This window comes from Curtobacterium luteum (assembly GCF_014646995.1).
Classification (GTDB): Bacteria; Actinomycetota; Actinomycetes; order Actinomycetales; family Microbacteriaceae; genus Curtobacterium; species Curtobacterium luteum.
The window spans coordinates 55281-111553 of record NZ_BMOI01000010.1; the positions used below are offsets into that span (position 1 = coordinate 55281).

The window sequence follows — 56273 nt, forward strand, 5'->3', positions numbered from 1 at the left end:
GACGACGTCGCCCGTCGCGAGAGCGCGGTCGTGATCGTCCGGAACGCGAACCCGATCGCGACCTCCGGGCTCATCCCCGCCGTGCTCTACGCCGCGGCGTGGGTCGGGTGGCTGCCGTCCGTGTGGGCGCAGGTCGCGGCGGTCGTCATCCTCGTCGTCCGCATCGGGCTCGTCGGGGTGTTCATGCAGCGGTTCTCGGGGACGCGTCCGACGTTCCTGGGGCTCTGGGGCGGCATCGTGCTCGCCGCGGTCGCGTTCGTGATCGGACTCGTGAAGGTGGTGCTGACGCATTGAGTGACGAGACGACCTCGGGCGGGACGAAGCAGCGGGGTGGCTGGCGGTTCATCCGCGACCTGGCGATCATCATCGTGGCGGCGTTGATCGCGTCGTTCCTGGTGAAGACGTTCCTGGTCCGGTCGTTCTACATCCCCTCCGAGTCGATGGAGGACACCCTGCTCGTCGGCGACCGCGTGCTCGTCAACGAACTCGTCCCCGGGCTGGTCCCGGTGCGGCGCGGCGACGTCGTGGTCTTCACCGACCCGGGTGGCTGGCTGGGCACCGGCCAGGGCGACGACCTCATCAAGCGCGTCATCGGGCTGCCGGGCGACCGGGTGTCCTGCTGCGGGACCGACGGCCGGCTGTCGGTCAACGGCAAGGAGGTCGACGAGCCCTACGTCGTCCTGGAGCCGGGCTCCGACCGGGTCTCCGGCACGGACTTCGACGTCACGGTGCCGAAGGGGCACCTCTGGGTGATGGGCGACAACCGCTACGAGTCCGCGGACAGCCGGGCGCACGGTTCGGTCCCCGTGGACGACGTCGTCGGCCGCGCGTTCGTCACCACCTGGCCGGTGTCCCGGTGGACGGTGCTGTCGCGGTACGGCGACGACTGGGATGCCGTCCCGGACCACCCCACCCGCTGACGACCTCCTCCGGGGGAGTCGCTCCGCCCGGAGCAGCGGAGTACCGTGCTCGCATGCCGACGGACGACGGGTGGTTCGAACTGCGGTCCGGTGACGACGAGCTGTGGGTCCACCGGATCCGCACGGACGGGCCGCAGTCGGGGACGATCGGCCCCCGGCCCGACCACGTCGTGTTCTGGCTCGCGGACGGGCACGCGACGGTGACCGCCGAGGACGGCGCCCGGTGGGACGTCCGCCCCGGCCAGCCGATGGTGCTCTCGGCACCGGCGGCCTACGGCTTCGACACCGACGCCACGCACATGACGCTCCTGCACGTCGCACCGTCGCTGCTCGGTGACACCGACGAACCGCACCGGTTCGTGCAGCCGGACCCGACGGACAACCGGCTCGACCCGCTCCGGGCGCTCCTCCGGGACGTCGTCGACCGACTGCTCGACCCCGCCCTGCCCGAGGAGCACCTCCGGGCGCTGAAGCACCGCGTCGCCACGGTCGTCCTGTCGACCTACACCCGCGCCAGGACGGACGTCGAGCAGCGGATGCGGCGAGCGGTCGCGTTCGTGGACGAGCACGCACGCGACCCCATCACGGTCGCGGACGTCGCCGACGCGTGCGGGCTGAGCGAGCGGGGTCTCCAGGACCTCTTCCGCCGCCGGTTCGGCGTGACACCGACCCGCTACCTGCGCGAGGTCCGGCTGGACCGGGTGCACCTGGAGCTGATCGTGCGTCGGAGCGGGGTCGTCACGGTGCACGACGTGGCACACCGGTGGCACTTCGCGCATCTCGGGCGGTTCGCTGCGAGCTACCGGGCACGGTTCGGGGAGCAGCCCCACGAGACGCTCGAGCGGGGTCGGGGTCGGGGTCGTCGCTGAGCCCGCGTTCCGGTCACGCCGTACCGCCACACCACGACCCGGTCGTCACCCGCCGGCTCAGCACCCCGTGGTCGTGAGCGTCACGTCGGCGACCGACCCGTCGGTCACCGTTGCACGCTCGGGGCAGAGGTCCCCGGCCCGGACCGTGACCGAGCCGAGCGGCACCCCGGCGAACGACGCGGTCCCGCCGGGGAACACCCGCTGGTGCTCCGAGAGCTTCCCCGTGGCCGCGTACACCTTCACCTCGTAGGGGTGGTCGGCGGCGTTCTCCGACACCGTGACGGCGATCTGCCCCGTGGAGTCGTGTGCGCCGCACCCCGTGAGGGTCAGCGATGCGGTGATCCCGAGGAGGAGCACGGGGAGGGAACGGCGGGGGCGGAGCACCGGCCCAGGTTACGCCGTCCCGAGGAGCCACCCGTTGTCCGCCGCCACCCGGAGCGCCTCGGTGGCGTTCCGGGCGGTCGTCTTCCCGATGGCCGCGGAGAGGTGGTTCCGGACGGTGCCCTCCGACAGGTGCAGGGCGGCGGCCACCCCGGCCACCGTCGGGTTCGTGCGGAAGGCGATGAGCACGTCGGTCTCCCGCCGGGTCAGCGGCGAGGGGCCGGCGGCGAGCGACTCCGCGGCGAGGACGGGATCGACGACCCGGAACCCGCCCGCGACCCGACGGACGGCGTCGGCGAGCTGTTCCGCTGGCGTGTCCTTCACGACGAACCCCGACGCGCCGGACTCGAGGGCTCGCCGGAGGTACCCGGGCCGCCCGAAGGTCGTCACGATGAGCGATCGGCAGGCGGGGAGCTCCCGGGCGAGCGCGGCGGCCGCGGTCAGTCCGTCGGCACCGGGCATCTCGACGTCGAGCAGGGCGACGACGGCGCCTGCCGAGCGTGCCGCCTCGACGACGCCGTCCCCACGAGCCACCTGCGCGACGACCTCGATGTCGGGCTCGAGGGACAGCAGCGAGGCGAGGGCACCGCGGACGAGGGCCTGGTCGTCGGCGAGCAGCACCCGGATCGTGTCGGTCATCGTCGGCCCTTCCGTTCGACGCGCAGCAGGAAACCGCCGAGGTCGCTCGTGCCGGTGGCGACGGTCGCACCCACCGCGTCGGCCCGCTCGCGCAGCCCCCGGAGCCCGTTGCCGCCGACGGACGGGAACCCGGGTACGGTACCGGCGCCCGCGACGTCCCCGGTCCCGTCGTCCTCGATCGTCAGTGTCGACCGGGTCAGCGTCACCCGCACCCGGGTCGCGGCCGCGTGCCGGACGACGTTCGTCACGCCCTCCCGCAGCACCCAGGCGAAGAGGCTCCGGACGTCCCGGGCCGCCGCGGCACCGTCGGCCGGCAGGTCCGCGTCGACCTCAGCGGCCGCCAGCGCCGCACGGGCCGACACCAGCTCGGCATCGAGGTCGGCCTCCCGGTACCCGCCGACCGCCTGCCGCAGACCCTGCAGGGCCTCGCGGGACAGTCGCTCCACGTCCAGCATCTCGGACCTGGCCCGGGCGGGGTCGACGTCGACGAGCCGGACGGCGAGCTCGGACTTCATCGCGACGACGGTGAGCGAGTGCCCGAGCACGTCGTGCAGGTCGCGGGAGAACCGGGCTCGTTCCTCGACGACGGCGAGCCGCGTGAGTTCGTCCTGCGCGACGTCGAGCCGGTCCTCCGCCTCGCGCTGCCGACCGAAGAACAGCATCGACGCCCCGACCGAGACCGTCACGATCGGCGCGAACAGCAGGCCGGTGCCCACGGCCTCGTCCCATCCGAGCGTCCCCGCGACGACGAGTTGCGCGGCGATGACGGAGAGGACGCCCACGCCGGCGATCCAGGCCCGTTCGGCGACGAAGCCGGTGAGCGCGGCGACGAGCAGCCAGGTCCAGACGGCGAGGGGCCCGACGGCGAGCAGGAGCAGTCCGGCGAGGGTCGCGATCCCGGCGAGCACCAGGACACGGGTCCACATCCCGCTGCGCCACATCAGCTCGGGGGCGAAGAGGTACGCCGCGTAGAGGACGAACAGCGCGAGCGTCGACCAGACGTGCGCCTCGACCGACCGGCCGTCGTTCCAGACGGCGACGAGTTCGAGCACCTGCCAGAGCAGCGCGAACACGGCGCCGCCGTACCAGCGGCGCCGGCCGGCGCGGATCACGTCCTCGGTCGCGCCGGGCGGGACGGCCCACGGGAACGAGCGGGGCGACGGCCGGGAGGCACGGCGCGCGCCCGCCCCGTCGCTCGCGGCGACGGGGCGGGTGCGGGAGTCGGTCATGTCGGTCAGCGTAGGGGCACCGGTCGCCGCGCCGCCGGTCTCGGCGTCGCGCACTACCGGCGCGCCGCGTCGCGGCGGTACCGCCACACGATGACCGCGGCGAGGGCGACCGCCCAGCCGGTCAGGACGAGCGCGGGCTCGAGCATGCCGGTGCTCCCGGTGGCGCCCGCCCCCATCTGGCCGATCCGGTTGAGCCAGTACGACGGCAGCAGGTGCGCGACCGACCCCATCCAGGTCGGCATCACCGACAGCGGGACCCAGAGGCCGCCGAGGATCGCGAGGCCCATGAACACGACCATGAACAGCGGCTGGGCGAAGGACGGCCCCGCGAACTGCCCGATGAGGATCGCGATGAGCGCGAAGGGGACGACGCCACACCAGATCCCGACCGCCGCCGCGAGCCAGTGCCCGGCGTCGAGCGACGCGTGCAGGGCGACGACGGACACGGTGACCGTGATCCCGATCGACACGGCGGCGAAGGCCATCGCGGCGATCAGCTTCGACACCATGAAGCCCCAGCCGGACAGCGGCGTGACGCGGAGCTGGCGGTTCCACCCGATCGAGCGTTCGGTGACGATCGCGAAGGCCTGGCCGAGCGCGGCCATCATCGCGCCGTACGACGCCATCTGCAGCGTGGTGACGGTCAGGTATCGGAGCCCGGTCGCCTGGTCGACCTGGGAGCCGTAGGCGGCGCCGAACACGAGGAGCATGACCACCGGGATCGCGAAGGTGAACACCATCGCCTTGACGTTGCGGAGCTGTCGGACGGTCTCGAGCGCCACGTACCGGAACGGCAGACGGCCGCGGACGGTCGGGCTGGTGCGGGGACGGTCGGGAGCCGTGGCGACGTTGGTGGTCGCGGTCGTGCTGGTCATGCGGAGACCTCCTGCGGGTCGGCGGTGATGGCGAGGAAGGCGTCGTCCATGGTCGAGGCGACCACCTGGACGTCGTGCACCTCGGGGAACGTGGTGAGCAGTGCACGGAGCGTGTCGTCACTGCGGTCGGTGCGCAGCGTGACGGAGCCGTGTCGTGCCTCCAGGCCGGTGACGCCCGGCAGGGCGCGGAGCGCGGGGTGTCCGTCGGGGCCGACCCCGTCGAAGCGGACCGTCCGGCTCGACGCGATGGCCTTGACCTCGGTCGGCGTGCCGTCGGCGACGACCCGGCCGGACCGCATGATGACGATGCGGTCCGCGAAGGTGTCGGCCTCGTCGAGGTGGTGGGTGGCGAAGACCACCGTCCGGCCGGCGTCGGTGAACTCGCGCATCGACGCCCAGAAGGTGTGCCGTGCCTCGACGTCCATCGCCGCGGTCGGCTCGTCGAGCACGAGGAGTTCGGGGTCGGAGACGACGGCGACCGCGAAGCGGGCCCGCTGCAGCTGCCCGCCGGAGAGCTTGGCGACCCGGCGGCCGGCGATCTCGGAGCAGCGTGCGCGGCGCAGGGCCTCGTCGACGGGCATCGGCATCCGGTGCGCTGCGCCGACGAGGGCGACCACGTCCCGGACGGTCATGTCCGGAAGGAGCGCACCGCCCTGCAGCATCGCGCCGACCCGGCCGTCGACGACGGCTCGGCGGGGATCGTCGCCGAAGAGCCGGACCTCGCCGGAGCCGGGGGTGGTGAGCCCGAGGGCCAGGTCGACCGTGGTGGTCTTGCCGGCGCCGTTCGGTCCCAGGAGCGCGACGACCTCGCCGCGCCGGACCGTGAGGTCGACGCCCTCGACGGCGTGCACCGCGCCGAAGCGCTTGTGGAGACCGCGCAGTTCGATGACCGCGTCGTCCTGGTGTCCTGTGCTGTTCATGCCACCACTGTCGCGCCGATCGGCCGCCGGCTCCGCTGCCGTCCGTCACGACGTCACCGTGACGATCGTCACGGTCGGGCCGGCCCGACCCTCCGAACGGGGGTCCTGTCCTCCGTTGTGGGTACGCGCCGGTCGCCGTCAGCGGGGTTACCGTGGTCAGCATGAGCCTCACCACCTCGTCGTCGATCGCCCACGCCTCCCCGGAGGCCCGGAGGGCCGCGCTCCTCGCCGCGCTCGACGTCGTCGAAGGCGGTCCGGAGGCGCGCTTCGAGCGCATCACCCGCATCGCGCGCGAGGCGTTCGGCGTCACCGGCTCGTTCCTGAACCTGGCGGGGGAGTCCGTGCTCACGATCAAGTCGCAGCAGAGCGACCAGCACTTCGGTCCGACGATCCCGCTGCAGGACACCTTCTGCGGACGCACCCTCGGCGAGACCGGTCCCGTCGTCGTCGAGGACGCCACCGCCGACACGCGCTACGCCGACATGCCGATGGTCGTCGACGACCCGAACGTCCGGTTCTACGCGGGCGTGCCGCTGCGGCTCGGGGACGACGAGGTCAAGGTCGGGACGCTGTGCCTCGTCGACCAGGTGCCGCGCACCCTGAGCGACGACGACCTCGCGCTGCTCGAGGAGCTCGGCGTGTGGGCCGAGCGCGAACTCGCCGCCGGTGCCGACGAGGACCGGCTGCGCGCCGTGCTCGCCGGACTCGAACCGGCCGCGGTCGCCCTGCCCGGGTACCGGATCGCCGGGATGAGCATCCCGCACGGTGTCGTGTCCGGCGACCTGCACGAGTGGCACCGCTCGGGGGACGACCTCGTGGTGACCCTCGCCGACGTCATGGGCAAGGGGATGTCGGCCGGACTCCTCGCGGCGAACATCCGCGGCGCGCTGCTCGCCCGCGGCGACGACCGCCCCGACGTCGCTGTCGCGGGCCTCGAGGCGCAGATCACACCGGACCTGGGCCGAGCCGAGTCGTTCGCCACGCTCTTCCACGGGCGGCTCGCGCCCGCGACCGGCCGCCTCGACTTCACCGACGCCGGGCACGGTCTCGTGCTGCACCTGCGGGTGGACGGGTCGGAAGCCGTGCTGCGGTCCTTCGACCTCCCGCTGGGCCTCCACCCGGCGGGGCTCGGACGGACCCCGGGCTCGCTCGACCTCGGCGCCGGCGACGTCCTCGTCCTGGTCAGCGACGGCGCGCTCGAGCTGTGGGACTCGACCCTCGCCTCGCTGTCCCGTCTGGGACACCTCTACCGGGAGGCGGCGGACATCGAGGACTTCCTGGCCCGGGTCCGCGCGCGGGCAGCCGAGCACGACCCCGGCGACGACCTCACCGTCGTGGTCGTCGCGCGGGACGCCTGAACCCTCACCGGCGCTCCGGCGTCGACCGGTGCTCGCGTGCCGGCTGCGTCAGGCGCCGAGGCGCTCGATGAGCTCGCGGTAGCGCGCCGCGGTGCGCTCCACGATCGTGTCCGGTAGCACCGGCGGGGTGCCCTGCCGGTCCCAGTTCGCGCTGAGCCAGTCGCGCACGATCTGCTTGTCGAACGACTCGGTCCGGTTCCCGGAGCGGGCGTCCCAGTAGCGGCTGGAGTCGCTCGTGAGGACCTCGTCCGCGATGCGGACCACACCGTCGGCGTCGCGGCCGAACTCGAACTTCGTGTCGGCGATGACCACGCCGTGCTCGAGCGCGATCGCGGCGGCCTCGGAGTACACCCGGAGCGACAGGTCGCGCAGCACCTCGGCGTCGTCCCGACCGACGAGCTCGACGGTCTGCTCGAACGAGATGTTCTCGTCGTGCTCACCCTGGGGCGCCTTGTACGCGGGCGTGTAGATCGGCTCGGGCAGCCGGTCGCCGTTCGCGAGGCCGGCGGGGAGCGCCACACCGCAGACGCTGCCGGACTCCTGGTACTCAGCCCAGCCGCTGCCGACCAGGTAGCCGCGGACGACGCACTCGACCGGGAACATCGCGAGCGGCATCACGTGCATCGACCGCGGAGCGACCTCGGCGGGCACGGGGGTACCGCCGCTGGTGGCGGGCAGGATGTGGTTCGGGACGTCCGACAGCCGGTCGAACCAGAACCGGGACAGCCGGGTCAGCAGCTCGCCCTTGCCGGGGATCGGCGGTTCGAGCGCGAAGTCGTAGGCGCTGACGCGGTCGGATGCGACGAGCAGGAGTTCGGTGGCGCTCGCGACGGCGTCGGTGCCGCTCGGCACGTACAGCTCGCGGACCTTGCCCGACGAGACGTGCCGCCAGCCCGGGACGACCGGGACCGCGGCGGTCACCGCGCGACCTTCGCGGCGATGTCGGTGCGGAACTGCGCGCCCTCGAGCGTGATGTCGTGCAGGCCGGCGTACGCGCGGTCGCGTGCTTCGGCGAAGTCCGCCCCGGTCGCGACGACGCTGAGGACGCGGCCGCCGGTGGCGACGAGCTCGCCGTCGAGGAGGCCGGTGGCGGCGTGGGCCACCGAGACGCCCGGCCGGGCGCCGGCCGCGTCGATCCCGGTGATCCGACGCCCGGTCTTCGGGTTCTCCGGGTAGCCCTCGCTCGCGAGCACGACGGTGACGGCGGCGTCGTCCCGGAACTCGGGCGCGGGGACCGAGCCGAGGCGGCCGGTGGCGGCGGCGAGCATGAGTCCGCTCAGCGGTGTCGCGAGGCGGGGGAGCACCACCTGGGTCTCCGGGTCGCCGAAGCGCGCGTTGAACTCGATGACGCGGACGCCCTGCTCGGTGACGATGAGCCCGCAGTAGAGCAGCCCGACGAAGGGCGTGCCCTCGTGCTCGAGGCGACGGACGGTCGGGAGCGCGACGAGGTCGGTGACCTCGGCCACGAAGGCCTGCTCCGATCCCCAGCGGTCGGTGAGCCAGGGCAGCGGCGAGTAGGCGCCCATGCCGCCCGTGTTCGGCCCGGTGTCCCCGTCGCCGAGGCGCTTGTAGTCCTGCGCGGGACTGAGCGGGCGGACGTCGTGCCCGTCGCTCAGGAAGAACAGCGAGACCTCCTCGCCGTCGAGGAACTCCTCGACCACGACGTGCCCGTGCTGCAGCCAGTACGTGGCGTGGTCGATCGCGGCCCGACGGTCCTCGGTCACCAGGACGCCCTTGCCGGCCGCGAGCCCGTCGGCCTTCACGACGTACGGGGCGCCGAGCTCGTCGAGCGCGGCGACGGCCTCGTCGACCGTGCCCGCGTACACCGGGCGGCCGGTCGGGACGCCCGCCTCGGCCATGATCCGCTTCGCGAACGCCTTCGAGCCCTCGAGCTGCGCGGCGGCCTTCCCCGGGCCGAACACCGGGATGCCGCGCGTGCGGACCGGGTCGGCGACGCCGGCGATGAGCGGCGCCTCGGGTCCGACGACGACGAGCTCGACGTCGTTCTCGATGGCGTAGTCGGCGACCAGCGCGCCGTTCGTCGGGTCGATCGAGACGGTCTCGACGTCGGCGGCGATGCCGGCGTTGCCGGGCGCGACGGTGATGACGTGCCCCGCCTGCTCCGCGAGGAGGGCCGTGACGATGGCGTGCTCGCGGGCACCGGAACCGAGGACGAGGATTCGCACCCGATCACCCTACCGAGCCTCGTGCCCGCGTTGCGATGCGGGTGTTCCGCGGCCGCTCGGTGCGAGGTTCCACGCTCCGTGCGAGGTCTGAGGCGCCGCACGGTGTGCGATTCCTCGCACCGCACGGGTCGCTAGCCTGTGGGCATGCCGCGCAGGACGATCGACGACGGGGACGGGCGGTCCGCGCTCGCGGCGGTGCAGGGCGGCAGCACGGCGCGGGCGGACGTCGCCACCGCCGTGCGGTGGACGCTGCAGCGCCTCGCGGAGGACGTGCCGGGCAACAGCGTGGAGGTCCGCGTCCCGCCGTACGCGGCGGTCCAGGCGATCCCCGGGCCGCGGCACACCCGCGGCACCCCGCCGAACGTGGTCGAGACCGACGCCGCGACGTGGATCGCGCTGGCGACCGGCACGCTCCGGTGGGACGAAGCGGTCGAGGCCGCCCGGGTGAGCGCCTCCGGCTCGCGCGCGGACCTCACGGAGTTCCTCCCCGTCCGCCTCGCCGGCTGATCCACGCCGGCGCGGTCACCCTGCGGTCGTGAGGTCCACCGAGCCGTGCGACCGGCGGACCACCTCGAGCACGACCGCACCGACCACGAGCACCACGGCGACCACCGGCGGGACCGTGAAGGCCGCGGCCACGAGGACCGCACCCGCGCCTCCGCCCGCGAGGGCGACGGCCCCGCAGCGTCCAGCGGTGACCAGCACGACGGCGGCGACACCCGTGTCGGCGGTGAGTCGTGCCTCCCGGCCGGTGCGGCCACCTGCCGGGACGCGCCGATCGCCCTCGGGACGCGACCGGCCCCACCACACCGCGGGGACGACGAGCAGCGCGAGGAGGCCGAGCGCACTGGAGCCGTCCTGCACGAGCGCCCACACCGGGTGGCCGGCGACGCTCCCCCGCAGCACCGGGACAGCCTCCACGACCCACCCGTCGCGGTGCGAGCAAGCGTCCCAGAGCACGTGCGTGACGCTCCCGAGCACGCACCCGACGAGCGTGGCGGCGACCCCCCGTGCCGACGATCGCGGTCGGGTCGTCCACCCCGTGGGGACACGGACAGCGAGGGCGGGCAGGGCGCGCGTCCACGCGGGACGGACCAGCCACCACCAGACCGCGACCAGGACGAGCGCGACGGCGAGGTCCACGGTGACGACGCCCGTCCACGAGTGGCTCACGGCGTACGGCGGCAGCAACGGCACGAAGAGGACCGCGTCCGGGGCCATCGACCCGACCGCGACGGCGGCGACGGGCAGCGGCGTCCGGCGGGCGGCGAACGCGACGACGGCGTGGCTCACGGTGAAGGGCACACGACGATGGTGGCCCGAGGAGCGGTCCGAGCGCGTCAGCCCGGGGGACGAACACCCGGCCGAGGAGATCGCTCGCCTGGCGAAGCGAATTAGGTAGGTCCTACCGATGTGCCCCGCGCAACCGGTTGCCTATCGTGGAAGTCGCCGGGATTCGGACCCGACCCGAACGGGTCCGAACCCGGCGACACCCACACGCTACGCGATTTTCGGCGAGCTGTGTGCACCATCCGGCGAGTCGTGCTGCATCCCGCAACAGATGCGCGCAAAGTGAGCGCTCCTGCTGCCGGGCGCGCGAACGGAAAGACGGGCGGTACCGACCGGGCACGCCGATCCGAGCGGACGGCTCAGAGCAGCTCGACGAGCTCGGCCCGGGCGTGCAGGTCCCACTTCTGGAACACCCGCGACAGGTGCGCGTCGATCGTGCGGACCGACAGGCCGAGCGTCTCGGCGATGCGGCGGTTGCTCAGCCCCTCCGCCGCGAGCTTGGCGACCTCGTACTCGCGGTTCGTGAGCGGCGGCTTCGTGTGGCCGGCGCTCACCGCCATCCCGTGCGAGGCGAGGACGCCCTGCGCGACGATCACCCGCGGTCGGTCGCGGGCACGGACCGCATCCGCGTACTCGACGATCGCCCCCGCCAGCGGACCGTCCACCCGTTCCGCCGCGGCACGCATCCGGTCCAGCGTGGGACCGTCGTCGCGACCAGCCTGCAGGTCGATCGCGTAGTGCAGCGTGTGCCCGTACATGACGTGCGTCCACGAGCCGGCCGCCGTCGACCGCTCGATGACCTCGTCCATGTGGCGCGGACCCTCCGGGTTGCCGAGGATCCACTCCGTCCACGCGATCGACACCGCGACCTGCTCGCCCGTGATCCGCATCGCGCGGAGCGGCGTCGTCCGGGCACGGTCCAGCGCTGCCGCGGCCTCCTCGAGCCGACCCGCGTAGGCGTACGCCATCGCCAGTCGTGCCCAGGGGTACGCGGCGAACCCGCCGTGGTCGGCGATGTCGTAGCGCTCGCACGCCGCCGAGAACGCGACGATGGCGTCGTCCCAGCGCCGCTGTCCGATCGCGTGGTTGCCGTCCCCGATGAGCTCGAGGGTGAAGTCGTACATGAGGTACGGGCTCGACCGGCGGACCGGCACCTCGGTGAGGAGGTCGGCGATGTCCCCGCGCCAGACCTGCACCTGGTGGAGCACGGAGACGATCTCGCCGACGCTCCACGGCGCGTCCTCGAGGTTCACGACGGCGGTCTGCAGGGCCTTCCGTCCGAGGGCGGCGGCGTCGTCGAGCCGTCCGGCGGTGGCGAGTCCCATCACGGCGCACGGCGCGAGGCAGAGGAAACCGAGCGGCACGGTCGGGGCGTGGACGATCCCGGTGGCGTCGACCTCGGCGCGCACCTCGGCGAAGCGCCCGGCCCAGCCGAGGTGGGCGAGCCGCAGCAGACGGAGGCGCTCGGCGGCTGCGGGCCCCACGCGCCGCACCGCCTGGTCGGTCAGGGCCACGGCGGCGTCCACGTCGTCGTCGTGGAACTGCCGGATGTTCGCGAGCGTCTCGCACGCCTCGATGACCGCGGCGTCCTCGACGTCGTCGGAGTCCCGAGCGATCGCCCACGCCGCCTCGGCGTCCGCCCGGCCGGCCTCGCGTCCGGCGCTGTAGGAGTGCGCCAGCGACCGCAGCACGTGCGCCGCGATCCGCTGCGTGCACGGCAGCGACGTCCGGAGTGCGGCCGAGGTCAGGGCGACGGCGCTCTCGAGCTCCTGCAGACGGACCGCGACCTCGGCGGCGTCGAGGAGCGCCTCGGTCGCGGGCAGCACGCCGCACTCGAGCGACCAGAGGGTGGCCCGGAGCCGTGCGGCCGGCGGGGCGCCCTCGGGCCGGTCCGTGCGGAAGGCGTTGGCGCGCGCGAACAGCATCGTCCGTCGGGCCACCGGGACGAGTGCCCGGACGACCTCGCCCACGAGCGGGTGCGACGGCCGGACGACCGCGGTGCCGTCCTCGGTCGAGTCCATCCGGACGAGCCCGAGCGCGACGACCCGGTCGATGTCCCCGCCGGCGACGAGCGCGAGGAGCCGGGGGAGCGGGATCGGGTCCGCGAGGGCGACGATGTCGACGACGTCGCGGAGGTCCTCGGGGAGCGTGCCGAGCTCCGTCCGGTACATGTCCGCGAGGCTGTTCGACGCGGTGACCCGGCCCCGCCAGTACCAGCCGGACGCGGTCTGCTCGAGGGCGCCGGACGCCAAGGCGGCCCGCACGACCTCCCGGACGTAGAGCGGGTTGCCGGCGGTCGCCCGGTGCACGCGCTCGGCCGAGGCGTTCTCGAGCTGGGCGCCGAGCGCCGTCGCGATGAGGTCCGAGGTCTCACGGAGGTCGAGCGGGGCGAGGTCGATGCGCTCGAGCAGGTCGTCCTGCCAGAGCGCACGGAGCGGCTCCGGCAGCGCCGTGAAGTCGCGGCAGGTGAGCACGAGCCGGGCGTCCTGGTGCCGGACGAGCCACGCCACGTACCGGGCGGAGATCGCGTCGAGGTGGTCGGCGTCGTCCACTCGGAGCAGCACGTCGCGGTCCGCGCCGCCGAGGGACCGGAGCCGCTCCTCGGCCTGGTGCTCGTCCGCGAGCTCGGCCAGGGTCGTCGGGAGTTCGCCGAAGTGGCCGGAAACCGCATCGAACGGCATCGACCGGCCCGCGGCGACCGCGGTGATCGGGACGACGAGCGTCCGACCGGACGCGTCCCGCCCGGCGACGCGGTCGGTGATCCGCTCCGCCGCGGTCGTCTTGCCGAGGCCGGGGGCGCCGACGAGGGCGACGCTCCACCGGTGCTCCGCGACCACCGCGACGGCCCGGTCCTCCTCGTGCCGGCGGGCGATCGGCCAGGCGATCCGGGCGGGCGGCCGTCGGTGCGGACCGGAACGGTGACCGCGCTCGGCGCGGCCGTGCTGCGTGCGTCCGCGCATGCCCGTCACCTGCCTCTCCGGTCGCCGCCAACCGTCAGGGGTGCCGGTGCGGTGCCGTCCATCCTGCCCGGTATCGCGTTCTGCGCACAGGCCGGAGCACGTCCCACAGTGGGGGACAATGGGGTGGTGAGCACCACCGACGGACCCGAAGAACGACCGGCCCCGAACGCCGTCTCCACCGCCGACGCGGTCACGATCCGACGTGCGCCGAAGTTCGGCGTCTTCATCGTCGGCGGCGCGGTCGTCGGGTTCCTCGTCACGCTCGTCGTCGTCTCGGCGACGATGAACATCGACCGAGGCGACCAGCAGGAGACCGCGAGCTTCGGCTCCCTGGTGGGGTACTTCTCGCTGTGGGGCGTGACCATCGGCGCGTTCGTCGGTGCCGTGGTCGCCGTCGTGCTCGACCGCGTGTTCGCCCGGCGGGCGGCGGAGCTCACCGCCGAGCGCGTGGACGTCGAGCCCGCGCCGGAGACGGTCGACGGCGAGATCGAGGAGCACGGCGACGACGTCGCCGGTCGCTGACGCGACCCAGGTCGGACGGGAGGCCCGTGGCGGTGTCGCCACGGGCCTCCCGTCCGTCTGCCGGTCGCGTCGGGCGACCTAGCTGAGCTGGTTCGCCTCGACCCAGGACAGGTACTCGGGGCTCACGGTGCCCGTGACGTACTCGCCGGTGAAGCAGCTCATCTCGAGGTCGGTGACGTCCGAGCCCTCGATGATCGCGTCGCGCATGTCGGCGATCTCCTGGTAGATCAGGTGGTCGCTGCCGAGGACCCGGTTGATCTCCGGGATCTTCCGGTCGTGCGCGATGAGCTCCGCCCGCGTGGGCATGTTGATGCCGTAGACGTGCGGGAACCGGACAGGCGGGGCCGCGCTCGTGAACGTCACCTCGTTCGCGCCGGCGGCACGGGCCATCTCGACGATCTCCTTGCTCGTCGTGCCGCGCACGATCGAGTCGTCGACGATGAGGATGTTCTTGCCCTTGAACTCCGACGACATCGCGTTGAGCTTCTGCCGCACGGACCGCTTGCGCTCCGCCTGCCCCGGCATGATGAAGGTGCGACCGACGTAGCGGTTCTTGTAGAAGCCCTCGCGGTACTCGATGCCGAGCTTCTGCGCCACCTGCATGGCCGCGGGTCGGGACGAGTCGGGGATCGGCATGACCACGTCGATGTCGCCGGTCGGGGCGTACTGCTCGATGGTGTCCGCGAGGCGGTTGCCGAGCCGGAGTCGGGCGTCGTACACCGAGATGCCGTTCATGACCGAGTCGGGGCGGGCGAGGTAGACGTACTCGAACGAGCAGGGCACGAGGCGCGGGTTCTTCGCGCACTGCCGGGCGTGCATCTGGCCGTTCATCTCGATGAACACGGCCTCGCCGGGGGCGATGTCCCGGACGATCTCGTAGCCGCCGGACTCGAGGACGAGCGACTCCGACGCGACGACCCACTCCGGCTGACCGGCCTCGTCGAACTTGTGCCCGAGGATGAGCGGGCGGATGCCGAACGGGTCGCGGAAGGCGAGCAGCCCGTGCCCGGCGATCGTCGCGATCGCGGCGTAGGAGCCCTCGACGCGCTCGTGCACGCGCTCGACGGCGTCGAACACCTGGCCCGGGTCGAGGTCCTTCCCGCGGACCTGGCCCTGGAGCTCGTGCGCGAGGACGTTGACGAGCAGCTCGGTGTCGGAGCTCGTGTTGAGGTGCCGGCGGTCGATGTCGAACAGCTCGCGGGTGAGTTCCCGCGTGTTGGTCAGGTTGCCGTTGTGCACGAGGACGATGCCGTAGGGCGCGTTCACGTAGAAGGGCTGCGCCTCTTCCTCGTTGCTCGCGGCGCCCTTCGTGGCGTAGCGCACGTGGCCGAGGCCCATCGTGCCGAGCAGGGACCGCATGTCACGCGTGTGGAAGGCCTCCCGCACGTGTCCACGCGTCTTGTGCATGTGGTGGATGTGACCCTCGACCGTGGCGATGCCGGTCGAGTCCTGTCCTCGGTGCTGCAGGAGGAGCAGAGCGTCGTAGATGGATTGGTTGGCAGGACTCTGGGCGACGAGCCCGACGATGCCGCACATTCGCGGTGTGCTCCAGACCGTAGAATCGGGGGGACCGAACAAGTCTGCCATGCCCTGCGGAGGACGACGCATGACGAACCCGTACGCCGAGGCCGGCGTCGACACAGCAGCCGGCGACCTCGCGGTCGAACTCATGAAGTCGGCCGTCACGGCCACGCACAACGCCTCGGTGACGGGCGGTGTCGGCGGGTTCGCGGGGCTCTACGACGTCTCGTTCCTGAAGGACTTCGAACACCCGCTGCTCGCGACCTCGACCGACGGCGTCGGCACGAAGGTCGCCATCGCCCAGGCGATCGACAAGCACGACACGATCGGGCAGGACCTCGTCGGCATGGTCGTCGACGACATCGTCGTGGTCGGCGCTCGTCCGCTGTTCATGACCGACTACATCGCGTGCGGCCGGGTCGTGCCGAACCGCATCGCCGACATCGCCGCCGGGATCGCCCGCGGCTGCTCGGCCACCGGGACCGCCCTCGTCGGCGGCGAGACCGCGGAGCACCCGGGGCTCCTCGGCCCGGACGACTACGACGTCGCGGGAGCGGCGACGGGTGTCGTCGAGGCCGGCGCTCAGCTCGGCGCGCACCTCGTCGAGGACGGGGACGTCGTCGTCGCCATCGCCTCGTCGGGCCTGCACTCGAACGGGTACTCGCTCGTGCGGCACATCCTGTCGACGCGCGGCGTGCAGTACACCGACCAGCTGCCGGAGTTCGGCGCCGGGGTGTCCGTGGGGGAGGCCCTGCTCGAGCCCACGCGCCTCTACACGACGCCGCTGCTCTCGCTGCTGTCCGCGCGCCCAGGCGCCGTGCACTCGCTCTCGCACGTCACCGGTGGCGGCATCGCGGCGAACCTCGCACGTGTGCTCCCGGTCGGCTCGTGGGTCGAGGTCGACCGGTCGAGCTGGTCCCCGCTGCCGGTCTTCCGTGTGCTCGCGGAGATGGCGAGCACGCCGCTGGAGGACACCGAGGGCACGTGGAACCTCGGCATCGGGATGTTCGCCGTGGTCGCGGCCGGGGCTGCCTCGGACGTCATCGCCTCGCTCGGAGCCGCCGGGCTGCCGTCGTGGGCGGTCGGGACGATCTCGACGGCGGCGCGCGAGGACCTCACCGGGTTCGAGCAGGGCGCCAAGGGCGTCGACGGCGGCGCCGTGCGGCTCGTCGGGTCCTACGCGGCCTGACGCCGGCTGCGCCTGACGCCGGCGCGCGGGCCCGCCGCGACGCGTCGGCCGCCCCCGCCTGCCGCGTCGGCCGCCCCCGCCTGCCGCGTCGGCCGCCCCCGCCTGCCGCGTCGGCCGCCCCCGCCTGCCGCGTCGGTCGGGACACCCCGTCCGCGGATCGTCCAGCGGTCAGGAAACGTCGCGTCCGCCCCGACGGAGAGACGTCCCGTGACCTTCGGGCATGCTGCACGCGGGGTGTCGCGACCGCACGGAGACGCCGCCCATCAGGGTGGCTGACCTCAGCCACCGCCGAGCACGCGCGCGCGGCGCACTCCGACGCGCCGGGCACGCCCGGGACACGCGCAAACGCCGCACACCCGAGGGTGAGCGGCGTGTCGCACGAGGGCGGCTCAGGCGGACTTGTTCTGGTCCTCGTGTTGCTCGAGCTCGAGGTCGTCCTCGTCGTCACCGTACTGGTCCGCCCAGCGGTCGACGTACGAGTTCTCGTCCGAGTGTTGCCCGGCGGAGAGCTCTCGCTCGAGTGCACCGTAGTTCGTCTCCGGGCTGAAGTACTTCAGCTCCCGAGCCACCTTGGTGTGCTTTGCCTTCTGACGGCCGCGCCCCATGCGTGACCCCCTCGTGATCGGCTCTGGTCCGATCCTGGCGGGCGTCAGTGGACACCCGGGGAATCGGACGGTTCGTGGTTTGAAATCTGCCGATCACTCTACCATGTACCCCGATCTGGACGTCGCCGCGAGGGCGGAGCACCCAGGAGAATCGGATGTGATGAGCGACGCCACGAACCCCGTTCCCGACCAGCTCGCGCGTGTCGTCGTCATCGGCGCGGGGCAGGCCGGGCTCTCGGTGGCCTACCACCTGCGTCGCCTCGGCCTCGTGCCCGGGTCGGACCTCGTCGTCCTCGACCGTGGGCCGGGCTCCGGCGGGGCGTGGCAGCACCGGTGGGAGGCCCTCCGGCTCGGCGCAGCGCACCGGGTGCACGACCTCCCGGGCATGCACGCGATGGGTCTCCGGTTCGACGATGCCGACCGCTCCCGTCCCGCGCGGGACGTCGTCGGCGAGTACTACCGCCGGTTCGAGCAGCACTACGAGCTCCGGGTGCGTCGCCCGGTCGCGGTGACCTCGGTGACGCGCGTCCCCGGTGCCGACCGACTCTGCACGACCGTGCGGACGCCGGACGGGAGGACGAGCCGGATCAGCTCGGAGGTCATCGTCAACGCCTCCGGCACCTGGGGCACCCCGTTCGTGCCGTGGTACCCGGGCCGGGACGTGTTCGCCGGTCGGCAGCTCGACACGACGGAGTACCGGAGCGCCGCGGAGTTCTCCGGGCAGGACGTCGTGGTGGTCGGCGGCGGGACGAGCGCGATCGGCTTCCTGCTCGAGCTCGACGGCGTGGCCCGGTCGACGCGGTGGTTCACCCGGCGACCCGTCGTCTGGTCCGACACGGCCTCGCTCGACCTCGAGTCCGCGGTCGCGGCGGTCGACGAGCAGGACCGGGCCGCGCGGACGGGACGAGTCCTCCCGAGCATCGTCAGCGGCACCGGCATCCCGGTCACGCGTCGGATCCGCGCCGGCATCGACCGCGGGACGCTCGTGGCCGCCCCGATGTTCGCACGCCTCGACGAGTCCGGGGTGGTCACCGCGGACGGCGAGCACGTGCACGCCGACGCCGTCGTCTGGGCGACCGGTTTCCGGGCCGACCTCCGGCACCTCGCTCCGCTCCGGCTCCGGACCGCTGCGGGTGGCGTCGTGGTCGCCGACGGCCGGTCCGAGGACGAGCCGCGCCTCTTCCTCGCCGGCTACGGCCCGCAGGCCTCCACCATCGGCGCGAACCGCGCGGGTCGGCGCATCGCCCAGCAGGTCACGGACGTCCTCGCCGGCACCGCCTGACGACCCACACGGCGTGGACGGCAGCCCGCACGGCGTGGACGGGACGCACGGTGCGAGGTTGCGCGCACGGTGCGAGGGCAACGGCCTCGCACCATGTGCGCAACCTCGCACGCCGACGCGCCAGGCCGCCACGCCGTCAGGCGGGCAGACGGCCGGGAGGCGCGGTGCCGGTCCGCCCCGCGCCTCCCGGACGTCGGTGGTCGCGCCGGGGACGCGGGTGGCTCAGGCCGGCAGCGGCTCGTCCACACCGCGCCGACGACGCGTCGCGCGCAGCAGCAGGGCATCGAGCGAGAAGCGCCCCGGCCCGGTCAACGCGACGGCCAGCGATCCGACGGCGAGCACGAGGACGTACTCGAAACCGCCGTCCTGCGAGAAGAACCCGGCCGTCGCGTTCGCGAGGAGCCCCGCCACGACCATGTCGACCGCGAGCAGCGCCCCGACCACGCGCGTCGCGACACCGACCACGAGGAACACCCCGCCGACGAGTTCGAGCCCCGCGACGAGCGGCGCGGCGACCTCGGCGAGCGGGACCCCCATACCCGCGAAGCCCTGGCTCACGGTCGGGATGCCCTGCGCGAACTTCTGCGCGCCGTGGGCGATGAAGACCGCGCCGAGGACGACGCGGAGCACGGTGAGGCCGATCGAGGTCGATGTCGTTCGCATGCCCGGGACGGTAGCCGTTGACGCGTCACCGAGCACCCCCGGACGGGGGCCTCGGCGGAGTTCGCCAGGGCATCGCCAGCACATGCCCAGTCTGGGGTCCGCCGTTCAGCGGACCCGCGCTCAGGATGCGGAGTCGGTACCGCGGCCGGTCTGCTGCTGCAGTCGGTCGATGTGCTCCGAGGCCTCCGCCTTGGTGAGGTCGGCGGGCAGTTCCTCGCCGGCCTCGCGGGCGAGGGTGTCGAGGTAGCTGCGCTGCGGACCGGTCATGGGCTCGTCGCCGGTGACCCAGTCCTCCGGGTCCTTGCTCGCGGTCGTGGAGGGGTCGGGGCGGGGACCGCCGAGGGTCTCGCCGGTGTGGTCGGCCTGGCCCTGCTGGTCGGTCTGGTCTGCATCGCTCATGGCGCGGACGCTACGCCGGGCCACCGACGGGGACCCCAGCGCGGCGTCCCCCGGACAGCCCGACGACGCCGGTCCCGGACGGCCGGAACGGGGTCAGGCAGCCGCGACGGCGTAGCGCACGAGGTCGGGACCGACAGTGCTCAGCGCGATCGGCACGACCGACCCATCGCGACGGATCCACATGCTCGCCGCACGCTCGTCGATGCGCTCGACCTCGTACAGCGTGCCGTCGATCAGGACCGACGCCGAGACCAGGACCGTCCCGGTGGCCGGGCGGGGCGGCAAGCCCGGGACGTCGGCGTCGTACGCCGTGTGGGGCCCGGGCGTCAGGAACGGGGACACCGGGGTGGTGACGATCTCCAGCCCGTCGGTGACGTCGGACACCGCGACGAGCCGGACGGCCTGGTCCTTCGGCAGCGGGACGTCGACCACCGGAGCGTCGTCGGGGCCGGCCAGCGCGCGGAACGCGGGCCGACCGTCGGGGGCGAGCAGTGCCTCCCGGCCGTCGATGCGGACGCGACCGCGCCCGCGCGAGTCGGCGTAGAGGCCCGGGACGATGCCGGACCTGCGCGCTTCGAGGCGGCTGATGACGACGCGGTCGGGTCGGTACCAGTCGCGGAGGGTGGCGGGGTCGACCCACCCGATGGCGCGCGCACCGCGCGACAGCTCGGAGGAGTGGTCGGCGGCCCGTTCGTCGACCGCTCCGAGGGGGTGTTCGCCCAGCACGGCGACGAGGCCCTCGAGCGGGCTGCCGGCCGGCGGTTCGTGGTCGAGCACCTCGACGCGCTTCGACACCTTGCCGCCGTGCGCGTCGAAGGTCGCGAAGGTCCGGAGGTCGGTCGGGGTCATGGCGTCACATCGTACGACCGGCCACCGTCACGCGGTGTCATCCGCGGTCGGCGTCGCGGGGCGAGGTCGGCGACGAGGGCGTGCGGCCCGTCGGGGGCGACGCCACGAGGGTCCGCAGTTCGCCGGTGCACCGTGCCGGGTCCACGCCCTCCGCGGGGCCGGCGGGTCGCGTCGCCCGCCGGGGCGCGGGCGCGGTCTGCGGGGCGAGGCTGTTCCGCTGGTCGGACCGGAGCAGGCGGTCGTCGCTGCGCTCGGCGTGGAAGACGCCGTGCGGCGACCGGCGGAGGGGCGGACGCACGGGCTCGCCGCGGCGTTCCTGGCCGGGCAGCGGGCGGGAGCGGCGCCCGTACAGGAGCTCCGACGAGTCGAGCAGCCACGGCACCAGGGCGACGGTCACGCCGTGGACGAGCAGGAGCTTCTTCCGGATCCGACGTCCGCGGTGGTTGTGGAGCAGGTTCTCCCACCAGTGCCCGACGACGAACACCGGCGTGTAGACCGTGATCACCTCGGAGCCGTGCTCCAGTCGGTGCGCCTTGATGTACTTGATGAGCGGCATCGAGATGTCGCGGTACGGGCTCGGCACGATCGTCAGCGGGACCTCGATGCCGTGCTCCGCCCACTGCGCCCGCAAGCGCGCCGCCTCGGCGTCGTCGATCGCGACGTGCACGGCCTCGAAGCTCGCGTGCTTCGCGGCGATCGCGTAGTCGAGGGCCTTGAGCACCGGCTTCTGGAGCTTGTTCACCAGCACGATCGCGTGGTCGCCGGTCGCGCCGAACTCGGTCTCCTCGTCGGCGGCGATCTCGTGCTGGACGTCGCGGTAGTAGCGGTTCACCCCGAGCATGAGCACGAAGAGCACCGGCATGATCACGAACACGAGCCACGCGCCGTGCGTGAACTTCGTGATGGTGACGATCACGAGCACCACGAACGTGAAGCTCGCGCCGACGGTGTTGATGAGCCGCGAGCGGACGACCTGGCCGCGGTTCACGGGTTCGGTGGCGGTGCCCGCGCGGTCCTGGCGGAGCAGGCGCGTCCAGTGCACGACCATGCCGGTCTGACCGAGCGTGAACGACACGAAGACGCCGATGATGTACAGCTGGATGAGGGTGGTGACGTTCGCCCGGTAGACGATGAGCAGGGCGGCCGCGACGAGCGCGAGCACGATCACGCCGTTCGAGTAGATGAGGCGGTCGCCGCGGGTCGAGAGTGCCTTGGGTGCGTAGGAGTCGCGGGCGAGGATCGAGCCGAGCAGCGGGAACCCGTTGAACGCCGTGTTCGCCGCGAGCAGCAGGACCGCCGCCGTGGTGGCCTGCACGACGAAGAACAGCACCGAGTTGTCCCCGAACGTGGCAGCGGCGATCTGTGCGATGAGCGAGCGCTGCGGTGTCGTGGCGCAGTTCGCGAACCCCTGGAGGTCGCAGGCGCTCTCGGCGTAGTGGACACGGGCGACGAGCGCGAGCGTGATGAGCCCGATGAACAGGACGATCGCGATGCCGCCCATCGCGACGAGGGTCTTCTGTGCGTTCTGGATCTTCGGACGGCGGAACGCCTGCACGCCGTTCGCGATCGCCTCGACGCCGGTGAGCGCAGAGCAACCGGAGGCGAAGGCACGGAGCAGGAGCAGGACGAAGGCGGCCTGGGTGGTGTGCTCGACGTTCTGCACGGTGTACTGCGCGGACTCGGCCACAGGGGTGTGCCCCGTGGCGACCCGCACCAGGCCCGTGACGACCATCACGAACACGGACGCGACGAACAGGTAGGTCGGGATCGCGAACGCCTTGCTCGACTCGCGGACCCCGCGGAGGTTCACCGCCGCGAGCAGCACGACGAAGAGCAGCGCGAGCTCGACCCGGAACTCGTTGAGGACCGGCAGCGCCGAGATGATGTTGTCCACGCCGGAGGCCACCGACACGGCGACGGTCATGACGTAGTCGACGAGCAGCGCGCTCGCCACGACGAGGCCGGCCTTCTCGCCGAGGTTGCGGTGCGCCACCTCGTAGTCGCCGCCACCCGACGGGTACGCCTTGATGAGCTGCCGGTAGGACGCGACGACCACGACGAGCAGCAGCACCACGAGTGCGGCCACCCACGGGGCGAAGGTCAGGAAGGCCATGCCGCCGAGCAGCAGGATCATGAGGAGCTCCTGCGGCGCGTAGGCCACGGAGGAGAGCGGGTCACTCGCGAAGATCGGCAGTGCCAGGTGCTTCGGGAGGAGCTGTCCCTCGAGCTTCTCGGAGGGGAGGGGGTCCCCGATCAGCCGCGCCTTCAGCGACCGGATCTCGTTCGTCACGACGGGCAAACCTACTCATTTCGGACCCGGAGTCAACACGGGGGCACCCGCCGGTATTCCGTCTTCGTGCACATCCGTGCAACCTGTGCAGGGCGAGGGGGTTGTGATTGACGCTGCGTCAACCTCTAGCGTGTCCTGCATGAGTGATCGGACAGACAACGCATCCGTCGCTGCGAAAGCGCCGCACGGCATCTCCGACGTGGCACGCGCGGCCGGCGTGTCCAGTCGGACGCTCCGCCACTACGACGCGATCGGTCTGCTGCCGGCGACCGCCGTGGGCGAGGGCGGGCTCCGTCGCTACGACGACGGCGCGCTCGTCCGGCTCCAGCGCATCCTGCTCCTCCGCGGACTCGGCCTCGGACTGTCCGAGATCGCCCGGGTGCTCGACGGCGAGCAGGACGACGTCGCCGCACTCCGGGCGCACGTCACCTGGCTCGAGCAGGAGCGCGACCGGCTCGCGCGGCAGCTCGCAGCCGTGCGCACCACCATCACCAGGATCGAACGAGGAGACGACATGACCACGCACGACACCTTCGACGGGTTCGACCAGACCCGGTTCCGTCAGGAGGTCGAGGAACGCTGGGGCGCCGACGCCTGGCAACGCGGGCAGGACTGGTGGTCGGCGAGCGACCCGGCCGCCAAAGCGGCCTTCCAAGCAGAACAGCGCGCGATCGCCACGGACGCGGCGGCGCTCGCCGTCTCCGACGACGCGCCGACTTCGGCCGCGGGCACGGCCCTCGCGCGCCGACAGCTCGCCTGGCTCGCACAGGCGCCCGGGCCCGCCCTGACGGCCGACCGGTTCCGCACGCTCGCCGACATGTACGTGCACGACGAGCGCTTCACGCAGGCGTACGAGTGGGCCGGCCCGGGCGCGGCACGCGCGCTCCGGGACGCCATGCACGCCCTCGCCGACGCGGGCGCGGTGTAGGAGCGGCGGACACGGCCGCTGCGGGGGCGGGCCGACCGGGAGGCGCGGTGTGCGCCCGCCGTGTCGGCCCGCCCCGGTCGGTGCTCGCGTCCGGTGCTCCCTCGGTGCTCGCGTCAGGTGCTCGCCTCCGCTGCTCACCGTCAGAGCGAGCGGCGCACCGCCTCGAGTCCGTCCCGCAGGCGGCTGACGGTGTCCGCGGTGAGCGTGCCCCGCGTCGCCTGCCGGCGGAGGTCCGCCCGGACCTGCTGCCGGAACGACGACAGGACCATCTCGACCTCGCGCAGGGCACTGGCACCGGCGGTCGGGACGTCGACCGGCTCGTCGGCGGTCTGTCCGCGCGGAGCCTGAGCGCTCGCGGCGAGGTCGGCGCGGAGGGACCGCATGGCCTCGCCGACCGAGGCCCGCACGCCGTCCGCGAGGGACTTCACCGAGTCGGTCATCCCGTCCTCGAGCGCGGCGACCTCGGCGGCGCGGGCGTCGAGCTCGGCGCGTCCGGCGTCCGTGATCGCGTAGACGGTCTTCCGGCCGTCGGCGGTCCCGGTCACGAGTCCCTCGTCCTGGAGCTTGGCCAGGCGCGGGTAGACCGTGCCGGCGCTCGGGACGTACGTGCCGCCGAAGCGGTCGCCGAGGGCCGTGATCAGCTCGTAGCCGTGCATCGGGTGGTCGGCGAGGAGGACGAGCAGGTAGAGGCGCAGGTGACCGTGCGCGAAGACGGGGCTCATGCGGGCACCTCACCATCGGTCGTCGGGGTGGTCGCGGCCTCGTCGGCGCCGGGCGGCGCGTGGAGCACCGCGATGTCGCCGGACACCGAGTTCACCTTGAGGTCGAGCCACTGGCCGGAGAGCTCCCCGCCCTGCTTGACGTAGGAACCGCGCACGCCACGGATCTCCGAGTCGTCGAACTGCAGCTTGCCCGAGGCCGTCGAGACCGTGCACCGGTAGGGCACGCCGTCCTCGAGCCGGACGCTGACCGAGCCCGACACCGTGTTGACGCGCGCGGAGTCCGGCGTGCCGTGCAGGTCGAGCACGACGTCGGCGTTCACTCCGTCCGCCTGGAACCGGGGGATCGCGCCGGTGGCCACGACGTCGCCCGAGACCGTGTGCACCGTGAGGGCTCCGTCGAGTTCCCGGACGGTGGTCGTGCCGGAGACCGCGTTCACGGTGACGTCGCCCGCGACCCCGTCCACGACGACGTCGCCGGAGACGGTGTTGAGCGTCGCGCCGCGGTTCGTCCCGGACAGGAGCGACCCGGCCGAGACGACGCCGAGCGTCACCGGAGCGTCCCGCGGCACGAGGATGCTCACGTCGGCGTGCGCCTTGCCCCGGAATGACTTGAGGAAGCCGATCGGGTCGTCCCACCGGATCTGCGGGTGGTCGACGGTGAGGGTGTCGCCGTCCACCTCGACCATGAGCGGCTTGCCCGACACGCTGTGGACCTCCACCCGGGCGGTCGGTTCGTCGTGCGCGACGACGTCCACCTGTCCGCCGACGAGTCCGACGCGCAGGCGACGGACGATGCCGGTGTCGATGACCTTGGGCTCCTCGACGAGCCACTTCTCCTGAGCCATGTTGCCTCCTCGAACTCGCGATGTATCGCGTCTGTTAAGGTCACGATACATCGCGAGTTCCGACGGCCGCAAGCGAACACTCAGGAGGTGGTCCGCGCCTCCAGGCCAGGGGCGGTGAGCGAGCTCGGGACCGCGACCCGCGTGCGCTCCGGGCTCCACGGGAACCGGCGGAAGAGCGGCATCAGCGGTTGCACCATCGGGCCGATCGCGAACGCGGCGACCACCGTGCCGGCGCCCACGTCGCCACCGAGCAGCCACCCGACGATGACGACGGTGACCTCGATGACGGTCCGGGCGACCCAGATCGGCCACCCGAAGCGCTGCGAGACCCCGACCATCAGCCCGTCGCGCGCGCCGGTGCCGAACCCGGCACCGATGTAGAACGCCGTCGCGACGGCGAGCAGCAGGAGTCCGGCCACGAAGAGGCCGACCCGGGGGAGCAGCCCGTCGGGCGCCGGGACGAGCCACAGCACGAGGTCCGCCGACGGGCCGATCGCCAGGGCGTTGAGCAGGGTGCCGATGCCGGGCTTCTGCCGCAGCGGGATCCAGAACAGCAGGATGACCCCGCTCGACACCACGGTGATGACCCCGAACGACCACGGCACGACGTGCTCGAGCCCCTCGGTGAGGACCGTCCACGAGGCGACACCCACCACCGCACGGACCTGGAGCGCGGTCGAGGCGCCGTAGAGGAACAGACCGACCATGAGCTGCGCGAACCGGAGGGTGAGGGCGGGGGTGCGGGACATGCTCCGATCGTGCGGCAGATTGGCCTGCTGGTCGAGGGCCAATCGCGCTACCGTGGACCCATGACCCCCGTCCAGCTGAGCGCCCGGTCCGCAGCGCTCCTCCTCACCGACTGGCGTGCCGGTACGGACGCCGCCGCGTACGAGGCGCTCTCCGACGCCCTCCGGGTCCTCGCGATCGACGGCCGCATCCCGCAGGGCGTCCGACTGCCCGCCGAGCGCGGCCTCGCGTCGGCCCTCGGCGTCTCACGGACCACGGTCGCCGGGGCGTACGCGCGCCTCCGCGAAGACGGGTTCCTCGTCTCCGTCCGGGGATCCGGCAGCGTCGTGCGCCTGCCGCGCGACCTCGTCGGCCGACCGGACCCCGAGCGGCTCGGCGGCGTGGTCGGCGGCGACGTCCTCGACCTCCGCAAGGCGGCCCTGCACGCGGCCCCGGGCATCGCCGAGGCCGTCGAGCGGGCGATGCGGCACGTGCCCGCGGCGCTCGCCGGGATCGGCTACGACACCGTGGGCGACCCCGGACTCCGCGCCGCGATCGCGGAACGGTACACGGCCAGGGGGTTGCCGACCGACCCGTCGCAGATCGTCGTCACCATCGGCGCGCAGCACGCGATCGCCCTGCTCGCCCGCGTGCTCGTCCGACGCGGCGACGCGGTCCTCGTCGAGTCGCCGACCTACCCGCACGCGCACGAGGCGTTCCGCGAGGTCGGTGGCCGGCTCGTCGGCGTGCCCGTCGACGCGCGGACGGGGTGGGACACCACCGCGCTCGAGCACACGCTCCGTCGCACGGCACCGGCGGTCGCGTACGTCATGCCCGCGCTGCACAACCCGACCGGCGCGACGATGACCCCGGACGCCCGCGACCTGCTCGTGTCCGTCGCGGCCGCGGTCGGCACCACCGTGGTCGCCGACGAGACGATGGGGGAGCTCCGCATCGACGGGCCCGCGGCGACGCCGCTCGCCGCTGCGTCCGACGACGTCGTCATGATCGGCTCCGCCGACAAGGTGTTCTGGGGTGGGCTCCGGATCGGATGGGTGCGGGCCCGGCCCGAACTGCTGCAGCGGCTGCTGCTCGCCCGTCCGACCGGTGACCTCGGGACGCCCGTGCTCGACCAGCTGGTCGCGCGGGAGCTCGTACCGCGCACGGCGGCCGTCCTGGAGGAACGGCGTGCGTACCTGGCGCAGGCCCGCGACGACGTCGTGGGCGCGTTGCGCGCGCGACTCCCCGAGTGGGACGTCCCCTCACCGGCGGGCGGGTTGACGACGTGGGTCGGGCTCGGGCGGCCGGTGTCGAGCGCGCTCGTCCTGGCAGCGCGGGCCGAGGGGGTCGTGCTCGCCTCTGGCGGGGTCTTCGGCCCGGACGGCGGCTTCGAGCGGTTCCTCCGCGTGCCGTTCACGATGCCCGCTGCCGACCGGTCGCGGATGGTCGACGTGCTCGAGCGGGCCTGGGCGCGGGTCGGCGGGGAGTCGGTCGGCCCGAGCGGGTCGCTCGCAGCCGTCGTCTGAACCGGCCGGGCGGCCCTGGGTGGTCCTGCGGGGATCATCCTGTGGGTGGAGGCCGTCGGGTCTCCGGGGTGATGTCCGCCGGACCCGGAACCGGGATCGTGGGATGCATGGAGACGATCGTGCACACCGCGCAGACCGGGACCGCGGGCCGGGAGACCGACCCCCACGCCGTGCCACCGGCGATCCGCGTGACGATGGCGACCGGGCTCGCCCTGCTGGCGGGTGTGCTCTGCTCGTTCGGGCAGGCGGTCCCCGGGTTCGGACAGCTCGCGAACTCGGCCGGGCCGTGGTTCGTGGTGGCGGCGCTCCTCGTGCTCCTCGCGGGCCTGCACCGGCGCCCGGTGCTGCCGATGGTGCTCGGGGTCGTCTTCCTCGAGCTCATGCACGTCGGGTACTGGGCCGCGACGAACCTCCGCGGCTACCCGGACGTCCTGTCCGTCACGAACTTCTGGGTCCTCATCGGGATCCCGGCCGGGCTCCTCGCGGGCGCGGTGGTCTGGGCCGTCCGGTCGACGTCCGCGTGGTGGCGTGCGGCGGCGGCCGGGGTGACGGGCGCCGTGCTCGTCGGTGAGGGCGTCCGGGCGCTGCTGCAGGTCGCCGCGACGACGGGCACGACGTTCTGGACGATCGAGATCGTCGTCGGCGCCGCGGTGGTCGTGGCCGGCGTGTACTCGGCCCGGACGGCGACGGCGCGGGTGGTCGCGCTCGGGACCGGCGTGCTCGGTGCCCTCGGCGTCCTCGCCGTCTACCTGTTGCTCGGCTGAGCCTCCAGCGTCGCGGGCCTGCGAGGATCGGACAGTGCACCTCCTCTCGGTCTTCAGCATCCGGAACCGGTCCCTCATCGCGCTCGTCACGATCGTGGTGGCGATCTTCGGTGGCATCTCGCTGACGAGCCTGAAGCAGGAGCTCATCCCGAGCGTCGAGTTCCCGCAGGTCGCGATCGTCAGCGCCTACCCGGGAGCGACGCCGGAGGTGGTCTCGAACGACGTCTCGACGAAGATCGAGCAGGCCATCCAGGTGGTGCCGAACCTCGAGTCGACGAGCGCGACCTCGTCGACCGGGCAGAGCGTCGTGTCGGCGTCGTTCGACTACGGCTCGAACCTCGCCAGCGCCGAGGACAAGATCCAGACGGCGGTCAACGCGCTGTCGCTGCCGGACACCGTGCAGACGCAGATCGTGACCGGCTCGTTCGACGACCTCCCCGTGCTGCAGCTCGCGGTCACGGGCTCGGGGAACCAGGAACAGCTGGTCGACCGGCTCAACGCGACGGCCGTCCCCGACCTCGAGAAGCTCGACGGGGTCCGGCAGGCCGACGTGTTCGGCAACCCCGGGCGCCGGGTCGTGATCACGCCGGACGAGGACGAGCTCGCGGCGAAGGGGCTGACGACGCAGTCGATCTCGGACGCGCTCGACGACAACGGGACGCTGATCCCCGGGCGGCACGATCACCCAGGACGGCTCGACGCTCTCGGTGCAGACCGGTGAGCGCATCGCGTCGATCAAGGACATCGAGGCGCTGCCGCTGACGGCGTCGTCGAGCGGCAGCGGCTCCAGCTCGAACGGTTCCGGTTCCGGGGGCGGGAGCGCGACCGGCGCGACCAGCGGCACCGGCACGACGAGCGGGGCGGGCGCGACCGGCACGACCAGCGGGACCGGCGCTGCCGGCGGGAGCAGTGCCTCCAGTCCGGCCGCGACCGGGACCACGGGCGCCACCGGCGCCTCCGGGACGGGCGCCACCACCACGACCACCACGCCGACGGAGCTCGGCGACGTCGCGAAGGTCGCCATCGAGGAGTCGCCGCGCACCTCGATCAGCCGTGTCGACGGCAAGACGGCGCTGACGATCGCGATCACGAAGACGCAGGAGGCGAACACCGTCGACGTCTCCGAGACGGTGAAGAAGGCGCTGCCCGACATCGAGTCGAAGGTCGCGGGCAACCCGCAGTTCACGGTCGTGTTCGACCAGGCGCCGTACATCCAGCAGTCGATCGACTCGCTCGCCGAGGAGGGCCTGCTCGGCCTCGGGTTCGCCGTGCTCGTGATCCTGGTGTTCCTGCTGTCGGTGCGGTCGACCCTCGTCACGGCGATCTCGATCCCGACGTCGGTGCTCCTCGCGGCGATCGGCATGCGTGCCGCCGGGTACACGCTCAACATCATCACGCTCGCCGCGCTCACCATCGCGATCGGCCGCGTCGTCGACGGCTCGATCGTCGTCATCGAGAACATCAAGCGGCACATGCAGCCCGGGGTCGACCGGTCCCGGGCGGTGCTCGACGCCGTCCGTGAGGTGGCGGGCGCGGTCACCGCCTCGGCGCTGACCACCGTCGCGGTGTTCCTGCCGGTGGCGTTCGTCGCGGAACTGGTCGGCGAACTGTTCCGGCCCTTCGCGCTCACCGTGACCATGGCCCTGGTCGCGTCGCTGCTGGTGTCCCTGACGATCGTGCCGGTGCTCGCGTACTGGTTCCTCCGACCGCCGAAGACCCACCGGCACGCCGGGACGGGCGCGGACGCCCCGGGCGCGGACACCGGGACGGCCGCGGACGCAGCGACGAGCGGAGCCGCGACCGGTGCCCTGGCCTCGGCGGCCGACCTGCACGACGCCGGTCGCACCGACCGGCTCCAGCGCGGCTACCGGCCGGTCCTCGGCTGGGCGATGCGCCGCCCCTGGATCGTCCTCGCACTCGCCCTCTTCGTCCTCGCCGGGACGGCCGCCGCCGTGCCGTTCGTGAAGACGAACTACCTCGGCGACTCGGGGCAGAACACCTTCACCGTCACCCAGGACCTGAAGCCGGGCACGAGCCTCGACGACCAGTCGACCGCCGCGGCGAAGGTCGAGGAGGCCCTGCGTTCCGTCACGGGCGTCGAGACCGTGCAGACGACCATCGGGTCGAGCGGCCAGTCCATCCAGGCGGCCTTCGGCGGCGGTGCCTCGGCGTCCGTGCAGTACAACGTCACGACCGACGCCGCGGCCGACCAGCCCACGATCCAGTCCACCGCGCGCGACCGCATCGAACGGATCGCGGACGTCGGCGAGGTGTCGCTGTCCTCGGCCGGTGGCGGCTTCGGCGGCTCGAGCGACATCGAGGTCGACGTCACCGCGCCGACCCAGGCGGAGCTCCGGACCGCGGCCGACACGGTGCTGCGGAAGATGCGCGGCGTCGACGGCACCACGGCGGCGACGAGCAACCTGTCGGCGGCCGAGCCGTACCTCGCCGTGCAGGTCGACCGGCAGGCGGCGGCGGAGCGCGGGCTCACCGAGCAGCAGGTCGGCGCCCTCGTCGCGGCGACCGTCTCCCCGCGGGACACCGGCAGCGTCGAGATCGACGACGCCACGCTCGACGTGTACATCGCCGACCCGAACCCGCCGGCGACGATCGCCGCGCTGAAGAAGCTCGCGATCCCGACCTCGACGGGCGAGGTCCCGCTGTCCGACCTCGCGACGGTCGAGCGCTCGGAGGGCCCCACGACCATCACGACCTCGAACGCGGTCCGCACGGCGACGATCACCGTGACCCCGGACGCCACGAACCTCGGGGCGGCCGTGCAGAACGTCACGGCGGCCGTCGACGCGCTGCAGCTCCCGCGCGGTGCCTCGGCGTCGATCGGCGGTGTGGCGTCGAGCCAGTCGTCCGCGTTCAGCCAGCTGTTCCTCGCGATCCTCGTCGCGATCCTCATCGTCTACGTGATCATGGTGGCCACGTTCCGGAGCCTGCTCCAGCCGCTGCTGCTCCTGATGTCGGTGCCGTTCGCCGCGACCGGGGCGCTCCTGCTGCAGATCGCCACAGGCATCCCGCTCGGCGTCGCGTCGATCATCGGCCTGCTCATGCTCGTCGGCATCGTCGTGACGAACGCGATCGTCCTCGTCGGCCTGGTGAACCAGTACCGCCGTCGGGGACTCCGCGTCGCCGAGGCCCTGGTCGAAGGCGCGACGCGACGACTCCGCCCGATCCTCATGACCGCCCTCGCGACGATCTTCGCGCTCGTGCCGATGGCGCTCGGGCTGACCGGCAAGTCCGGGTTCATCTCGCAGCCGCTCGCGCTCGTGGTGATCGGCGGCCTGGTGTCGTCGACACTGCTGACCCTCGTGGTGCTGCCGTCGCTCTACTTCGTGGTCGAGCGGGCACGGGAGCGTCGGGCCGACCGGATCGCCGCCGGGATCACCCGCAAGGAGGCGCGGCAGCAGCGTCGCGAGGACCGGAAGCGCCGTCGCGAGGAGCGTCGCGCGGCCCGCGGCCGGACGACCGCGTCGGCGGACTGAACCGGCGACGCACGGACGGTCGCCCGAGCACGGGGCGAGGCGCTCGCCCGCACCGTGCGAGGGTTCGCCCGCGGGCGGGTCAGTGCTCGGAAGCCTCCACGGCACGGAACCAGTGCACGAGGACGACCACCAGGGTCGTGATGAACACGATCGCCGCGCCCTGCGACAGCACCTGCATGTGACCGGTCGCAGCGGCGTACCCGCCGAACGCGACGGTCGCGCAGAACGACAGCCCGAGGAGCAGCTCGACCACGGACCACATCGCAGAGGCGTGGTGCCAGGTGGTCGGGGCGGTCATCGGGCGCGTCGAGGTGTCGGTCACCCCGGAAGTCTGCGCCGACCGCGCCACGACCAGCAGTCCCGACTCCGGGTGGCACCCGGGCAGGGGACGCGGCGCCGACACCGCCAGACCGGCAGGTCCTGGTGTGCGTGGCCGTTCCGGTGCACGGCGCGCCGGGACCAGCGAGATCCGTTGCGCCGCTGGCAGTTCCGGTACGCAGGACCCGGGTCCGTGGCACCGGAACTGCCACATCGCGAGGCGACGTCTGCCACGCATTCCGCGCGACCCCGGCGCAGCGGCATCGATCCGTCGCGCAGGCGACCCGACGGCGGACGGGAGGCGCGGTGCGGGCCGCCGGCGTGCCTCCCGTCCGTCAGGGTGGCGCGTCGGGACCCGTCAGCCGAGCCGGTCGCGCAGGAACGCGACGACCCGCTTGCTCATGGCCTCGTCGAGCTGGGCGATCGAGTGCGCCGTCCCCTCCACCTGCACGAACGTGACCGGCACGTCGTGGTCCCGGAGCGCGGTCGCGAACTCCGTCGACTCCCAGAGCGGGATGAACTCGTCGGTCGAGTGCCCGATGAAGAACGGTGGGGTGTCCGCCGTCACCTGCGACATCGGCGATGCCCGCTCGGCCGCCGGACAGCGCGAGTACGTCCGGCAGCCGAGGTAGAGCAGCTGCTTCCGCTGGAACGACGCGGACACCCCGTCGGCCTCGGTCGAGCGGCTCGTCAGGTCCGTCGGACCGCTCAGGTCGACGACGGCCCGGATCCGGTCGCCCTCGGCGTACGCGGGTGACTCGTGGTCGGTGACCGCGAGCAGGGCGGCGAGGTTGCCCCCGGCGCTCCCGCCGAACAGCCCGACGCGGTCCCGGTCGACGTCGTATGTCTCGAGCGTCGCCGGCCGGAACACCCAGTCGAGCGCGCGGCGGACGTCGTCGAAGCCGGCCGGGAACGGGTCGGTCGGAGCGAGCCGGTAGTCGACGTTGAAGGTGACGAAGCCCTCCGACGCGAGGTACTGGCAGACCGACCGGTAGGCGGCGGTCGCCTTGTCGCCGTGCGACCAGCTCCCGCCGTGGATCATCATCACGGCGGGCCTGGCGGTGCTCGATGCCCGGGCGAGCGCCCGCGGGTCCGCCGAGGCCGAGGCCGAGGCCCCCGAGGTCGTGGCTCCCGCGGACGGCGCAGCGGTGGCCGTGGGCGTGGCGGTGGTGTCGGGAGGACTGTCCGCGGGCAGGCACACGTCGAGTCGCTGCAGCGGGGCGGACCCGTACGGTACGTCCGCGACGACGTCGATCCCGTGGTACCGGAGCGACAGCGGGTAGATGACCGGGTCCGCGGTGACGGTCGTGTTCCGGTCGCCGGTCGGGTCCGCGCTGCAGGCGGCCACCGTCAGCAGCGCCGCGAGCACGCCGACGACTGCGAGCACGGTGCGGCGTCCGGTTCCCATCCCGACAACGCTAACCCGGCGCCCCGGCCCGCGCGCCCGCCTCCGGTGCCAGGACGGGGTCCCGGTGCCAGGATGGGACCAGACCCGCAGTGGGACGAGACCCCGCAGGAGGACCCGTGAGCCGTCGCAAGGCCTGGAACGCCGACCCCGAACCACTGCTCCGCGTCGAGGAGGGCTTCCGCCTCGACCGCGTCGACCCCGACGCCACCCCGGGGTTCCCCGGCCGGAAGATCGACGGGCTCGAAGCGCTCGCCGCCGGCGCCGCCCGGCTCTCCGCGCTCCAGGAACGCCTGCACGCGTCGTCCACGGCGGGCGACGAACGCCGGGTGCTCCTCGTGCTGCAGGCGATGGACACGGCGGGCAAGGGCGGCATCGTCTCGCACGTCGTCGGCGCCGTCGACCCGAACGGTGTCCACTACGCAGGCTTCAAGGCCCCGACGGCCGAGGAGCGCGAGCACGACTTCCTCTGGCGGATCGAGCGCGAGCTGCCCGGAGCCGGACAGCTCGGGGTGTTCGACCGCTCCCACTACGAGGACGTCCTCATCCAGCGCGTCCGGTCGTTCGCCCCGCCGGAGGAGATCGAGCGGCGCTACGGGGCCATCGTCGACTTCGAGGACCGCCTGGTCGCGGCGGGCACCACGATCGTCAAGGTCATGCTGCACATCTCGAAGGACGAGCAGCGCGAACGCCTCGGCGACCGGCTCGACCGGCCTGACAAGCACTGGAAGTTCAACCCCGGCGACATCGACGAGCGCCTGCTGTGGGACGACTACCAGGAGGCGTACCAGATCGCCCTCGAGCGGACGTCGACCCCGCAGGCGCCCTGGTACGTCGTGCCGGCGAACCGGAAGTGGTACGCCCGGCTGGCGGTGCAGCAGCTCCTGCTCCGCGCGCTCGAGGACATGCAGCTCACGTGGCCGCCCGCGGACTTCGACGTGGCCGAGCAACGTCGTCGGCTCGCCGAGTCCTGACCGGGCTCCCACCCGGCCGGGAGGCACGGCTCGCCCCCGCCACGCGCCTCGCCTCTGCACGGGCTGGCCACGCGTCGCCGGATCGCGTAGACTCACGCGGTCGGCTCTCGACGCCGTGACATTGTGATCACGGAGTGTTCGTCTGGGTGTGTGTTGCTCGAGGGCTGGATTCACGTCGATCCGCGACGGGAAGAACCCCCTCTCCGCACGCTGCCTGCGCCGATGTCGCTGCCGGGCCCTGCGGACGTTCTGCACCCCAGGAAAGTAGCCATGGCCCCGTACAACAAGGGCGGCGCGGACAACCGTGCCTCCGACCGCGTCCGCCACCCGAACGGCACCCCCGCCGCTCGCAGCAGCAAGCACCGCGGCTTCCGCGCAGCCGATCCGTCGCAGCCGCGCCAGAAGCAGCGCTGGGACGCCGAGGAGCGTCGCGGCCGCGGCGCACAGGGCGACCGTCCCGCGCGCCCGAACTGGGAGCCCCGCGAGGGCGGCCAGAGCCGCTGGAACCGTGACGACCGCGGGCCCCGCCGCGATCAGGACGACCGCGCTCCGCGTCGGTTCGACCGCGACGATCGTGACCGTGCGCCGCGTCGTGATCGTGACGACCGTGCCCCGCGTCGCTTCGACCGTGACGACCGTGACCGTGCACCGCGTCGTGACCACGATGACCGTGCACCCCGCCGCTTCGAGCGCGACGATCGCGCGCCGCGTCGGTTCGAGCGCGACGATCGCGCGCCGCGTCGGTTCGAGCGCGACGATCGCGCGCCGCGTCGGTTCGACCGCGACGACCGCGACCGTGCACCTCGTCGTGACCAGGACGACCGTCCGCGTCGCTTCGACCGTGACGACCGTCCCCGTCGCTTCGACCGTGACGACCGTGACCGTGCGCCACGTCGTGACCAGGACGACCGTGCCCCGCGCCGGTTCGACCGTGACGAGCGCGCCCCGCGCCGCTCCTTCGACGAGGACCGTCCCCGCCGCGAGCGCTTCGACCGCGACGACCGCGACCGTGCCCCCCGTCGCTTCGACGACCGCCCGCGCCGTTCGTTCGACGAGGACCGTCCGCGCCGCGACCGCTCGGACCGCGACGAGACCCGCACGCCGTACGTGCCGGCCGACGACGTCAAGCTCGAGAAGCTCCAGGCCGAGGCCACCGTCGCGGCCGACGTCGAGGGCGTGACCTTCGGCGACCTCGGCATCGGCGGCAACATCTCCCGCGCACTCGCCGAGCTCGGCGCCGCGACCCCGTTCCCGATCCAGGCCGCCACGATCCCCGACGTCATCGCCGGCAAGGACGTGCTCGGCCGTGGTCGCACGGGTTCCGGCAAGACGATCGCGTTCGGTGCGCCCCTCGTCGAGAAGCTCATGGAGCACGGCGGCGGCACCAAGCGGAAGATGGGTCGAGCCCCACGCGCGCTCATCCTCGCGCCGACCCGCGAGCTCGCCCTGCAGATCGACCGCACGGTGCAGCCGATCGCCCGCTCGGTCGGGCTCTTCACGACCCAGATCTACGGCGGTGTCCCGTACGGCCGCCAGGAGGGTGCCCTCGAGCGCGGCGTCGACATCATCGTCGGTACGCCCGGTCGCGTCCAGGACCTCATGAACAAGGGGAAGCTCGACCTCAGCGAGGTCATCATCTCCGTGCTCGACGAGGCCGACCACATGTGCGACCTCGGGTTCCTCGAGCCGGTCCGCGAGATCCTCTCCGCGACCGCCGAGGTCACGCCGCAGGGCAACCGCGCGCAGAAGCTCCTGTTCAGCGCGACCCTCGACGCCCAGGTGGCCTCGCTCGTGTCGGAGTTCCTGCACGAGCCGAGCGTCCACGAGGTCGCCGGTGAAGACCAGGCGTCCTCGACGATCGACCACCGCGTGCTCGTGGTCGAACAGCGCCAGAAGGACCAGCTGCTCGAGGAGCTCGTCGCAGGCTCCGGCAAGACCATCGTCTTCGCCCGCACCCGCGCGTACGCCGAGCGGCTCGCCGACCAGTTCGAGGACGCCGGCATCCGCGCGACCTCGCTCCACGGCGACCTCAACCAGTCGCGGCGCACCCGGAACCTCGGGCTGCTGACCAGCGGCCGGGTGAACGTGCTCGTGGCGACCGACGTCGCGGCCCGCGGGATCCACGTCGACGACGTGTCGCTCGTGGTGCAGGCCGACGCACCAGACGACTACAAGGCGTACATGCACCGCTCCGGCCGCACGGGCCGCGCCGGAGCCGAGGGCACGGTCGTGACGATCGTCACCCGGAACCGCCGGCGCAAGATCGAGGGCATCCTCGACAACGCCGAGATCGAGGCCGACCTCGTGGAGGCCGCCCCCGGCGACCGCCTGGTCGCGGAGCTCGCGGCGCGCTGACGCACGGACGGACCGACGGGAGGCACGGTGCCAGCTGGCACCGTGCCTCCCGTCGGTTGCTGGAGCAGCCGCGTCAGCGGTTGCAGAAGAGCAGACCGCGCACGTACCCGGTCTGACCGGCGTGCTGGACGCAGTCGTCGAGGATGCTGACGAGCCGGACGCCCGCGGTCACGGGCGGGTCCCAGGCGTCGTCCACGACCGCGTCGAGGTCCTCCGGGGTCAGCGTGCCGAGGTACGCGACGGTCCGGGCGGTGACCGCGTCGAGGTAGCCGGACAGCAGGTCCGCCGACGCACGGACACGACCGACGTCGTCCCGGGACATGCCGTACCCGAGTGCCTCCGCGGGGAACGGCAGGCCGAACCGCCGGGCCCAGCCGTCCGCGGTCCAGACCTGCTCGGAGCCCGCGAGGTCCGCGACCTGTGCGTCCTGGCCCCGGGCGGTGTGCCACGCGAGCCAGGCCAGCGTGTTCGCTCCCGCCGCGGGCCGGGCGGCGAGCTGGTCCTCGGACAGGCCGTCGAGGGCGCGGCCGACGGTCGCCGGGACGCGGGAGAACGCTTCGGTGAGGAGTGCAGCGGGTGTCATGCCCGCGACGCTACGCGCGGTGCGCGAGGGCGTCGCCGACCTGCTCGAAGACCTCCGCGAGCGCCGTGCGTGCGGCCGGCGCGACGGCGTCGGCGAAGGCGGTCCGCCACGGTGCGCTGAGCTCCTCGGCGATCCCGGCGCCCGACGGTGTGAGGTGCAGGAGGATGCTCCGGCGGTCGTTCGGGTTCGGACGGCGCTCGAGGTGCCCGCGCTGCTCGAGGCGGTCGATGAGCGACGTCATGGCGCCGGTCGACAGCTGGAGGAACGCCCTGGCGTCCTTCGGGGTCATCCCCTCGCCGTCCGCGGCGGCGAGGTGGAAGACGAGCCGTGCGTCGGTCGGGCCGAGGTCACGCGCCGCGCTCGCACGGTCCAGGGCCTGCGTGTGCCGGGCCTGGAACCGCCGGAACGCGTCGACGAGTCGATCGAGCTCGGCGTCCGACGCGGGCACGAGGACGTCGGGGGAGGCCGGCGCCGGCGGCAGCTCGGTGGCTCTGCGTCCGGGGAGGACGGGGGTGGTGTCCGACATCGCGGTTCTCTCGGGTGGGGGTGGCCGACGCGGTGGGAGCCGCGTTCGTCCAGTGTACGCAAGTAGCTCAACGATCAAACTACCCCGACAGGGGGCCGAGCCGTGTCTTGTGTGTCGCACGGCGATCGAGTAGCTTGACGATCGTAACAACACGACGGTCGCTCACCTCGACCGCCGCCACGGCACGCAGCGCGACCAACCACCGCGGGTCCGGGCCGGCCACCGATCAGATCACTTCTCCGCTGGAGCACACCCATGTCCCGTGTCACGCCTCGCGCTGCCCGTCTCGCCGCCTGGATCGCCGTCCCCGCCGCACTCGTCGCCTCGGGCGTCGTCGTCTCGACCGCCTCCTACTCCGCGTTCTCCGCCACCACCGTCAACCCGACGAGCAACTGGACCGCCGGCACGGTCGCACTCTCCGACGACGACGCCAACACCGCGCTGTTCACCGTCACGGGGTTGAAGCCCGGGTCGACCGGCACCAACTGCATCGCGGTGACGTCCACGGGGTCGCTGCCCTCGACCGTCAAGCTGTACGGGACGAACGCGGCGACGACGAACGCGCTCGCGACCAACATCAACCTCACCGTCGAGCAGGGCACCGGCGGCGGCTTCGGCTCGTGCACGGGCTTCACCGCCGCGGCGACGAGCGGCACCCTCTACACGGGCACGGTCGGCGGCTTCGGCTCGACGTCGACGAACTTCGCCTCCGGCATCGGCACGTGGGCCCCGACCGGCACCGCGTCCGAGACCCGCGTCTACCGGTTCACGTACACCGTCCCGACCTCGGCGCCGAACTCGATCCAGGGCGGCACGGCGGCCCTCGGGTTCACGTGGGAGGCCCAGAACAGCTGATCCGCCCGCACGGTCCCGTCGTCGCACGCCAGGTCGGAGGTCCTCGTGGTCAGCACCGCGGTGCCCGGTGGTCACCTGCCCCGGGCCGTGCTGCGTGACGCCGTCGACTGGGGGCGGGTGGTCGTGGCGACCGCGGCCCGCGCGGTCGTGGCCGGGCTCCTCGGGCTCGCGCTCTGGGCGGCTGCGCCGGCGCTCATCGGCTGGCAACCCACCACGGTGATGACCGGGTCGATGGCGCCGCGGCTGGCGCCCGGTGACGTCGTCGTCTCCCGGCCGGTACCGCCCGACGAGGTCAGGCCGGGCCGGATCCTGCTCGCCGACGACCCCGACGTGTCCGGCCACCTCCGGATGCACCGGTTCGTGGAGGAGGGCCCCGGCGGCAGCATCGTCACGAAGGGCGACGCCAACCCGCAGGCGGACTCGACGCCGCTCGAGCGGTCCGCGGTGCACGGTGTGGCCTTCCTCCGCATCCCGTTCATCGCCGCGCCGGTCACCTGGCTCCACGACGGCGACTGGGTGCGGCTCGTGCTGCTCGGGCTCGGCCTCGCCGCGGTGCTCGCCCTGTGCACGGTGGACGGCTCGCTCCGGCGGCTCGTCGACGAACCCGCGGACCCCGGCGACCCACCGGACGACCCCGGGGGCGACCCCTCGACCGGCCTGGAGGCGCGGGGCGGGCCCGTCACGTCCCTCCAGGCCGACGGATCCCCGCCCGGCACACGCCGGTCGCCGCGCGGACACGGGCGACGACGCCGTCCGCAGCACCGGCTGCGCCGGCTCGGCGGCACGGCCGCCGTGGTGCTGCTCACCGTCGGGGTCGGGACCCTGGCGCCACCGTCCGCGGTCGCGGCCCCGTTCTCGCGGACGACCGGCTCGGCGTCGAACTACGGGGCGGGGACGCCACAGGCGGTCCTGACGCTGTCGTGCGCCCCGGCGAGCAGTGACAGCGTCACGATCTCCTGGACCTACCCGACCACGCCCGGCATCGGCGAGCCGTACAGCTTCGACCTCGTGTCCGGCGGGACGCAGGTCGCGACCGCGGACGGCGGCGCGACCTCGCTGACCTACCGCGGCGGCGGCCTGCTCGTCGTCGGGACCTACGACCTCCGCCTCCGCACGAACCTCGGGGGCACGTGGACGGTGCTCAGCCCGCAGACGGTACGGGTGCGGGTGCTCTCGGTCGTCGGCCTGGGGTCGGCTGCCTGCGCCTGACCACGACGGCTTCCGTCCACAGGGGCCGCGGGGCGCCGGGGGATGTCCGTGGGCGGCGCTACCGTGACCGCATGCGGATCCTGCACACCGGCGACTGGCACCTCGGTCGCACCCTGCTCGGAGCCGACCTCCTCGACCACCAGGGGGCCTTCCTCGACCACCTCGTCGACGTCGTCCGGGCACGCGCGGTCGACCTCGTGGTGGTCGCCGGCGACGTCTACGACCGGGCGATCCCGCCGGTCGAGGCGGTCCGCATGCTCTCGCGCGCACTCGAGCGCCTCGCCGAGCACGCCACCGTCGTCATCACCCCGGGCAACCACGACTCGGCCGCTCGGCTCGGGTTCGGCGCCGGGGTGATGGGTCAGCGGGTGCGGATCCTCGCCGAACCCGCGGGCATCGGCACGCCGGTGCTCGTCGACGACCCGGACGGCACGGTCGCCGTCTACGGCATCCCCTACCTGCACCCCGACCTGACGCGGTGGGCCCTCGCCGACGTCCCGGACGAGCCGCTCGCCCGCTCCCACCAGGCCGTGGTGGGTGCCGCCACCGACCGCATCCGGGCCGACCTGGCCGGCCGTCCCGGCACGCGGAGCGTCGTCGTGGCCCACGCCTTCGTCGGTGGCGCGCAACCGAGCGACAGCGAGCAGGACATCCGCGTCGGCGGGGTCGACATGGTCGCCCGGTCCGCCTTCGACGGGTTCGACTACGTCGCCCTCGGCCACCTGCACGGACCGCAGCGGGTGGGCGACGGGGACCGCGTGCGGTACGCCGGGTCCCCGCTCGCGTTCTCGTTCGGCGAGCGGCACCAGGCGAAGTCGGTCACGCTCGTCGACCTCGCTGCCGACGGCACGGTCGCCGTCGAACTGCTCCCCGCCCCGGTGCCGCGACGGCTCGTCGACGTCCGGGCGGCCATCGCCTCGATCGAGTCCGGCGACTTCGCGGCGGACGCCGACGCCTGGGTCCGTGTCGCCGTCACCGACACGGTGCACCCCGAGCGCATGTACGCGCGGGTGAAGGACCACCTGCCGCACGCCCTCGCGATCACCCACGAGCCGGCCGACGCCGTCGCGCGACCCGCGGCGCGTGCGGTCACGGCGACGTCCGACCCGGTCGAGGTCGCCGCGGACTTCGTCGCCTTCGCCACGGGCGCGCTGCCGGACGACGACGACCGCGCCGTCCTGACCGAGGCGTACGAGGCGGCCGCGCGGGTGCTGCAGACCGAGGGGGACCGCTGATGTACCTGCACCGCCTGGAGCTCCGTGCCATCGGCCCGTACGCGGACACGGTGACCATCGACTTCGCCGCGCTCGCGGCATCCGGGGTCTTCCTGCTCGAAGGGCCGACGGGATCCGGCAAGTCGACGATCATCGACGCCGTCGTGTTCGCCCTCTACGGCGGTCTCGCGGGGTCGGACGCCAGCAGCGACCGCCTGCACAGCCAGCACGCCGACCCGTCCGTCGAACCGTACGTCGAGCTCGTGTTCGAGACCGGCGCCGGGGTGTTCCGCGTCCGGCGGACCCCGCAGTACGACCGGCCGAAGCAGCGCGGGTCCGGCACCGTGAAGCAGCAGGCGTCCGCCCAGCTCGTCCGGCTCGCCTCCCCGACCGACCCCGCGGGGGAGCCCCTGTCCGCCCGGATCCCGGAGGTCGGCGCCGAGGTCGTCCGGATCGTCGGGCTCGACCGGGCACAGTTCCTGCAGACGGTCGTCCTGCCCCAGGGCGAGTTCGCGCGGTTCCTGCGGTCGCCCGGGGAAGACCGCCGGAAGCTCCTGCAGTCCCTGTTCGGCACCCAGGTCTACGACCGCACCGCCGAGGAGCTCGCGGCCCGACGCCGCGCGGTCCTCGCCGAGGTCGAAGGCGCCGATGCGCGCGTCCGCGATGCACTCGCACGGTTCTCCGAGGCGGCCGGGGTCGAGTCGGCGGCCGAGTCGGACGTCCCGGGCACGGTCGACCACCTCGGCGCAGCAGCGTCCGCCGCCGAGGCTGCCCGGGTCGAGGCCGCGACGACGGCGACCACGGCGTCCGAGCAGGAGACCCTCCTCCGGGCCCGCGCGGCAGCGGTGGGCCGGCGTCGCGAGCTCCTGGCCCGCCGGGCGACGCTCGAGCAGCAGACCGAGTCGGTCGAGGCCGCACGTCGGCGACTCGACCGGTCGGCCCGAGCGGCTCGGGTCGTCGGCTTCGCGGACAGCCTCGACGCCGCGCGCGACCGTGCGGCCGCGGCCCGAGCCGACGCCGCGACCCTCCGCGAGCGACACGGCCTCGACCACGAGCACGACGTCGAAGGGCTCGCCGACCGGCTCCGGACCGCCGCCGACGCCGAACGGCACCTGGTCGACACGGCGTCGCGACTCGACGCCCGGGCAACCGCGCTCGACGCCGCACGCGCCGACCGGGCCGCCCTCGACGAGCGACTGGCCGACCTCCAGCGGCAGCTCGCGGACCGGCCCGCCGACCGCCTCGCGCTCGTCGCCCGCGCGACCGACGCCGCGGCGCTGGCCGCCGGAGCGACGGGGGCGGCACACGAGGTCGAGCGCCTCGCCGGGCTCCAGCGCGAGCGCGATGCGCTGGCCGTCGCCACTGCACAGGTGTCGGTCGCGGAACAGACCGTCGTGGCCGCCCGCACGGCGGCGGAGTCCGCGCTCGGGATCGAGCGCGACCTCCGTGACCGCCGCATCGCCGGGCTCGCCGGGGAACTCGGCGCCGCGCTCGCGGACGGCACGCCGTGTCCGGTCTGCGGTGCCGTCGAGCACCCGGCGCCGGCCGCCCCGCAGGACGACCACCCGACGGCGGAGGCGATCGACGCTGCGGCCGAGCGGGCGCGGCGGGCGGAGCAGACCCTCGCGGACGCTGCGGCCGACCTCCGGGTCGCGCAGGCGGAGCACCGGCGGCTGACCGAGTCGGTCGGAGCCCTGGACGACGCTGACCTGGCAGCCGCCGTCGAGCGCGCCGCCGCGGCGGTGCAGGCAGCCCGCGCGGCGGCGGACCTCGTGAGCGGCCTCGACCGCGAGCTGACCGCGCACGACGAGACCACCCGGGCGCTCGAACGGACCCGGAACGACGTCGACACACGTCGCGCCGTCCTCGCCACGTCGATCGACGCGGACGCCGAGCGCCTGGAGCACGACCTCGGAGCGGTCCGAGCTGCCGTCGAGCGGCTGACCGCGCTGCCCGTCCCGGGCTCGCCGGAGCTGCCGGACACGGCCGGGATCGCCGTGGCCGTCCGCACGGTGGACTCTGCGGTGGCGGTGCTGCAGTCGATCGCACGCGCGGACGCCGCGGTGGAGCAGGACGACCGCGTCGTCGCCGACCGCGCGGTGGAGGTCGACGCCGCGCTCGAGGAGCACGGGTTCACCGACGTCGTCGAAGCCCGGGCAGCGCTCCTCGACGAGTCGACCGAACACGCCCTCCGACGCACCGTCGAGGACGCGACCACGGCCTGGGGGATCGTCGACGCGGGGTTGGCCGAGCCCGCTGTGCTGGCCGCGGCGGACGACATGGACACCGACTTCGACCTGGACGCAGCCGCGGCCGACCGGGCCGGCGCTGCCGCCGTGCTCGACGAGGCCACCCGGGCGGCGGTGACCGCCACCGACCGGGCCGCCGCAGCGCGTCGCTGCGCCGCGGACCTCGCCGCCGCGGTGCGAGCACGCGACGAGACGAGTGTCCGGAGCCGAGCGGTCGTCCGGCTCGCCGACGTCGCGAACGGTGCGACCGCGGTCAACCCGTCCGGGATCACCCTCGGCACCTACGTGCTCATGCGCCGCTTCGAGGACGTCGTCGCGGCCGCGAACGACCGGCTCCGGAACATGCTCGCGGGACGCTTCACCCTCGAGACCTCGGATGAGCGAGAGTCGGGGTCACGTGCACGCCGGACCGGGCTCGCGCTCGCCGTCCACGACCACACCACCGAAACCGTGCGCGATCCGCGCAGCTTGTCGGGCGGCGAGACCTTCACCGTCTCGCTCTGCCTGGCGCTCGGGCTCGCCGACGTCGTGCAGGCCGAGGCGGGCGGTGTGTCGCTCGGCACGCTGTTCGTCGACGAGGGGTTCGGCACGCTCGACCCGGAGGCACTCGACGGCGTGCTGGTGCAGCTCTCGCGCCTGACCGCGGGCGGACGGCAGGTCGGGATCGTCAGTCACGTCGACGAGCTGAAGCAGCGGATCCCGGAGCGCATCGCGGTGCGTCGGACCGCGTCGGGCGCCTCGCGGGTGACGACGACGGTCTGAACGGGCCAGCGGGTGCTCCGGCGAGCAGCCGTGTCCGCGTCCGCGTCCGTAACCGCGTCCGCGTCCGTAACCGCGTCCGCGTCCGTAACCACGTCTGTGTCCGTAACCGCGTCTCTGTCCGTGTTCGCGTCAGGGTGACGGTGTCGAGTCGACGGTGCCGTCGGGCGGCGGCAGGATGTCGGCCGCGATCCACGGGAACACCCACGTGAAGAGCACGAACACGATCGCGGCGAGCAGGACGACCAGCTCGATCACCTTGAGCGCTGTCGGACCCGGCAGGATCCGCCACACGAGCGGGAAGATCACTTGGCGAGCTCCTTCGGCGTGCCCTCGGACACCGGCATCCAGTAGTCGAGCTTGGCGTGCACGACGTAGCGCTGGGCAGCGGACCACATCGGGTGGCAGGCCGTCAGCGTCAGCCAGCGGTCGTCGGCCGTGGGTTCGACCCCGGGCTTGTTCGGGACCGGCGCGATCGTCTCGATCTTGTCCGGGGTGACGATCTGCGAGTCCGTGACCTTGTAGACGTACCAGACGTCGAACTTCGTCGCCTTGTCGGTCACCCGCACCACGACCGCGTCGCCGTCCTGGAGGTCAGCGATCTGGTTGAGCGGCTTGCCGTACGTGACCCGGTGGCCCGCGACGGCGAAGTTGCCCTCGGCTCCGGGCATCGCGGTGTCCTGGTAGTGCCCGAGGCCGATGGTGTTGAGGACCTTCTCGCGGTCGGTGCCCTCGCCGATCGGGCGGTCGTAGTCCGCGCCGAACCGGGGGATCTGCATCGTGCCGAAGACGTCCTCGATGTCCTTCGGTTCCGCGAGCACCGGAGCCGGTCCGCGGTGCTCGGTGCCGCTGCGCGAGGGGGGGTCGACCTGACCGAGGCCCTCGACGAGCTTCGTCTGCCTCTGCACGGCCACGACATCGGTCCACCACGCCGTCCACACGACGTAGAGCCCGGTGCCCGCGCCTGCGATGATGAGGAGTTCGGCGATCAGCGAGACGATCGCGCCGCCGACGGTCTGGCGTCGTCGCGGGGAGCGGTGCGTGGGCGCGTCGCTCGCCTGGTCGCCGGAGCGCGACGGGATGGTGTCGTGCGCGGTCACGAGGCTCCTGATCCTGTGGTGGTTCGGACAGTTGTACCATCCCATGCCGACGGCAGGGTGTCGGCGCTCTCCACAGGACCGTTACCGTGTGGAGATGGAGCACGTCATCCGGCCGTTCGCCCGACCCGACACCGAGGCGGTCGTCGCGCTGTGGGAGGCGTGCGGGCTCGTCCGCCCGTGGAACGACCCGCGGCGGGACATCGAGCGCAAGCTCTCGGTGCAGCCGGAGCTCTTCCTCGTCGCCGTCGAGGCGGGCGACCGGTCCGTCGAGACCGTCGACCGGGTCGTCGCGGCTGGCATGGCCGGCTTCGACGGACACCGGGGCTGGGTGAACTACCTCGCCGTCCGTCCCGACCTGCAGGGCTCCGGGCTGGGTCGGCGGCTCATGGAGGAGTTCGAGCAGCGGCTCGCGGCGATGGGCTGCCCGAAGCTCAACCTGCAGGTGCGGGCCGGCAACGAGCAGGTCATCGGCTTCTACGAAGCGCTCGGGTACGCGGACGACCTCACGGTGTCGCTCGGCAAGCGCCTCATCCCCGACGCCTGACCGCCCGCCGCCGCCCGCCGCCCGCCGCCGCGTGCCCGAGTCTCGCGCTGGGCGACCGTTCTCGCGGCCGTCCGCGCGAGAACGGTCGCTCACCCCGAGTCTCGCGGCCGCCCGGCGCCCGCCCGCCCGGCGCGCGGCCGCCCGCCGCGGCCTCACACCAGCGCGAGCCCGACGGACGCGCCGAACGCCAGCACGATCCCGACGAGCTGGAGCGGCGTCAACCGCTCCCGCAGCACGACCCCCGCCAACACCACCGTCCCGATCGGGTAGAGCGCGTTCAGGACGCTCATCACCGGGAACGTGAGGGGGTCGTCGCTCGAGTGCAGGCCGGCCTGCACGAAGACGTTCGCGAGCGCGTCGAAGAAGCCGCACGCCACGACGGTCGCGACGAGCCGACCGGACCAGCGCGCCCGCCCCGCGGCCAGCAGGGGCACACGACCGACCGCAGCCGGCGCGGACAGCCGGCCCGGGCCTCCAGGCCGACCCGCGCCGTCACGTCGAACAGACGCACCGGCGCCGCCACCTGCGTCCCCGCCTCCGCGCCGCACCACCACGACCGCGGCCATCCCGAGCAGCACCACCTGCAGCGCCCGCGCCACCACGAGCGGCGCCACGCCCGAGTCGGCGGGCGTCATGTCGTACGCCAGCACGATCCCACCGAACCCGCACCCCGCGACCGCCGCCGCGGCCACCCCTCGGGCCGTCAACCGCGCCCCCGACGTGTCCCGCACGGACGCCACGAGCACGACCGCCACGACCGCGACGACGAGCATGCCCACCGCGAGCGGCGAGAGCGCCGTCCCCCGGAGCACCGCGACCACGACCGGGACGCACGCGGCGAACACGGCGGTCACCGGCGAGAGGACGCTCATCGGCCCGATGGCGAGCGCCGTGTAGAGGAGGAGGACGGCCGCGCCGCCCGCGAGGCCCGCGACCGCGCCCCACACGACCGCACGGCCCGAGAACGCCGAGTCCACGACGACGAGCCCCACCAGGAGCGGCACGATCCCGACGAGCGCCGCCACCGCCGTGACGACGACGGGGCGGAGGCGACGCGAGGCGAGGCCGCCGAGGAAGTCGGCGAACCCGTAGACGAGGGCGCCGGACAGGCCGAGGACGACGGTGAGCACGGCTCCCATCCTGCCCGCACCGGTAGCCTGCACGGCGTGAGCGTTCCCTACCAGCGACTTCCCCGCATCGATGGCCGGTGGCGGTGGTGGCGTCCGCTCGTGGCGCTGGCGGTCCTGGCGGGTTGGTACCTCGTGTCCCAGGTCCTCATCGTCATCGCGTTCACGATCCCGATCGGCGCGACCTCCGGGGCGGACGGCCTGATCGACTTCGAGCAGAAGCTCTCGAGCGGCGCGCTCGACCCGACGGACCCGCTGACGCTGTCGGTGTCGCTCGTGTCGCTCGTGGTGCTGCTCCCCGGGATCGTCGTGGCCGTGCGGATCGCGGGGCTCGGGCGGGGCGTCCTGTCGTCGGTGCGTTTCCGGGTCCGCTGGGGCTGGACCGCGTGGTGCCTGATCCCCACCCTCGTGATCGCGGCGATCATGTTCGCGGTGCAGGGTCTGCCGATGCTCACGCTGGACGGCGGCTTCGGTTGGGACCACGACGCCATCGGGCAGTCCACCGTCACGCTGTCGACCCTCGTGCTCACGATCGCCCTCGTCGTCGTGCTGGTGCCGTTCCAGGGCGCCGCCGAGGAGTACATCTTCCGCGGCTTCCTCATGCAGACGATCGCGTCGTGGATCCCGCGCCGCGCCGGGACCGTCATCGCGGTCGCGGTGTCGACGGTGGTCTTCGCCTCGCTGCACATCCCGAACGGCTACAACGTCTGGGGCATCCTCGACGTGGGGTCGTTCGGCCTCGTCGCCGCGATCATCGTGCTCCGCACCGGTGGGCTCGAGGCCACGGTCCTGCAGCACGCGTTCAACAACATCATGATCTTCGTGTTGCAGGCGCCGGGCTGGTCGAGGATCGACCTGCAGTCGCAGGACGCGAACGGCACCTGGCAGGGGTGGCTCGTCACGCTGGGCACGTCGCTGGCGTACTGGGGCATGGTGGAGCTCCTCGCGCGGTGGCGCCGCCTCGATCGTCGCTTCGCCGGGCGCGAGGCACCCCGCTTCCGCGGTCCGGTCCCCGCCTGGGCGGGCGGGTCGCGCTGGGTCCGGCCGGGAGGCACGGGCTGGGACGGCGCGCCGGCGCACGCCGACGGGGTGGCCGGGTCGGCGGACGCCGCGAACCCTCCGGGCGACGCCGCCGCGGGACCTGTGGACGCGACCGCGGGTGTCGCCGGCCGATCGTAGGCTTGGGGCATGAGCACGACGGCCACGACCTCCCCGTCGCGGTCGGCCGCGCTCGACGTCCTGCACCGCGTGTGGGGCTACGACGACTTCCGCGGCGAGCAGGCCGCGATCATCGACCAGGTCGTCTCCGGCGGCGACGCCCTCGTGCTCATGCCGACCGGTGGCGGCAAGTCGCTCTGCTACCAGGTGCCCGCGCTCGTGCGGGACGGCGTCGGGGTCGTGGTGTCGCCGCTCATCGCGCTCATGCAGGACCAGGTCGACGCCCTCGCCGCCAACGGCGTGCGCGCGGCGTTCCTCAACTCGACGCAGGGGCCCGACGAGCGCGCCCGCGTCGAACAGGCCGTCGTGTCCGGGCAGGTCGACATGCTCTACCTCGCGCCCGAGCGGCTCCGGCTCGAGAGCACGCGGGCGCTGCTCGACCGTGCCCGCATCGCGCTGTTCGCCATCGACGAGGCACACTGCGTCGCCCAGTGGGGGCACGACTTCCGGCCGGACTACCTCGAGCTGAGCGTCCTGCACGAGCGCTGGCCCGCGGTGCCCCGGATCGCGTTGACGGCCACGGCGACCCCGCAGACCCACCGCGAGATCTCCGCGCGCCTCGGTCTCGACGACGCCGCCCACTTCGTCGCCGACTTCGACCGGCCGAACATCCAGTACCGGATCGAGCCCAAGACCGGGGCGCTCCAGCAGCTGCTCACCTTCATCCGGACGGAGCACAGCGGCGACGCCGGCATCGTCTACTGCCTCTCGCGGAACTCCGTCGAACGCACCGCCGCGGCGCTGGCCGAGCAGGGCATCCCGGCGCTGCCGTACCACGCCGGCCTCGACGCCCGGGTGCGCGAGCGCAACCAGTCGACCTTCCTCCGCGAGGACGGCGTCGTCATGGTCGCGACGATCGCGTTCGGCATGGGGATCGACAAGCCGGACGTCCGCTTCGTGGCACACCTCGACCTGCCGAAGTCGGTCGAGGGCTACTACCAGGAGGCCGGTCGTGCCGGCCGCGACGGACTGCCCTCGACCGCGTGGCTCGCCTACGGGCTGAACGACGTGGTGCAGCAGCGTCGGATGATCGACCAGTCCGAGGGCGACGCGGCCCACCGACGCCAGCTCAGCGCGCACCTCGACGCCATGCTCGCCCTCTGCGAGACCATCGAGTGCCGACGCGTCCGGCTGCTCGCCTACTTCGGGCAGGAGAGCACGGCGTGCGGCAACTGCGACACGTGCATCGCGCCGCCCGAGTCGTGGGACGGCACCGTGCCCGCGCAGAAGCTCCTGTCCACCGTGGTCCGGCTCGAGCGTGAGCGCGGCCAGCGGTACGGCGTCGCGCACCTCGTCGACATCCTCGTCGGCAAGCAGTCGCCGCGCGTGCAGGAACTCCGGCACGACTCGCTCGCGACGTTCGGCATCGGCGCCGACCTGTCCGAGGGGGAGTGGCGCACGGTGGCCCGGCAGCTCCTCGCGCAGGGGTTCATGGCGGTGTCGGGCGACGGCTACGGCACGATCATCCTCAGCACGACGAGCGCCGACGTCCTCGCCGGGCGGGTGGTGGTCCGCATGCGCCGCGACCCGGTGAAGAGCCCCCGAGCCGGCCGCTCGCGTCGTACGGTCGTGACGGACATGCCGCAGGAGGCGGTCGGGCTGTTCGAGGCCCTCCGGTCGTGGCGCGCGGCGCAGGCACGCGAACAGGGTGTGCCCGCCTACGTGGTGTTCAACGACGCCACGCTCCGGGGCATCGCGGCGGTGAAGCCGGCCGACGTGGACGAGCTCGGCGAGATCTCCGGTGTGGGCGCCGCGAAGCTCGAGCGGTACGGGCGGGCGGTGCTCGACGTCGTCGCTGCCGCTGCCGACTGACCGTTCTCCGCGCGCTGCGTCTGCACGGGCGGATCGCATGCCGTGTCGGGCATGTGCCGCGGAGGACGCTCATTACACTCGGAACCCCGTCACGAGGAGGCCCGGGTGTCCGGATCGACGAAGTTCGCCACCGTGCTGAGCCGCGCTGTGGTCACACCGCTCGCGCGACTGCTGTGGCGCCCGCGGATCGTCGGTCGGCGGAACGTCCCGAAGCACGGCGCCGTCATCCTCGCGAGCAACCACCGCTCGTTCATCGACTCGCCCGCGATCACGCTCATGGCGCCGCGGAAGGTGTCGTTCCTCGCGAAGCAGGAGTACTTCACCGGGACCGGTCTCCGCGGTGCGGTGTCGCGCGCGTTCTTCGGCGGCATCGGTGCGATCGGCGTCGAGCGTGGTGCGGGGTCCGCGGCGCAGCACGCCCTCGACCTCGGGCTCGAACGACTCGAGGCGGGGGAGGCCTTCGCGATCTACCCCGAGGGCACCCGCTCGCTCGACGGTCGCCTGTACAAGGGCCGGACCGGTGTCGCCTGGCTGGCGCTCACGAGCGGTGCCCCCGTCGTCCCCGTCGCGCTGACCGGCACCGAGGACGTGCAGCCCGTCGGCTCGAAGGTCCCGCGGTTCGCGAAGGTGACGATCGAGTTCGGGAAGCCCCTCGACCTGTCGTCCTTCGGTGAGGCCTCGTCCGGCCGTGCTCGTCGCCATGCGACCGACGCCGTGATGGCCGCGATCCAGGAGCTCAGCGGGCAGGAGCCCGCGAACGCGTACAACAACCCGCCGGCCTCGATCGTCGAGCGCGTGAAGCAGGTCCTCCGTCGGGACGACCCCACGACCGCGGCCATCGAGCCCGACTGAGTATTGCGCATACCAAATATCAGTGCTTCAATGGAGGCGTGCCGTCGGCACCCCGGACCGACCGAACGGTCCGCCCAACCGCACTGACCGGAAGGCAAGCAGCATGTCCTCCACACCCCTCTTCGACGCCGTCGCCGCCCGTCGTCGCGAGCCCTCGCCGGCACTGTCCGCGTCCGTCCCGGCGTCGCTCGTCGCCGCGATCGACGCGATCCCACAGCGCCTGACCGCGGACCTCGGTGTCGGTCTCTCCGTCGCCGAGGAGCAGCTCGCCCTCGTCGAGGCCGTCGCCGACGCAGTGACCCGCGCGGTCGTGGACGCCGTGGCCGCGGAAGTCGAGCGGATCACCCGCGACGGCCGCGTCCGCGTCTGAGCCGCAGGTCGTGTCGAACCCGACCCCGCTCCCGACCCGTCGTTCCCGCCGAACGACGGACCGCGGGCGGACCCCCGAACCCACCGGGGCGGCGGTGTCCCCTCCTGCCGCTCCGGTGCTCCACCCCGAGCTCCCGACCCGCCGGGACGACCGGAGTGCCGCGCTCCCGACCCGACGGAGCCTCCGCGCGGCCGAGCACGACGCCCGACGGCGCGATCGCGTCCGGACGCTGACAGAGGCGGTCACCGTCCCGCTCCGCGTGGTCACCGTCCCGCTCCGCGTGGTCACCGGCGCCGTGTCCTCCACGCGGGCGGTCCCCGTCACGGCGACGGCGGTCGCGGCGTGCATGGTCGTGGCGCTCGGGTCGCCGCAGTCCGCCCTCGCCGCGACGCCCCAGGTCGTGACGCCGGGCGTCGGCGCCGTCGGGCAGCAGTACGTCGCTCCCGACGGCAGCACCGCCGTCGGTCTCCGTGACACCTTCGGCGTGGCCCTCGTCCGGCCCGTGCCCGAGCCCACCCGTGCCACGGCGGCGGCTCGTCCCGCCACACCGCGTCCCGCCGCGTCCGGTGTCGTCCGGCCCGTCGTGGGCACCGTGCCCGTGGCCGGCGGTTTCGGTGGCCGCCAGGTCGTGGGCTGCGGCGCCTGCTCGACCGACCACCAGGGTCTCGACTTCGCCGCTGCCGAGGGCACGCCGGTCGTGGCCGTCCTGCCCGGTCGGGTCCTCGCCGCCGGGGTCCTCGGCGGGTACGGCAACCAGGTCCTCGTGCAGCACGCCGACGGAACGCAGACCCGGTCCGCGCACCTCTCCCGCATCGACGTCGTCCCCGGGCAGACCGTCGCCGCGGGTCAGCAGCTCGGTGCCGTCGGCAGCACCGGTGTCTCGACGGGTCCACACCTGCACTTCGAGGTGCTCGTCGACGGTGTGCCGGTCGACCCGGCGGCTTGGCTCGCGGCCCGGGGCATCCGCTGATCGGAGCGGCGTAGCGTCGGATCGGTCGCGGCACGGTGCCGCACAGGACGGAGGCGCTCGTGCGCGTGTCGGTGTTGGGAACGGGTGCGATGGGTGCCGGTGTCGCGGGGTCGCTCCGCCGGGCAGGGCACGACGTGACGGTGTGGAACCGGACCCGCGAGCGGGCCGAGCCGCTCGCCGACGCCGGGGCGACCGTCGTGGACACCCCCTCGGAGGCGGTCGCGGACGCCGAGGTCGTGCTCCTCACGCTGTTCGACACCGACGCCGTGGTCGACGTCCTCGAGCAGGCAGCCGGGGACGCTCCCGAGGAAGCCGTCTGGGTCCAGGCCTCGACGATCGGCACCGCGGGGACCGAGACGGTCGTGCAGCTCGCGGCCAAGTACGACATCACCCTGGTGGAGGCGATGATGCTCGGCACCAAGGCCCCCGCCGAGCAGGGCAAGCTGACGCTCCTCGCCGCCGGACCGGCCGACGTGCTGGACGGGCTCGGCTCCGTGTTCGAGGCGATCGCGGTGAAGACCGTCCGCGCGGGCGAGCAGGTCGGGCAGGGCACCGCGCTCAAGCTCGCGGCGAACGCCTGGATCGCCTCCATCACCGCCGCGACCGGACAGTCCCTCGCGATCGCGCGGTCCCTGGGTCTCGACCCGGCCCTCTTCCTCGAGGCCATCGACGGCAGCGCCAGCGACTCGCCGTACGCCCACACCAAGGGGGAGTCGATGATCGAGGGCGCCTTCCCCGCGCAGTTCGCGCTCGACGGGCTGCGGAAGGACATCGGGCTCATCGCGGAGGCCGCGCGCGCTGCAGGCGTCTCGACGGTGCTGCTCGAGGCGCTCGGCCGGGTCTACGCCGACGCGAGTGCGGCGGGCCACGGCGGCGACGACATCGCGGCGGTCGGCACCGCCTTCTGAGCGGCTGAGCCGAGCCCGGCGACGGCTAAGCCGGGCCCGGCGACGGCTGAGCCGGGCCCGCGCGACGGCACGGGCCCGGTTCCCCGAGAGGGGCGCAGGTCGACGTCGTGGCGCCAGCGCGCCGTAGCGCCGCCGGAACCGCCGCCGGAACCGCCTCAGCGCCGCCGGAACCAGCGTCGGACCGCGCCCGAGAGCCGACCGACGGCCTCGTCGTTCATCGTGTTCGCCAGGTCGAAGGCCTCGCGCGTGGGGTCGGCGCCCGCTCGGATGCGACGGAGCGCGGCGTCCGCCCGGGCACGCGCGTCGAGCTCGGCGAGCGGCATGTCGTCCTCGGGGTCGTGCCCCTCGGTACTCGCCGCCGTCGTCATGCGGTGAGGCTACGCGACGGCGACGTCGTCCGCCTGGGACTCCTCCGGCGCGATGTGGTCGACCACCCGGGTCATGTCCTCGAGGAAGGCGACGATCACCCGGATGTCCCGTTCGTCGAGGGTCGAGGCCACAGCGGCGCCGCTGTCGTCGAGCTGGTCGAGGACGCTCAGCGCCTGACGCATCGACTCGCCGGACGCCGTGAGGAACACCCCGCGACGGTCGTGCGGATCGGGGTGGCGTTCGACGTGACCGCTCCGGACGAGCCGGTCGACGAGCGCCGAGGTCGAGGCCGCGGTGATGCCGAGCTCCTCGGCGAGTTGCTTCGAGTTGACGTGCCGCCCGGCCTGTTCGGCATCGAGCAGCACCCGGAGCGCGAGCAGGGCGTTCTCCCCGACGCCGAGCGCTTCGCGGGCGCGACGCTGTGCGGCGTTCTCGGCGCTGCGGTACCGCCGGAGGGCGTTCAGCACGTCGACCGCGTCGACCCTCGTGCGCTCGTCGTACCAGAACCCCGCGGAGTCTCGTGCTTCCTCGGCGGTCATACCACGATGCTAGACGCTCTAGTTAGATTGTCTAGCGAACACGCGTCGATCGGCCATGCAACACCGGTGACGCGCGCCCGAAACACTCCGGCAACGACCGCTCAGTAGGTTCGCCGCATGCGGGTGCGGACGTGCTGAGCCATCTCGCCGGGAGCGTCTACCGCCTCGGCGCCGCCGTCGAGCACACCGACGTCGTCGCCCGGCTCCTCGACGTCTACGTCGTCCGACGACAAGCAGTGGCCGGCGCGCAGGCCCAGGACGTCTCGGCGGCGCTCCGCGCGGTGGTCGGGGCCACGGTGCTCCGGGACACCGAACCGGCCGTGACGCTCGACGCGCTCGCGCTCGACCGGCACGAGCCCGCGTCCATCGCGAGCGCCGTCGCCGTCGCACGCGACAGCGCCCGGAGGGCTCGCGAGGTCGTCTCCACCGAGCTCTGGGACTGCCTCGACGTGACGCGGTCCCGGATGCCCCGCAAGGTCGGCGGTGACCGGGCCCACGACTTCCTCACCTGGGCGAAGGAGCGGAGCGCCCTGGCCGTCGGGGTCGTCGACGGCGACGCCAGCCGCGACGAGGTCTGGGCGTTCTTCACGCTCGGCCGCTCGATCACCCGCTGCCGGTCGACCGCGGCGCTGCTCGGGTCGGCGCTCCTCGACGACGAGTCCGCGGACTCCTGGTCGGACGCGCTGCGCGGGTGCGGCGCGCGCGAGGCGTTCCGCCGTGGGTCCCACCCCGAGGTCGAGCCGGCCGAGGCCGCGGCGTTCCTCCTCCTCGACACCAACAGCCCGCGTGCGCTGGCGTGCCTCGCGCACCGCGCCGCGGACGGCCTGGCCGGGGTGGCGCCGGCCTGCGTGGCCGAGCAGGTGGCCGGGTTCCGCCGGGCCGTCGCGGCCCTGGACGCGGTCGCACCGGGCGATGCGCTCGCGGCGCTCGCCGGGGTCACGGCGCAGCTGGCCTCCGCGGCGGCGGCCGTCGACGCCGCGCTCGAGGAGCGCGTCTTCCAGGCACCCGCTCCCGTCTCCTGACCCGGGTGCCGGACAGGTCCGTCCACCGGCCTGGAGGCGCGTGGCGGCGCCGCACCGTGCCTCCAGGCCGGCGGCGCGCACCGTCGGTCAGCGTGTGACGCGACCCGTCCGTCAGACGCCGCTGGACCGGTTGGCGACGGCTTCGTCGCGGGAGAGCTCCTGACGGAAGGCGGCGCGTGCCGCGCGCGGGCCGACGACCGGCACCGCGTGCGTCACCGCGAGGTGCAGTCGTGTGTCCGCGTCGTAGCGGAGGCGGAACCGCTCGAACCGGACGAGCCAGACCAGGGCGATCGCCAGGGCGACGAACCCGGACGTCGCGCCGACCCCGATCGCCCACCGCGGTCCCCAGGCGTCCGCGATGGCGCCGACGATCGGCGCGCCGATCGGGGTGCCGCCCGCGAAGATCGCCATGTAGAGCGCCATCACGCGGCCGCGCATCGCGGGCTCGGTGGTGGTCTGCACGAGCGCGTTCGCGGTCGTCATGAAGGTCAGGGACGCGAGCCCGACGAACACGAGGACGACCGCGAAGCTCCAGTACGTCGGCGCGAAGGCCGCGGCGGTGCACGCGAGACCGAACCCGGCGGAGGCGATGACGAGCGTGCGCATCCGCGGACGCTCCCGGCGTGCCGACAGCAGGGCGCCGAGCACGGAGCCGATCGCCATGACCGAGTTGAGCAGGCCGAACTCGCCGGCGCCCCGGTGGAACTCGACCTTGGCCATCGTCGAGGTGAAGATCGGGAAGTTCACGCCGAACGTCCCCACGACGAAGATCATGCAGAGCACGACGATGATGTCCGGTCGGGTCCGCACGTAGCGGAAGCCCGCCACGATCTGGCCCTTGCCGCGCTTCGGCCGGACGCGCTCGGCGAGCTGTGCGGGGTCGACGAACCGCAGCGCGACGAGGACGGCCAGGAACGACCCGGCGTTGATCACGAACACCCAGCCGGAGCCGATCGCGGCGATGAGTACCCCGGCGACGGCGGGGCCGATGAGCCGGGCGGCGTTGAACGAGGCGGAGTTGAGCGCGACGGCGTTGGCGACGT

At 73.3% G+C, this 56273-nt stretch carries 55 protein-coding genes (2 of these 55 cut by a window edge); 27 read left to right on the plus strand and 28 right to left on the minus strand.

The genetic code is table 11. The features are described 5' to 3' along the window. The 3 genes in view from IEY20_RS11845 to IEY20_RS11855 are tightly spaced (at most 53 nt apart) and all read left to right on the plus strand, a layout consistent with a single transcriptional unit that may run on beyond the window. Nucleotides 1-294 carry the 3' portion of a hypothetical protein gene (locus IEY20_RS11845; RefSeq protein ID WP_175328750.1) on the plus strand. It extends 231 nt beyond the left edge of the window, so the window shows 294 of its 525 coding nt (coding positions 232-525); the start codon falls outside the window, past its left edge; the stop codon is at nt 292-294. Beyond that, nucleotides 291-920 (plus strand): signal peptidase I, encoded by a 630-nt coding sequence (lepB, locus tag IEY20_RS11850; RefSeq protein WP_175328749.1) that lies wholly within the window; start codon nt 291-293, stop codon nt 918-920. Before IEY20_RS11845 ends, lepB begins: the two co-directional genes overlap by 4 nt. 53 nt (nt 921-973) lie before the next feature. Further along, on the plus strand, nt 974-1789 hold the full coding sequence (locus tag IEY20_RS11855) for a helix-turn-helix transcriptional regulator (RefSeq protein ID WP_175328748.1): 816 nt from the start codon (nt 974-976) through the stop codon (nt 1787-1789). A gap of 57 nt (nt 1790-1846) precedes the next feature. Here the strand turns inward: IEY20_RS11855 and IEY20_RS11860 are convergent, their stop codons facing one another. Genes IEY20_RS11860 through IEY20_RS11880 form a run of 5 tightly spaced genes read right to left on the minus strand, consistent with a single transcriptional unit; the run spans nt 1847 to nt 5833 of the window. Then, nucleotides 1847-2173, minus strand: coding sequence for a hypothetical protein (locus IEY20_RS11860; protein ID WP_148286083.1), 327 nt, complete (start codon nt 2171-2173; stop codon nt 1847-1849). A gap of 9 nt (nt 2174-2182) precedes the next feature. Beyond that, nucleotides 2183-2809, minus strand: coding sequence for a response regulator transcription factor (locus IEY20_RS11865; protein ID WP_175328747.1), 627 nt, complete (start codon nt 2807-2809; stop codon nt 2183-2185). After that, nucleotides 2806-4038 (minus strand): sensor histidine kinase, encoded by a 1233-nt coding sequence (locus IEY20_RS11870; protein ID WP_188889159.1) that lies wholly within the window; start codon nt 4036-4038, stop codon nt 2806-2808. Before IEY20_RS11870 ends, IEY20_RS11865 begins: the two co-directional genes overlap by 4 nt. 53 nt (nt 4039-4091) lie before the next feature. Continuing rightward, nucleotides 4092-4913 carry an ABC transporter permease gene (locus IEY20_RS11875; RefSeq protein ID WP_229728026.1) on the minus strand — a complete coding sequence of 274 codons (822 nt, stop codon included), beginning with the start codon at nt 4911-4913 and terminating at the stop codon, nt 4092-4094. After that, entirely contained in the window at nt 4910-5833 is a 924-nt protein-coding gene (locus IEY20_RS11880; protein ID WP_175328745.1) for an ABC transporter ATP-binding protein, read from the minus strand. The genes IEY20_RS11875 and IEY20_RS11880 overlap by 4 nt, the downstream gene beginning before the upstream one ends. Nucleotides 5834-5994: 161 nt before the next feature. Here IEY20_RS11880 and IEY20_RS11885 point away from each other — a divergent pair, with 161 nt between their 5' ends. Further along, on the plus strand, nt 5995-7191 hold the full coding sequence (locus tag IEY20_RS11885) for a PP2C family protein-serine/threonine phosphatase (protein WP_175328744.1): 1197 nt from the start codon (nt 5995-5997) through the stop codon (nt 7189-7191). Between the two features lie 48 nt (nt 7192-7239). Here the strand turns inward: IEY20_RS11885 and IEY20_RS11890 are convergent, their stop codons facing one another. Further along, nucleotides 7240-8112: a phosphoribosylaminoimidazolesuccinocarboxamide synthase gene (locus IEY20_RS11890; protein ID WP_188889161.1), complete on the minus strand. Its 873-nt coding sequence runs from the start codon at nt 8110-8112 to the stop codon at nt 7240-7242. Next, nucleotides 8109-9377: a phosphoribosylamine--glycine ligase gene (gene purD / locus IEY20_RS11895; protein WP_175328743.1), complete on the minus strand. Its 1269-nt coding sequence runs from the start codon at nt 9375-9377 to the stop codon at nt 8109-8111. Before purD ends, IEY20_RS11890 begins: the two co-directional genes overlap by 4 nt. Nucleotides 9378-9521: 144 nt before the next feature. Here purD and IEY20_RS11900 point away from each other — a divergent pair, with 144 nt between their 5' ends. After that, nucleotides 9522-9884 carry a sterol carrier family protein gene (locus IEY20_RS11900; protein ID WP_175328742.1) on the plus strand — a complete coding sequence of 121 codons (363 nt, stop codon included), beginning with the start codon at nt 9522-9524 and terminating at the stop codon, nt 9882-9884. Between the two features lie 15 nt (nt 9885-9899). Here the strand turns inward: IEY20_RS11900 and IEY20_RS11905 are convergent, their stop codons facing one another. Together IEY20_RS11905 and IEY20_RS11910 are read right to left on the minus strand one after the other, a co-directional pair. After that, nucleotides 9900-10682, minus strand: coding sequence for a DUF4184 family protein (locus IEY20_RS11905; protein ID WP_175328741.1), 783 nt, complete (start codon nt 10680-10682; stop codon nt 9900-9902). Nucleotides 10683-11026: 344 nt separating this feature from the next. Further along, nucleotides 11027-13627, minus strand: coding sequence for a helix-turn-helix transcriptional regulator (locus IEY20_RS11910; RefSeq protein ID WP_188889163.1), 2601 nt, complete (start codon nt 13625-13627; stop codon nt 11027-11029). 126 nt (nt 13628-13753) lie between these two features. Here IEY20_RS11910 and IEY20_RS11915 point away from each other — a divergent pair, with 126 nt between their 5' ends. Beyond that, on the plus strand, nt 13754-14149 hold the full coding sequence (locus tag IEY20_RS11915; protein ID WP_148286313.1) for a hypothetical protein: 396 nt from the start codon (nt 13754-13756) through the stop codon (nt 14147-14149). Nucleotides 14150-14227: 78 nt separating this feature from the next. On the opposite strand, the gene purF is transcribed toward IEY20_RS11915, so the two are convergent. Further along, nucleotides 14228-15685 (minus strand): amidophosphoribosyltransferase, encoded by a 1458-nt coding sequence (purF, locus tag IEY20_RS11920; protein WP_188889165.1) that lies wholly within the window; start codon nt 15683-15685, stop codon nt 14228-14230. Nucleotides 15686-15755: 70 nt separating this feature from the next. Here purF and purM point away from each other — a divergent pair, with 70 nt between their 5' ends. Further along, nucleotides 15756-16859 (plus strand): phosphoribosylformylglycinamidine cyclo-ligase, encoded by a 1104-nt coding sequence (gene purM / locus IEY20_RS11925; protein WP_175328738.1) that lies wholly within the window; start codon nt 15756-15758, stop codon nt 16857-16859. Nucleotides 16860-17248: 389 nt separating this feature from the next. Here the strand turns inward: purM and IEY20_RS11930 are convergent, their stop codons facing one another. Beyond that, entirely contained in the window at nt 17249-17464 is a 216-nt protein-coding gene (locus IEY20_RS11930; protein ID WP_022905133.1) for a DUF3073 domain-containing protein, read from the minus strand. A gap of 160 nt (nt 17465-17624) precedes the next feature. Between IEY20_RS11930 and IEY20_RS11935 the strand changes: the two genes are divergently transcribed. Then, nucleotides 17625-18746, plus strand: coding sequence for an NAD(P)-binding domain-containing protein (locus tag IEY20_RS11935; protein WP_175327372.1), 1122 nt, complete (start codon nt 17625-17627; stop codon nt 18744-18746). 222 nt (nt 18747-18968) lie between these two features. Here the strand turns inward: IEY20_RS11935 and IEY20_RS11940 are convergent, their stop codons facing one another. The 4 genes from IEY20_RS11940 to IEY20_RS11955 form a co-directional block, all read right to left on the minus strand. Next, the gene (locus IEY20_RS11940; RefSeq protein WP_175327373.1) at nt 18969-19409 is read right to left on the minus strand and encodes a DoxX family protein; all 441 of its coding nucleotides are present in this window, start codon (nt 19407-19409) and stop codon (nt 18969-18971) included. A gap of 120 nt (nt 19410-19529) precedes the next feature. Next, the gene (locus IEY20_RS11945) at nt 19530-19808 is read right to left on the minus strand and encodes a DUF3072 domain-containing protein (RefSeq protein ID WP_175327374.1); all 279 of its coding nucleotides are present in this window, start codon (nt 19806-19808) and stop codon (nt 19530-19532) included. A gap of 93 nt (nt 19809-19901) precedes the next feature. Then, a complete protein-coding gene (locus tag IEY20_RS11950; RefSeq protein ID WP_175327375.1) occupies nt 19902-20657 on the minus strand; it encodes a hypothetical protein in 756 nt (251 codons plus the stop codon). 37 nt (nt 20658-20694) lie between these two features. Next, nucleotides 20695-22956, minus strand: a complete 2262-nt coding sequence (locus IEY20_RS11955) for an APC family permease (RefSeq protein ID WP_188889167.1) — start codon at nt 22954-22956, stop codon at nt 20695-20697. A gap of 130 nt (nt 22957-23086) precedes the next feature. Between IEY20_RS11955 and IEY20_RS11960 the strand changes: the two genes are divergently transcribed. After that, nucleotides 23087-23875, plus strand: coding sequence for a MerR family transcriptional regulator (locus IEY20_RS11960; protein ID WP_175327377.1), 789 nt, complete (start codon nt 23087-23089; stop codon nt 23873-23875). Between the two features lie 140 nt (nt 23876-24015). Here the strand turns inward: IEY20_RS11960 and IEY20_RS11965 are convergent, their stop codons facing one another. From IEY20_RS11965 to yczE, 3 genes are all read right to left on the minus strand, one after another. Beyond that, nucleotides 24016-24597: a PadR family transcriptional regulator gene (locus IEY20_RS11965; protein ID WP_175327378.1), complete on the minus strand. Its 582-nt coding sequence runs from the start codon at nt 24595-24597 to the stop codon at nt 24016-24018. Then, on the minus strand, nt 24594-25442 hold the full coding sequence (locus IEY20_RS11970) for a DUF4097 family beta strand repeat-containing protein (protein ID WP_175327379.1): 849 nt from the start codon (nt 25440-25442) through the stop codon (nt 24594-24596). Before IEY20_RS11970 ends, IEY20_RS11965 begins: the two co-directional genes overlap by 4 nt. Before the next feature lie 80 nt (nt 25443-25522). Continuing rightward, complete coding sequence (gene yczE / locus IEY20_RS11975; RefSeq protein ID WP_022905125.1) at nt 25523-26191, minus strand: membrane protein YczE; 669 nt, start codon at nt 26189-26191, stop codon at nt 25523-25525. Nucleotides 26192-26251: 60 nt separating this feature from the next. Here yczE and yczR point away from each other — a divergent pair, with 60 nt between their 5' ends. The 4 genes from yczR (at nt 26252) to IEY20_RS11995 (ending at nt 31952) form a co-directional block, all read left to right on the plus strand. Further along, entirely contained in the window at nt 26252-27694 is a 1443-nt protein-coding gene (gene yczR, locus IEY20_RS11980) for a MocR-like transcription factor YczR (protein WP_175327380.1), read from the plus strand. 107 nt (nt 27695-27801) lie between these two features. Further along, a complete protein-coding gene (locus IEY20_RS11985) occupies nt 27802-28458 on the plus strand; it encodes a DUF6518 family protein (RefSeq protein WP_175327381.1) in 657 nt (218 codons plus the stop codon). Between the two features lie 34 nt (nt 28459-28492). Further along, a complete protein-coding gene (locus IEY20_RS11990) occupies nt 28493-29179 on the plus strand; it encodes an efflux RND transporter permease subunit (protein ID WP_175327382.1) in 687 nt (228 codons plus the stop codon). Then, nucleotides 29166-31952: an efflux RND transporter permease subunit gene (locus IEY20_RS11995; protein ID WP_229728027.1), complete on the plus strand. Its 2787-nt coding sequence runs from the start codon at nt 29166-29168 to the stop codon at nt 31950-31952. Before IEY20_RS11990 ends, IEY20_RS11995 begins: the two co-directional genes overlap by 14 nt. Before the next feature lie 79 nt (nt 31953-32031). Here the strand turns inward: IEY20_RS11995 and IEY20_RS12000 are convergent, their stop codons facing one another. Both IEY20_RS12000 and IEY20_RS12005 read right to left on the minus strand, forming a co-directional pair. Continuing rightward, nucleotides 32032-32274: a hypothetical protein gene (locus IEY20_RS12000; RefSeq protein ID WP_175327383.1), complete on the minus strand. Its 243-nt coding sequence runs from the start codon at nt 32272-32274 to the stop codon at nt 32032-32034. Nucleotides 32275-32628: 354 nt separating this feature from the next. Then, nucleotides 32629-33678 (minus strand): alpha/beta hydrolase, encoded by a 1050-nt coding sequence (locus IEY20_RS12005; protein ID WP_175327384.1) that lies wholly within the window; start codon nt 33676-33678, stop codon nt 32629-32631. Between the two features lie 116 nt (nt 33679-33794). On the opposite strand from IEY20_RS12005, the gene IEY20_RS12010 reads away from it, so the two are divergent. Both IEY20_RS12010 and IEY20_RS12015 read left to right on the plus strand, forming a co-directional pair. Further along, the gene (locus tag IEY20_RS12010; RefSeq protein ID WP_022903332.1) at nt 33795-34649 is read left to right on the plus strand and encodes a PPK2 family polyphosphate kinase; all 855 of its coding nucleotides are present in this window, start codon (nt 33795-33797) and stop codon (nt 34647-34649) included. Between the two features lie 270 nt (nt 34650-34919). Beyond that, nucleotides 34920-37004, plus strand: a complete 2085-nt coding sequence (locus IEY20_RS12015; RefSeq protein ID WP_175327385.1) for a DEAD/DEAH box helicase — start codon at nt 34920-34922, stop codon at nt 37002-37004. 73 nt (nt 37005-37077) lie between these two features. Here the strand turns inward: IEY20_RS12015 and IEY20_RS12020 are convergent, their stop codons facing one another. Continuing rightward, entirely contained in the window at nt 37078-37587 is a 510-nt protein-coding gene (locus IEY20_RS12020) for a mycothiol transferase (RefSeq protein WP_175327386.1), read from the minus strand. A 10-nt stretch (nt 37588-37597) separates the two neighbouring features. Next, on the minus strand, nt 37598-38113 hold the full coding sequence (locus tag IEY20_RS12025; protein WP_175327387.1) for a MarR family winged helix-turn-helix transcriptional regulator: 516 nt from the start codon (nt 38111-38113) through the stop codon (nt 37598-37600). 255 nt (nt 38114-38368) lie between these two features. On the opposite strand from IEY20_RS12025, the gene IEY20_RS12030 reads away from it, so the two are divergent. From IEY20_RS12030 to IEY20_RS12045, 4 genes are all read left to right on the plus strand, one after another. Next, on the plus strand, nt 38369-38968 hold the full coding sequence (locus IEY20_RS12030) for a M73 family metallopeptidase (RefSeq protein WP_175327388.1): 600 nt from the start codon (nt 38369-38371) through the stop codon (nt 38966-38968). 45 nt (nt 38969-39013) lie between these two features. Continuing rightward, nucleotides 39014-40177 carry a S24/S26 family peptidase gene (locus IEY20_RS12035; RefSeq protein ID WP_175327389.1) on the plus strand — a complete coding sequence of 388 codons (1164 nt, stop codon included), beginning with the start codon at nt 39014-39016 and terminating at the stop codon, nt 40175-40177. 71 nt (nt 40178-40248) lie between these two features. Further along, nucleotides 40249-41412, plus strand: a complete 1164-nt coding sequence (locus tag IEY20_RS12040) for a metallophosphoesterase family protein (RefSeq protein WP_175327390.1) — start codon at nt 40249-40251, stop codon at nt 41410-41412. Further along, entirely contained in the window at nt 41412-44402 is a 2991-nt protein-coding gene (locus IEY20_RS12045; RefSeq protein WP_175327391.1) for an AAA family ATPase, read from the plus strand. Before IEY20_RS12040 ends, IEY20_RS12045 begins: the two co-directional genes overlap by 1 nt. 129 nt (nt 44403-44531) lie before the next feature. Here the strand turns inward: IEY20_RS12045 and IEY20_RS12050 are convergent, their stop codons facing one another. Next, complete coding sequence (locus IEY20_RS12050) at nt 44532-44708, minus strand: hypothetical protein (RefSeq protein WP_022903036.1); 177 nt, start codon at nt 44706-44708, stop codon at nt 44532-44534. Beyond that, nucleotides 44705-45499, minus strand: coding sequence for a class E sortase (locus IEY20_RS12055; protein ID WP_229728029.1), 795 nt, complete (start codon nt 45497-45499; stop codon nt 44705-44707). The genes IEY20_RS12050 and IEY20_RS12055 overlap by 4 nt, the downstream gene beginning before the upstream one ends. Nucleotides 45500-45593: 94 nt before the next feature. On the opposite strand from IEY20_RS12055, the gene IEY20_RS12060 reads away from it, so the two are divergent. Continuing rightward, the gene (locus tag IEY20_RS12060; RefSeq protein ID WP_175327393.1) at nt 45594-46043 is read left to right on the plus strand and encodes a GNAT family acetyltransferase; all 450 of its coding nucleotides are present in this window, start codon (nt 45594-45596) and stop codon (nt 46041-46043) included. A gap of 152 nt (nt 46044-46195) precedes the next feature. Here IEY20_RS12060 and IEY20_RS12065 read toward each other — a convergent pair whose 3' ends face one another. After that, nucleotides 46196-47173, minus strand: a complete 978-nt coding sequence (locus IEY20_RS12065) for an EamA family transporter (protein WP_175327394.1) — start codon at nt 47171-47173, stop codon at nt 46196-46198. A gap of 36 nt (nt 47174-47209) precedes the next feature. On the opposite strand from IEY20_RS12065, the gene IEY20_RS12070 reads away from it, so the two are divergent. The 6 genes from IEY20_RS12070 (at nt 47210) to IEY20_RS12095 (ending at nt 53300) form a co-directional block, all read left to right on the plus strand. After that, complete coding sequence (locus IEY20_RS12070; RefSeq protein ID WP_175327395.1) at nt 47210-48349, plus strand: CPBP family intramembrane glutamic endopeptidase; 1140 nt, start codon at nt 47210-47212, stop codon at nt 48347-48349. 9 nt (nt 48350-48358) lie between these two features. Then, a complete protein-coding gene (gene recQ / locus IEY20_RS12075) occupies nt 48359-50200 on the plus strand; it encodes a DNA helicase RecQ (protein WP_188889171.1) in 1842 nt (613 codons plus the stop codon). A gap of 105 nt (nt 50201-50305) precedes the next feature. Next, nucleotides 50306-51052, plus strand: coding sequence for a lysophospholipid acyltransferase family protein (locus IEY20_RS12080; RefSeq protein ID WP_229728031.1), 747 nt, complete (start codon nt 50306-50308; stop codon nt 51050-51052). A gap of 103 nt (nt 51053-51155) precedes the next feature. After that, on the plus strand, nt 51156-51422 hold the full coding sequence (locus tag IEY20_RS12085) for a hypothetical protein (protein WP_175327398.1): 267 nt from the start codon (nt 51156-51158) through the stop codon (nt 51420-51422). Nucleotides 51423-51516: 94 nt separating this feature from the next. After that, a complete protein-coding gene (locus IEY20_RS12090) occupies nt 51517-52392 on the plus strand; it encodes a M23 family metallopeptidase (RefSeq protein ID WP_175327399.1) in 876 nt (291 codons plus the stop codon). Between the two features lie 65 nt (nt 52393-52457). Then, nucleotides 52458-53300, plus strand: a complete 843-nt coding sequence (locus IEY20_RS12095; RefSeq protein ID WP_204620637.1) for an NAD(P)-dependent oxidoreductase — start codon at nt 52458-52460, stop codon at nt 53298-53300. A 155-nt stretch (nt 53301-53455) separates the two neighbouring features. Here the strand turns inward: IEY20_RS12095 and IEY20_RS12100 are convergent, their stop codons facing one another. Together IEY20_RS12100 and IEY20_RS12105 are read right to left on the minus strand one after the other, a co-directional pair. Next, a complete protein-coding gene (locus tag IEY20_RS12100) occupies nt 53456-53668 on the minus strand; it encodes a hypothetical protein (RefSeq protein ID WP_022903235.1) in 213 nt (70 codons plus the stop codon). Nucleotides 53669-53677: 9 nt separating this feature from the next. Next, entirely contained in the window at nt 53678-54208 is a 531-nt protein-coding gene (locus IEY20_RS12105) for a MarR family winged helix-turn-helix transcriptional regulator (RefSeq protein ID WP_188889173.1), read from the minus strand. Between the two features lie 131 nt (nt 54209-54339). Here IEY20_RS12105 and IEY20_RS12110 point away from each other — a divergent pair, with 131 nt between their 5' ends. Then, the gene (locus IEY20_RS12110) at nt 54340-55230 is read left to right on the plus strand and encodes an alpha-E domain-containing protein (RefSeq protein ID WP_175327401.1); all 891 of its coding nucleotides are present in this window, start codon (nt 54340-54342) and stop codon (nt 55228-55230) included. Between the two features lie 111 nt (nt 55231-55341). On the opposite strand, the gene IEY20_RS12115 is transcribed toward IEY20_RS12110, so the two are convergent. Further along, nucleotides 55342-56273: the 3' portion of an MFS transporter gene (locus tag IEY20_RS12115; protein WP_217504126.1), read on the minus strand. It continues 406 nt past the right edge of the window; 932 of the gene's 1338 nt are visible here — the last part of the coding sequence; the start codon falls outside the window, past its right edge; its stop codon occupies nt 55342-55344.

What these genes read in the sequence shown, in the direction of transcription:
- IEY20_RS11960 (WP_175327377.1), top strand. Translation starts at nt 23,087, where the DNA reads ATGAGTGATCGGACAGACAACGCATCCGTCGCTGCGAAAGCGCCGCAC.
- IEY20_RS11885 (WP_175328744.1), top strand. Translation starts at nt 5,995, where the DNA reads ATGAGCCTCACCACCTCGTCGTCGATCGCCCACGCCTCCCCGGAGGCC.
- IEY20_RS12030 (WP_175327388.1), top strand. Translation starts at nt 38,369, where the DNA reads ATGTCCCGTGTCACGCCTCGCGCTGCCCGTCTCGCCGCCTGGATCGCC.
- IEY20_RS11985 (WP_175327381.1), top strand. Translation starts at nt 27,802, where the DNA reads ATGGAGACGATCGTGCACACCGCGCAGACCGGGACCGCGGGCCGGGAG.
- yczR (WP_175327380.1), top strand. Translation starts at nt 26,252, where the DNA reads ATGACCCCCGTCCAGCTGAGCGCCCGGTCCGCAGCGCTCCTCCTCACC.
- IEY20_RS12020 (WP_175327386.1), bottom strand. Translation starts at nt 37,587, where the DNA reads ATGACACCCGCTGCACTCCTCACCGAAGCGTTCTCCCGCGTCCCGGCG.
- IEY20_RS11930 (WP_022905133.1), bottom strand. Translation starts at nt 17,464, where the DNA reads ATGGGGCGCGGCCGTCAGAAGGCAAAGCACACCAAGGTGGCTCGGGAG.
- IEY20_RS11940 (WP_175327373.1), bottom strand. Translation starts at nt 19,409, where the DNA reads ATGCGAACGACATCGACCTCGATCGGCCTCACCGTGCTCCGCGTCGTC.
- IEY20_RS11865 (WP_175328747.1), bottom strand. Translation starts at nt 2,809, where the DNA reads ATGACCGACACGATCCGGGTGCTGCTCGCCGACGACCAGGCCCTCGTC.
- IEY20_RS11880 (WP_175328745.1), bottom strand. Translation starts at nt 5,833, where the DNA reads ATGAACAGCACAGGACACCAGGACGACGCGGTCATCGAACTGCGCGGT.
- IEY20_RS12045 (WP_175327391.1), top strand. Translation starts at nt 41,412, where the DNA reads ATGTACCTGCACCGCCTGGAGCTCCGTGCCATCGGCCCGTACGCGGAC.
- IEY20_RS12060 (WP_175327393.1), top strand. Translation starts at nt 45,594, where the DNA reads ATGGAGCACGTCATCCGGCCGTTCGCCCGACCCGACACCGAGGCGGTC.
- IEY20_RS12100 (WP_022903235.1), bottom strand. Translation starts at nt 53,668, where the DNA reads ATGACGACGGCGGCGAGTACCGAGGGGCACGACCCCGAGGACGACATG.
- IEY20_RS11870 (WP_188889159.1), bottom strand. Translation starts at nt 4,038, where the DNA reads ATGACCGACTCCCGCACCCGCCCCGTCGCCGCGAGCGACGGGGCGGGC.
- IEY20_RS12015 (WP_175327385.1), top strand. Translation starts at nt 34,920, where the DNA reads ATGGCCCCGTACAACAAGGGCGGCGCGGACAACCGTGCCTCCGACCGC.
- IEY20_RS11965 (WP_175327378.1), bottom strand. Translation starts at nt 24,597, where the DNA reads ATGAGCCCCGTCTTCGCGCACGGTCACCTGCGCCTCTACCTGCTCGTC.
- IEY20_RS11970 (WP_175327379.1), bottom strand. Translation starts at nt 25,442, where the DNA reads ATGGCTCAGGAGAAGTGGCTCGTCGAGGAGCCCAAGGTCATCGACACC.
- IEY20_RS11875 (WP_229728026.1), bottom strand. Translation starts at nt 4,913, where the DNA reads ATGACCAGCACGACCGCGACCACCAACGTCGCCACGGCTCCCGACCGT.
- IEY20_RS12040 (WP_175327390.1), top strand. Translation starts at nt 40,249, where the DNA reads ATGCGGATCCTGCACACCGGCGACTGGCACCTCGGTCGCACCCTGCTC.
- IEY20_RS11935 (WP_175327372.1), top strand. Translation starts at nt 17,625, where the DNA reads ATGAGCGACGCCACGAACCCCGTTCCCGACCAGCTCGCGCGTGTCGTC.
- IEY20_RS11855 (WP_175328748.1), top strand. Translation starts at nt 974, where the DNA reads ATGCCGACGGACGACGGGTGGTTCGAACTGCGGTCCGGTGACGACGAG.
- purM (WP_175328738.1), top strand. Translation starts at nt 15,756, where the DNA reads ATGACGAACCCGTACGCCGAGGCCGGCGTCGACACAGCAGCCGGCGAC.
- IEY20_RS11900 (WP_175328742.1), top strand. Translation starts at nt 9,522, where the DNA reads ATGCCGCGCAGGACGATCGACGACGGGGACGGGCGGTCCGCGCTCGCG.
- purF (WP_188889165.1), bottom strand. Translation starts at nt 15,685, where the DNA reads ATGTGCGGCATCGTCGGGCTCGTCGCCCAGAGTCCTGCCAACCAATCC.
- IEY20_RS12025 (WP_175327387.1), bottom strand. Translation starts at nt 38,113, where the DNA reads ATGTCGGACACCACCCCCGTCCTCCCCGGACGCAGAGCCACCGAGCTG.
- IEY20_RS11910 (WP_188889163.1), bottom strand. Translation starts at nt 13,627, where the DNA reads ATGCGCGGACGCACGCAGCACGGCCGCGCCGAGCGCGGTCACCGTTCC.
- IEY20_RS12085 (WP_175327398.1), top strand. Translation starts at nt 51,156, where the DNA reads ATGTCCTCCACACCCCTCTTCGACGCCGTCGCCGCCCGTCGTCGCGAG.
- IEY20_RS12105 (WP_188889173.1), bottom strand. Translation starts at nt 54,208, where the DNA reads ATGACCGCCGAGGAAGCACGAGACTCCGCGGGGTTCTGGTACGACGAG.
- yczE (WP_022905125.1), bottom strand. Translation starts at nt 26,191, where the DNA reads ATGTCCCGCACCCCCGCCCTCACCCTCCGGTTCGCGCAGCTCATGGTC.
- recQ (WP_188889171.1), top strand. Translation starts at nt 48,359, where the DNA reads ATGAGCACGACGGCCACGACCTCCCCGTCGCGGTCGGCCGCGCTCGAC.
- IEY20_RS11945 (WP_175327374.1), bottom strand. Translation starts at nt 19,808, where the DNA reads ATGAGCGATGCAGACCAGACCGACCAGCAGGGCCAGGCCGACCACACC.
- IEY20_RS12005 (WP_175327384.1), bottom strand. Translation starts at nt 33,678, where the DNA reads ATGGGAACCGGACGCCGCACCGTGCTCGCAGTCGTCGGCGTGCTCGCG.
- IEY20_RS11950 (WP_175327375.1), bottom strand. Translation starts at nt 20,657, where the DNA reads ATGACCCCGACCGACCTCCGGACCTTCGCGACCTTCGACGCGCACGGC.